50 protein-coding genes and 1 other RNA gene are annotated in these 56,854 nt (G+C 69.8%); 36 read left to right on the forward strand and 15 right to left on the reverse strand.

All coding sequences use genetic code 11. The features are described 5' to 3' along the window. Positions 1–44: 44 nt before the first annotated feature. Positions 45–1,817 carry a hybrid sensor histidine kinase/response regulator gene (locus C471_RS06485; RefSeq protein ID WP_004047251.1) on the reverse strand — a complete coding sequence of 591 codons (1,773 nt, stop codon included), beginning with the start codon at positions 1,815–1,817 and terminating at the stop codon, positions 45–47. 149 nt (positions 1,818–1,966) lie between these two features. Between C471_RS06485 and C471_RS06490 the strand changes: the two genes are divergently transcribed. From C471_RS06490 to C471_RS06505, 4 genes are all read left to right on the forward strand, one after another. Next, a complete protein-coding gene (locus tag C471_RS06490) occupies positions 1,967–3,394 on the forward strand; it encodes a Y-family DNA polymerase (protein WP_004047253.1) in 1,428 nt (475 codons plus the stop codon). A 49-nt stretch (positions 3,395–3,443) separates the two neighbouring features. Beyond that, positions 3,444–3,899 (forward strand): hypothetical protein, encoded by a 456-nt coding sequence (locus C471_RS06495; protein WP_004047255.1) that lies wholly within the window; start codon positions 3,444–3,446, stop codon positions 3,897–3,899. 82 nt (positions 3,900–3,981) lie between these two features. Continuing rightward, complete coding sequence (locus C471_RS06500) at positions 3,982–4,539, forward strand: NUDIX hydrolase (RefSeq protein WP_004047257.1); 558 nt, start codon at positions 3,982–3,984, stop codon at positions 4,537–4,539. A 91-nt stretch (positions 4,540–4,630) separates the two neighbouring features. Then, entirely contained in the window at positions 4,631–5,572 is a 942-nt protein-coding gene (locus C471_RS06505; protein WP_004047259.1) for a CPBP family intramembrane glutamic endopeptidase, read from the forward strand. A gap of 51 nt (positions 5,573–5,623) precedes the next feature. Here the strand turns inward: C471_RS06505 and rnpB are convergent. After that, positions 5,624–5,983: RNase P RNA component (rnpB, locus tag C471_RS06730), an RNA gene on the reverse strand. Between the two features lie 218 nt (positions 5,984–6,201). Between rnpB and C471_RS06510 the strand changes: the two genes are divergently transcribed. Further along, complete coding sequence (locus C471_RS06510; RefSeq protein ID WP_004047262.1) at positions 6,202–6,804, forward strand: TIGR00296 family protein; 603 nt, start codon at positions 6,202–6,204, stop codon at positions 6,802–6,804. A gap of 210 nt (positions 6,805–7,014) precedes the next feature. Here the strand turns inward: C471_RS06510 and C471_RS06515 are convergent, their stop codons facing one another. Both C471_RS06515 and C471_RS06520 read right to left on the reverse strand, forming a co-directional pair. Then, positions 7,015–8,172: a nicotinate phosphoribosyltransferase gene (locus C471_RS06515; protein ID WP_004047264.1), complete on the reverse strand. Its 1,158-nt coding sequence runs from the start codon at positions 8,170–8,172 to the stop codon at positions 7,015–7,017. 72 nt (positions 8,173–8,244) lie between these two features. Continuing rightward, positions 8,245–10,029: an Hvo_1808 family surface protein gene (locus tag C471_RS06520; protein WP_004047266.1), complete on the reverse strand. Its 1,785-nt coding sequence runs from the start codon at positions 10,027–10,029 to the stop codon at positions 8,245–8,247. Between the two features lie 137 nt (positions 10,030–10,166). Between C471_RS06520 and C471_RS06525 the strand changes: the two genes are divergently transcribed. Further along, positions 10,167–10,745: a cysteine hydrolase family protein gene (locus C471_RS06525; RefSeq protein WP_004047268.1), complete on the forward strand. Its 579-nt coding sequence runs from the start codon at positions 10,167–10,169 to the stop codon at positions 10,743–10,745. A gap of 113 nt (positions 10,746–10,858) precedes the next feature. Here the strand turns inward: C471_RS06525 and C471_RS06530 are convergent, their stop codons facing one another. After that, the gene (locus C471_RS06530) at positions 10,859–13,744 is read right to left on the reverse strand and encodes a M14 family metallopeptidase (protein WP_049909053.1); all 2,886 of its coding nucleotides are present in this window, start codon (positions 13,742–13,744) and stop codon (positions 10,859–10,861) included. A gap of 272 nt (positions 13,745–14,016) precedes the next feature. Between C471_RS06530 and C471_RS06535 the strand changes: the two genes are divergently transcribed. From C471_RS06535 to C471_RS06560, 6 genes are all read left to right on the forward strand, one after another. Next, the gene (locus C471_RS06535; RefSeq protein ID WP_004047275.1) at positions 14,017–14,592 is read left to right on the forward strand and encodes a hypothetical protein; all 576 of its coding nucleotides are present in this window, start codon (positions 14,017–14,019) and stop codon (positions 14,590–14,592) included. Between the two features lie 265 nt (positions 14,593–14,857). Further along, a complete protein-coding gene (locus tag C471_RS18275) occupies positions 14,858–14,947 on the forward strand; it encodes an HVO_2523 family zinc finger protein (protein ID WP_303645069.1) in 90 nt (29 codons plus the stop codon). A gap of 161 nt (positions 14,948–15,108) precedes the next feature. Next, a complete protein-coding gene (locus C471_RS06545) occupies positions 15,109–16,074 on the forward strand; it encodes a phytoene/squalene synthase family protein (protein ID WP_004047277.1) in 966 nt (321 codons plus the stop codon). Positions 16,075–16,091: 17 nt separating this feature from the next. Further along, positions 16,092–16,301 carry a hypothetical protein gene (locus C471_RS06550; RefSeq protein ID WP_004047278.1) on the forward strand — a complete coding sequence of 70 codons (210 nt, stop codon included), beginning with the start codon at positions 16,092–16,094 and terminating at the stop codon, positions 16,299–16,301. 64 nt (positions 16,302–16,365) lie between these two features. After that, positions 16,366–17,643 (forward strand): histidinol dehydrogenase, encoded by a 1,278-nt coding sequence (gene hisD, locus C471_RS06555; RefSeq protein WP_004047279.1) that lies wholly within the window; start codon positions 16,366–16,368, stop codon positions 17,641–17,643. A gap of 85 nt (positions 17,644–17,728) precedes the next feature. Continuing rightward, positions 17,729–18,883, forward strand: a complete 1,155-nt coding sequence (locus C471_RS06560) for a mechanosensitive ion channel family protein (protein ID WP_004047280.1) — start codon at positions 17,729–17,731, stop codon at positions 18,881–18,883. A 52-nt stretch (positions 18,884–18,935) separates the two neighbouring features. On the opposite strand, the gene C471_RS06565 is transcribed toward C471_RS06560, so the two are convergent. Both C471_RS06565 and C471_RS06570 read right to left on the reverse strand, forming a co-directional pair. Next, on the reverse strand, positions 18,936–19,991 hold the full coding sequence (locus C471_RS06565) for a hypothetical protein (protein WP_004047281.1): 1,056 nt from the start codon (positions 19,989–19,991) through the stop codon (positions 18,936–18,938). Then, positions 19,988–20,449, reverse strand: a complete 462-nt coding sequence (locus C471_RS06570) for a hypothetical protein (protein WP_004047282.1) — start codon at positions 20,447–20,449, stop codon at positions 19,988–19,990. The genes C471_RS06565 and C471_RS06570 overlap by 4 nt, the downstream gene beginning before the upstream one ends. Positions 20,450–20,625: 176 nt before the next feature. Between C471_RS06570 and C471_RS06575 the strand changes: the two genes are divergently transcribed. The 4 genes from C471_RS06575 to C471_RS06590 are packed head-to-tail and all read left to right on the forward strand — an operon-like array spanning position 20,626 to position 25,243. Beyond that, positions 20,626–22,098, forward strand: coding sequence for an extracellular solute-binding protein (locus C471_RS06575; RefSeq protein ID WP_004047284.1), 1,473 nt, complete (start codon positions 20,626–20,628; stop codon positions 22,096–22,098). Between the two features lie 12 nt (positions 22,099–22,110). Continuing rightward, the gene (locus C471_RS06580) at positions 22,111–23,118 is read left to right on the forward strand and encodes a carbohydrate ABC transporter permease (protein WP_004047286.1); all 1,008 of its coding nucleotides are present in this window, start codon (positions 22,111–22,113) and stop codon (positions 23,116–23,118) included. Between the two features lie 53 nt (positions 23,119–23,171). Then, entirely contained in the window at positions 23,172–24,113 is a 942-nt protein-coding gene (locus tag C471_RS06585) for a carbohydrate ABC transporter permease (RefSeq protein ID WP_049909063.1), read from the forward strand. A 2-nt stretch (positions 24,114–24,115) separates the two neighbouring features. Continuing rightward, positions 24,116–25,243 (forward strand): ABC transporter ATP-binding protein, encoded by a 1,128-nt coding sequence (locus C471_RS06590; RefSeq protein ID WP_049909056.1) that lies wholly within the window; start codon positions 24,116–24,118, stop codon positions 25,241–25,243. A gap of 57 nt (positions 25,244–25,300) precedes the next feature. Here C471_RS06590 and C471_RS06595 read toward each other — a convergent pair whose 3' ends face one another. Further along, positions 25,301–26,377, reverse strand: coding sequence for a TrmB family transcriptional regulator (locus C471_RS06595; protein WP_004047290.1), 1,077 nt, complete (start codon positions 26,375–26,377; stop codon positions 25,301–25,303). A 249-nt stretch (positions 26,378–26,626) separates the two neighbouring features. Between C471_RS06595 and C471_RS06600 the strand changes: the two genes are divergently transcribed. Then, positions 26,627–28,087, forward strand: a complete 1,461-nt coding sequence (locus C471_RS06600; RefSeq protein ID WP_004047292.1) for a glycoside hydrolase family 68 protein — start codon at positions 26,627–26,629, stop codon at positions 28,085–28,087. A gap of 96 nt (positions 28,088–28,183) precedes the next feature. Next, positions 28,184–28,681, forward strand: coding sequence for a zinc ribbon domain-containing protein (locus tag C471_RS06605; protein WP_004047294.1), 498 nt, complete (start codon positions 28,184–28,186; stop codon positions 28,679–28,681). On the opposite strand, the gene C471_RS06610 is transcribed toward C471_RS06605, so the two are convergent. Further along, positions 28,678–29,280 carry a TetR/AcrR family transcriptional regulator gene (locus C471_RS06610; RefSeq protein ID WP_004047295.1) on the reverse strand — a complete coding sequence of 201 codons (603 nt, stop codon included), beginning with the start codon at positions 29,278–29,280 and terminating at the stop codon, positions 28,678–28,680. The two genes, C471_RS06605 and C471_RS06610, sit on opposite strands and share 4 nt — an antisense overlap. A gap of 301 nt (positions 29,281–29,581) precedes the next feature. Between C471_RS06610 and C471_RS06615 the strand changes: the two genes are divergently transcribed. Further along, a complete protein-coding gene (locus C471_RS06615) occupies positions 29,582–31,039 on the forward strand; it encodes an MATE family efflux transporter (RefSeq protein ID WP_004047296.1) in 1,458 nt (485 codons plus the stop codon). 39 nt (positions 31,040–31,078) lie between these two features. Here C471_RS06615 and C471_RS06620 read toward each other — a convergent pair whose 3' ends face one another. Next, positions 31,079–33,400, reverse strand: coding sequence for a GH32 C-terminal domain-containing protein (locus C471_RS06620; RefSeq protein WP_004047299.1), 2,322 nt, complete (start codon positions 33,398–33,400; stop codon positions 31,079–31,081). 90 nt (positions 33,401–33,490) lie between these two features. Here C471_RS06620 and C471_RS06625 point away from each other — a divergent pair, with 90 nt between their 5' ends. The 8 genes from C471_RS06625 (at position 33,491) to C471_RS06660 (ending at position 39,568) form a co-directional block, all read left to right on the forward strand. Further along, complete coding sequence (locus C471_RS06625) at positions 33,491–33,856, forward strand: HesB/IscA family protein (RefSeq protein ID WP_004047301.1); 366 nt, start codon at positions 33,491–33,493, stop codon at positions 33,854–33,856. Positions 33,857–33,942: 86 nt separating this feature from the next. After that, entirely contained in the window at positions 33,943–34,188 is a 246-nt protein-coding gene (locus tag C471_RS06630) for a DUF5816 domain-containing protein (RefSeq protein ID WP_004047303.1), read from the forward strand. 157 nt (positions 34,189–34,345) lie between these two features. Further along, entirely contained in the window at positions 34,346–34,684 is a 339-nt protein-coding gene (locus C471_RS06635) for a DUF7116 family protein (protein WP_004047306.1), read from the forward strand. 81 nt (positions 34,685–34,765) lie between these two features. Next, the gene (locus tag C471_RS06640) at positions 34,766–34,966 is read left to right on the forward strand and encodes a dodecin (protein WP_004047307.1); all 201 of its coding nucleotides are present in this window, start codon (positions 34,766–34,768) and stop codon (positions 34,964–34,966) included. A 214-nt stretch (positions 34,967–35,180) separates the two neighbouring features. Further along, on the forward strand, positions 35,181–36,533 hold the full coding sequence (locus tag C471_RS06645; RefSeq protein ID WP_004047310.1) for an alanyl-tRNA editing protein: 1,353 nt from the start codon (positions 35,181–35,183) through the stop codon (positions 36,531–36,533). Beyond that, the gene (locus tag C471_RS06650; protein WP_004047312.1) at positions 36,530–37,558 is read left to right on the forward strand and encodes an AIR synthase family protein; all 1,029 of its coding nucleotides are present in this window, start codon (positions 36,530–36,532) and stop codon (positions 37,556–37,558) included. The genes C471_RS06645 and C471_RS06650 overlap by 4 nt, the downstream gene beginning before the upstream one ends. Before the next feature lie 97 nt (positions 37,559–37,655). Further along, positions 37,656–38,855: an acyl-CoA dehydrogenase family protein gene (locus C471_RS06655; RefSeq protein ID WP_004047314.1), complete on the forward strand. Its 1,200-nt coding sequence runs from the start codon at positions 37,656–37,658 to the stop codon at positions 38,853–38,855. After that, positions 38,852–39,568: an HAD family hydrolase gene (locus C471_RS06660; RefSeq protein ID WP_004047316.1), complete on the forward strand. Its 717-nt coding sequence runs from the start codon at positions 38,852–38,854 to the stop codon at positions 39,566–39,568. Before C471_RS06655 ends, C471_RS06660 begins: the two co-directional genes overlap by 4 nt. Before the next feature lie 18 nt (positions 39,569–39,586). Here C471_RS06660 and C471_RS06665 read toward each other — a convergent pair whose 3' ends face one another. Then, complete coding sequence (locus C471_RS06665; RefSeq protein WP_049909058.1) at positions 39,587–39,868, reverse strand: DUF5822 domain-containing protein; 282 nt, start codon at positions 39,866–39,868, stop codon at positions 39,587–39,589. 142 nt (positions 39,869–40,010) lie between these two features. On the opposite strand from C471_RS06665, the gene panB reads away from it, so the two are divergent. From panB to C471_RS06680, 3 genes are all read left to right on the forward strand, one after another. Further along, positions 40,011–40,817 (forward strand): 3-methyl-2-oxobutanoate hydroxymethyltransferase, encoded by an 807-nt coding sequence (panB, locus tag C471_RS06670; protein WP_004047320.1) that lies wholly within the window; start codon positions 40,011–40,013, stop codon positions 40,815–40,817. A 98-nt stretch (positions 40,818–40,915) separates the two neighbouring features. Then, positions 40,916–42,970 (forward strand): DUF460 domain-containing protein, encoded by a 2,055-nt coding sequence (locus C471_RS06675; protein WP_049909059.1) that lies wholly within the window; start codon positions 40,916–40,918, stop codon positions 42,968–42,970. 110 nt (positions 42,971–43,080) lie between these two features. Continuing rightward, on the forward strand, positions 43,081–44,067 hold the full coding sequence (locus C471_RS06680; protein ID WP_004047322.1) for a tyrosine--tRNA ligase: 987 nt from the start codon (positions 43,081–43,083) through the stop codon (positions 44,065–44,067). Between the two features lie 10 nt (positions 44,068–44,077). Here the strand turns inward: C471_RS06680 and C471_RS06685 are convergent, their stop codons facing one another. Both C471_RS06685 and C471_RS06690 read right to left on the reverse strand, forming a co-directional pair. Beyond that, on the reverse strand, positions 44,078–44,848 hold the full coding sequence (locus C471_RS06685; protein WP_004047323.1) for an endonuclease NucS domain-containing protein: 771 nt from the start codon (positions 44,846–44,848) through the stop codon (positions 44,078–44,080). 81 nt (positions 44,849–44,929) lie between these two features. Continuing rightward, on the reverse strand, positions 44,930–47,272 hold the full coding sequence (locus C471_RS06690) for a DEAD/DEAH box helicase (protein WP_004047324.1): 2,343 nt from the start codon (positions 47,270–47,272) through the stop codon (positions 44,930–44,932). 165 nt (positions 47,273–47,437) lie between these two features. Between C471_RS06690 and C471_RS06695 the strand changes: the two genes are divergently transcribed. The 5 genes from C471_RS06695 (at position 47,438) to C471_RS06715 (ending at position 55,019) form a co-directional block, all read left to right on the forward strand. Further along, on the forward strand, positions 47,438–47,800 hold the full coding sequence (locus C471_RS06695) for a TRAM domain-containing protein (protein WP_004047325.1): 363 nt from the start codon (positions 47,438–47,440) through the stop codon (positions 47,798–47,800). A gap of 101 nt (positions 47,801–47,901) precedes the next feature. After that, complete coding sequence (locus C471_RS06700; protein ID WP_004047326.1) at positions 47,902–53,511, forward strand: LAGLIDADG family homing endonuclease; 5,610 nt, start codon at positions 47,902–47,904, stop codon at positions 53,509–53,511. After that, a complete protein-coding gene (locus C471_RS06705; protein WP_004047327.1) occupies positions 53,512–53,820 on the forward strand; it encodes a DUF7854 family protein in 309 nt (102 codons plus the stop codon). A gap of 51 nt (positions 53,821–53,871) precedes the next feature. Further along, positions 53,872–54,210 (forward strand): DUF7855 family protein, encoded by a 339-nt coding sequence (locus C471_RS06710; RefSeq protein ID WP_004047328.1) that lies wholly within the window; start codon positions 53,872–53,874, stop codon positions 54,208–54,210. Further along, positions 54,207–55,019, forward strand: a complete 813-nt coding sequence (locus C471_RS06715; RefSeq protein ID WP_004047329.1) for a DUF7856 family protein — start codon at positions 54,207–54,209, stop codon at positions 55,017–55,019. The genes C471_RS06710 and C471_RS06715 overlap by 4 nt, the downstream gene beginning before the upstream one ends. A gap of 1 nt (position 55,020) precedes the next feature. On the opposite strand, the gene C471_RS06720 is transcribed toward C471_RS06715, so the two are convergent. Then, complete coding sequence (locus C471_RS06720; protein ID WP_004047331.1) at positions 55,021–55,440, reverse strand: Rieske (2Fe-2S) protein; 420 nt, start codon at positions 55,438–55,440, stop codon at positions 55,021–55,023. A 120-nt stretch (positions 55,441–55,560) separates the two neighbouring features. On the opposite strand from C471_RS06720, the gene C471_RS06725 reads away from it, so the two are divergent. After that, positions 55,561–56,559, forward strand: coding sequence for an ArsR/SmtB family transcription factor (locus tag C471_RS06725; RefSeq protein WP_004047333.1), 999 nt, complete (start codon positions 55,561–55,563; stop codon positions 56,557–56,559). 141 nt (positions 56,560–56,700) lie between these two features. Here the strand turns inward: C471_RS06725 and C471_RS18185 are convergent. Beyond that, positions 56,701–56,854, reverse strand: a 154-nt coding sequence (locus C471_RS18185; RefSeq protein ID WP_004047336.1) for a Fe-Mn family superoxide dismutase, incomplete at its 5' end; no start/stop codon positions are given.

The raw sequence follows: 56,854 nt of genomic DNA on the forward strand, positions 1-56,854 counted from the left end.
CGATCCGGTTCCGGTGCGGGATCGCCTCGACTGCGGGGAGGATGTCAAGAGGGTCGTTCGATCCCGCGGATCTCGAACCGCGCGCCGCCGTCGGCCGCGTCGACCGCCTCGACGGTCCACCCGTGAGCGGTGGCGATCTCCTGGACGATCGCCAGCCCGAAGCCGGTGTTCCCGGCGGTCCCGCTCTGCCCGGGCTCGAAGAGGCCGTCGCGGACCGACTCGGGGATGCCGGGGCCGTCGTCCGCGACGTAGAACCCGTCCGGGAGGTCGCCGACGCGGATCCGCACGCCGTCGCCGGCGTGTTCGACCGAATTGCGGACGAGGTTCTCGAACAGGTTGCGGAGCCGGTCCGGGTCGGCCAGCACCTCGCCGTCGGCCTCGTTCGACAGCGACACCGACCCGGTGTCGACCGTCTCCCAGCTGTCGGCGGTGACCTCGGCGAGCGCGACCGGCTCCGGGTCGCCGACGGTCTCCCCCTCGCGGGCGAGGGTGAGCGTGTGCTCGACGATCGACTCGATCCGGTCGAGCGCGTCGGCCGCGGCGTCGAGCTGGGCCGAGCCGTCCGTCGCCTCTCGCGCCAGATCCACCCGCCCCTGCGCGACGTTGAGCGGGTTCCGGAGGTCGTGCGAGACGATGGCCGCGAAGGCGTCGAGCCGCTCGTTCTGGCGTTCCAGCGCCGCCTCGCGCTCCTTGAACGCCGTGATGTCCTCTTGGAAGCCGACCCACTCCGAGACCGACCCGTCGCCGTCGAGGATCGGCGCGACGCTGACGCGGTTCCAGAACGGCGTGCCGTCCTTCCGGTAGTTCAACAGCTCGACGCTCTCCGGCTCCTCGGCGTCGATCGCCTCACGGAGCCGGGAGACCGGCTCCTCGTCGGTGTCCTTCCCCTGCAGGAACCGGCAGTTGACGCCGACCGCGTCGTCGCGGTCGTAGCCGGTCACCTCGACGAACCGGTCGTTGACGTACACCATCGGGTTGTCCGGGAGGTCCGGGTCGGTGATCGTGATGCCGACCGGGGCCTCGTCGAGCGCCCGGTTCTTCGTCTCCAGCTCCTCGCGGCGCGCGCGCTCGTCGGACACGTCTCGGAGGATGCCGACGCTCCCCTCGAAGCAGTCGCCCTCGTACGGGAGCGCGGCCATGTGGTCCCGACAGGGGATCGGCTCGCCCTCCTTCGGGACGATGTCGACCGAGAAGCGGTTCACGTCGGGGCCGGAGCTCGAGAGGACCCGTCCGAGTCGGTCCTCGGCCTCGTCGACCGCCGTCTCGTCCTTTATCAGCGCCGGAGTGCTGCCGACGAGCTCCTCGCGGTCGTAGCCGGTCAGCTCCGCGAACGGCTCGTTGACGAACCGGAAGACGCCCGTCTCGTCGACGACGTAGACGGGGTACCCGAGCGCGTCGATGACCGTCGAGTAGCGGTCGGCGATCTCGCGGGTCCGGTGCTCGTCGACCGCCTGCTCGACCCGGTTCGCGAGCCGGCGGAGCTGCTCGGGACCGCCCTTCTGGAAGTACCCGGTGACGCCCGCGTTGAGCGCCTGACTGGCGATCTCCTCGGACCCCTTCCCGGTGTAGAGGACGAACGGGAGCCGGCGGTGCTCCGCGTGGATCGCCTCGAAGAGCTCCAGCCCGTCCGTGCCGGGCATGTCGTAGTCGCTGACGACGCAGTCGAACTCGCCGTCGTCGAGCCGGTCGAGCGCGGCCGACGGCTCCGCGACGGTCGTCACCGCGACGGACCCCAGCTCGCGTTCGAGGAACGCCTCCGTGAGGTCCAGCACGGACGGGTCGTCGTCGACGTGTAACACGTCGATCCGTTCGGACATGGCGCGGTCTTCGCGGTCGGCGGGTAAACGAATATCGGCTCGGGTATCAGTTCTGAGGCCGTCGGCGGCTCCGCCGCCGCTGCGGCGTCGGTTCCACTACCGCCGCGCGTGGCGGATTCTTAAGGCCTCGCGGCGCGGAGCCTCGGGCGATGGCGGGCGGAACGCTCCCCGGGACCGACGCGGACGACGACGCTGGGAGCGACCGCGTCGTGTTCCACGTCGACATGGACTGCTTTTACGCCTCCTGCGAGCGCCTGCGACGCCCCGAGATGGCGGGCGAGCCCCTCGTCGTCGGCATGGGCTACGAGGCGGGGGAGACGATCGGCGCGGTGGCGACCGCGAGTTACGAGGCCCGCGCGTTCGGCGTCGAGAGCGCGATGCCGATCTCGGAGGCGCTGGAGCTGCTCCCCCGACGGGCGAACGCCGACCCCGACGATCCGGACGCGCCCGACCCCGACGAGGCGGGCCGGTACCTCCCCGTCGACCTCGACTACTACAAGGAGGTCGCGGGCGACGTGAAGGCCGTCCTCCGCGACTGCGCCGACGTGCTCCGCGAGGTGAGCGTCGACGAGGCGTACCTCGACGTCACCGACCGGACGGCGTGGGACGCCGCCGGCGACTCAGCGGATCTCCCGCCGAGCGCCGCGGCCGGTCCCGCCGAGACCCGGACGCTGGCGGAGGGGTACGCCCGGCACGTCAAACAGCGCATCGAGCGCGAGGCCGGCGTGCCCGCGAGCGTCGGCGTCGCGCCGAACATGTCGACCGCGAAGGTCGCCAGCGACGCCGACAAGCCGGACGGGCTCGTCGTCGTGCCGCCGGGCGAGGTCGAGCCCTTCCTCGCGTCGCTGCCGACGGCGGAGATCCACGGGGTCGGGCCGGTGACGGAGCGGACGCTGGCGGAGATGGGGATCGAGACCGCGGGGGACCTCGCCGCCGCCGACCCGGACCGGCTCGGCGAGGAGCTGGGCGACCGCGGCCGGGAGCTGTACCGGCGGGCGCGGGGCGAGGACGACCGGGAGGTGACGCCCACGGGGCTCCCCAAGAGCCTCTCGCGAGAGTCGTCGCTGTCGGCGACGGCCGACGAGGACCGGAAGCGCGAGACGGTGCGCGCGCTGGCCGCCGACGTGGCCCGTCGCGCCCGCGAGCGGGGGTGTCTGTACCGCACCATCGGGATCAAGGCGGTCGAGCCCCCCTACGAGGTGAACACCCGCGCCCGGAGCCTCCCCGGCCCCGTCGACGACCCCGACCTCGTGGAGTCGGTGGCGCTCGATCTCCTCGACGAATTCGCCGGCGACCGGGTCCGGAAGCTCGGGGTGCGCGTCTCGAAGCTCGACTTCGCCGAGAGCGACCAGGCGACACTCGGCGGGTTCGACGCAGGCGACGGGCCGGGGGACGGGAGCGACGGCGCGGCCGACCGCCCCCGCAGGTCGGATGGCCGGACGACCGCCACCGACGGCAACGGCGGAAAGCTCACCGACTGGGTCGACGGGGAGCCGACCGCGGAGGGCGACGCTCCGGGGGCCGACGCCGAGCGCCGGACCGGCGACGGGCAGGCGTCGCTGGGCGACTGGGAGTGAGTCCCGCCTGACGCGTGGATTTATGAGGCGGCTGAAACGATCCGCGAGCATGTCCCTCGCTCGCCGCGTCCTCCTCGGCTCGAATCCGAACGGCTCGCCGCGTCGGCATCGACTGCTCGTGCCGCCGCTGCTCTTTCTCGCCTCGTTCGCCGCCTACGGGCTGGGCGTCTTCGCTCACGCCGGCGGGGTGGTGTTCCTCGCGTTCGACGCCGCGGCCCTCGGGGTCCTCGTGACCGCGGGCCTCGCCTACCGAGGGGCCGGGGTCGCGCTCGCGTGGCTCTCCGTCTACGGGGCGCTGCTCGGGAGCAACGCCGACCACTACCTGCTCGGGCTCTCGGGACGGCCCCTCGGAGAACGGGTCGCCGCGCTGCTGGAAGTCGACGGGCTCGTCTTCGTCGGCGTCGAGGCCCTCGCGCTGGGGACGCTCGCGTGGGTCGCCGGCGCGCTCGCGGGCCGGGCGGTCGACGAGGTCCGCGACCGCCGGCGGGACGCCCCCGCGGAGTAGCGTCTCCGCCGGTGGCCCACCGGGTAAGTGACGCCCCCCGCCGAGTGAGGGGATTTAGGTGCCCGAGCGCCGACCCCGACGCATGGACGACTCCGCCGACGAGCTCGCGTGGGAGACGCTCGACACCGAGATCGACTACCGCTGTCCCGGCTTCGACGTGCGCCGCGACGAGGTGCGCTTCCCGAACGGCGAGACCGACGGGTACCACTACGTCGACGAGGCGCCGGCGGTCGTGGTGCTCCCCCTCACGCCCGACGGCGACGCCGTCGTCATCGACGAGTGGCGGCAGGCCGTCGGGCGGGTCAACCGCGGGCTCCCCGCGGGGTCGGTGGAGCCGGAGGACGCCGACGACCTCGAACGCGCCGCCGCCCGCGAGCTGGCCGAGGAGACGGGGTACGAGGCCGACTCCTTCGAGCGCCTGACGACGGTCGAGCCGACGAACGGGATCGCGAACTCGGTCCACCACCACTTCCTCGCGACCGGCTGCGAGCCGACCGCCGAGCGGGACCTCGACCACAACGAGTCGATCGCGGTCGAGACGGTGCCGTACGACGACCTGCTCGCGGACGTCGTCGACGAGGGGCTCCGCGACGGCCGGACCGTGACCGCCGTGCTGTGGTACGAGCTCCTGCATCGGTGAACCGGAACCGGAGCGGGCGACGGCCACCCGGAGTCCGGCGAGTGAGGGAACGACGGACAGGCCTTTGGGCGATCGGTCCGTACGGGTGGCAATGAGCGATCCCTCCGAGTTCGGTACCGAGTCCGGCGGCGGACGAGAGCGCGACGGCGCGGCGGACCCGACAGAGCCGGCGGCCAGCGACGGCGGCGAGCCCACCGACGCCGGCGCGGTGGTCGACGCCGCCGACCCGCCCGACGAGGGGGGCCGGGGGTCCCCGCTTCGGGCGGTCGGCGTCGCCTTCGGGCTGGGCATCGCGGGCATTCTCGGCCTCCTCGCGGTCACCACGATCGTCGGTGGCGCCGTCTTCGCCGTCGCGACGCTCACCGGGCGGCAACCGTCGCTCCTCGGCTCGTTCGTCGCGCCGTTCGTCGTCGGGCAGGTCGGCGCGTTCGTCGGCGTCAGCCTCGGCTATCTCCGGTGGCGAGGACTGAACCGCGAAGACATCGCGGCGTACCTCGGTATCCGGCGGCCGACCGTGGTCGAGTCCGTGATCGCCGTTATCGGTCCGGTGCTCGTGCTCGTCACCGCGCTGACCGTCAGCTCGATCGTGTTGCTGGTCGGGACGGAGCCGGCACAGAACCAGGGCGCCCAGATGACCCTGGAGAACCCCTCGATCATTCCGGTCATGATCGTCGCCATGCTGCTCGTCGTGGGGCCGTGCGAGGAGCTCCTGTTCCGCGGCGTCATCCAGAGCCGCGCGAGAGAGACCTTCTCCGCGGTCCCCGCCATCCTCCTCGCGGCCGCCGTGTTCGCGCCCGCCCACGTGGTCTCGCTGAGCGGCGGCGTGGGCGCGATGCTGACGACGATCAGCATCCTCTTCGTCCCGAGCCTGATCTTCGGCGCGGTGTACGAGTACACGGAGAACCTCGTCGTCGTCGCCGTGATGCACGGGCTGTACAACAGTTTCCTCCTGACGATCGGCTACATCGTCATCACCTACGGGCCCGAGATGGAGAACGCGGGGCAGGCGGGTGCGGCGCTTCTGGGAGTGTAGGCGGACCGCGTCGGCGGCGACGGCGAGAGCCGTAACTACGGAGTACAGGCGGACTGAGGGGAGTAAGCCCCCTTCGGTTCGTCCCGACATTCGGCTGAGCGTCCGCGCCGTGGCCGGACTACCTTGTGGCGCGGACTTGCACCGGCGAGGATTCGCCGTTCCATCCGTTCCCACCCGTCGATCCTCATCGGGTTAGCTCCCTTCCCTTGCGGGTCGGTTCGCGCGGTCGCGGGTGACCCCGCGGCCGCCGCGGTCGCCGAATCGACCGCGCGAATCACGGGTCGGGGTGGGGGGTGTCGTTGCTGTTCCAGAGCCAGCCGTCTCCGACTCCGGGCGTGTGCCCGGTCGCCCGTCCGGCCGGTGGGGGGACTTTCCTCATGCCAGAGGCACGGGAGTCGGGCTCCCTCTGTCCGATCGCGTGTAGCCGACGCCCGCGAATAAGGGGTTCGGTCGCCGAGCGGGGACAGAGACGGCCGAGGCGGTCGGCGACGTCGAGAGCGGTCGGCGACATCGAAGTGGTCGGCGACGTCGAGAGCGGTCGCTCCCCGCCACGCTCCCCCGGGGAGCGGGGACGAGCCGCCGAGTTCGCAAGGGAAGCGTTCAAGTCGTCAGCAACGTAAGGGACTATCATGTCCGAGGCTCAGACCGTTCAGCTGTCGTACGACGACGGTGCACGAGCGGTCGAACTCGCGCGGGAGGCGGTCGAGTCGTTCGTCCGACACGGGCAGCGCGAACAACCAGGGAGTATGCGCGAGGCGTTCTACGCCCGAACGGGGGCGTTCGTCCGGTTGGAATCCACGAGGGGACGCGGGCGGCTCCGCGGCTGCGCCGGCGCGTGGGAGACCTCCGATCAGCTTGGTCACGCCATCGTCGAGGCCGCCATCAAGGCCGCCTCCGACGACTCCTGCGGCTCCGAGGTCGAACCAAAGGAGCTCGACAACATCACCGTCTCCGTGTTCGTCGTCTCGAACACGGTCCTCACCAACGACCCGCTCGCCGACCTGAAGGTCGGCACTCACGGCGTCGCCGTCGACGGCGGCAACTCGCACGGCTGGCTCTATCCGACGGTCCCCGTCGAAAACGGTTGGTCCGGCGCCGAGTTCCTCTCGCGCGCCTGCCGGAAGGCAAAGCTCGCGCCGAACGCGTGGGAGGACGAGGAGACGATGGTGACGCTCATCGAAGGGCAGGTGTTCCGAGAGCGCGCCGACGGCGGCGCGGTCGAAGAGCTGTAGCGGCCGCAGACACCCGTTTTCTCCCGATCCGTTACTCTACCTCGTCTCTGTCACTCCGCCTCGTCTCTGTCACTCCGCCTCGTCTCTGTCACTCCGCCTCGTCTCTGTCACTCCGCCTCGTCTCTGTCNCTCTGTCACTCCGCCTCGTCTCTGTCACTCCGCCTCGTCTCTGTCACTCCGCCTCGTCTCTGTCACTCCGCCTCGTCTCTGTCACTCCGTTCCGTACCCCACCGCCTCCGCGTCCGCGAGCGCGCGCTCCGCCGCTGCGTCGAGGTCGAACGCGTCGTCGGCGACCACGTCGCCGTCGCGGATCACCGGCTCCATGAGCGACTCGGCGCCCTCGGGGCCCGAGCGGTCCGCCAACCCGACCGCGTGGGCGCCGTCGGCGGTGCGGTACACGTCCTTCGCGTCGGAGAGCTTGCCGCGCTTGGCGGCCGGCTCTCCATCGACTTCCACCACGTCGAGCGCGAAGTCGACCGGGTCGGCGTTCGAGACGTACCCGCCCACGCCGAACCCGTCGACGACGTCGCGAAGCCCGCGGAGGTCGTCGGGACCGAGCCCGCCGGAGACGTACACGTCGATATCCGCGTGACCGCGGACGTCCAGCTCCCACTGCACCTCCCGAACGATGTGCCGGAAGTCGCCGCGGCGCGAGCCGGTGGTGTCGAGCCGGACGCCGTCGAGGCGATCGCCAAGCGTCTCGACCGCGCGCAACACCTCGTCGACCTCGTCGGAGTAGGTGTCACACAGCGCGATCCGCGGGACCGACTCGTCGACGGCCTCGTCGAAGGCGCGCCACGCGGCCTCCTGTTCGCCCCGACCGAAGCAGATGGCGAGGGCGTGGGGCATCGTCCCCGACGCCTCTCGGCCGATCAGGTCGCCGGCGGCGACGTGCGAGAACCCGTCGAACCCGGCCAGGAGCGCCGAGCGCTCGACCGCCGCGGTCATCGAGGGATGGACGTGGCGCGCGCCGAACGAGAGGACCTGCGACTCCGGCGCCGCGACCCGACAGTCGAGGGCCGCGGTGGCGATCCCGGAGGCGTGCGAGAGGAAGCCGAGGAGCGAGGTCTCCAGCCGCGCGAACGCGAGGTACGGCCCCTCGATCCGCATCACCGGGCCGCCGTCGAACAGCCGCCCCTCCGGGATCGCGTCGACGTCGACGGTTCGGCCTTCCAAGAGCGCGACCGCGTCTTTCAACCCGGCGAACAGCTCGAAGTCGCCGTCGGGGAACTGGTCCGCGGTGACCTCGACGACGACGCGAGGATTTCTCCCCGCGTGTTCCAAGGCGGCCTCGGTCCGTTCGAAGTACGCGTCGGTCGCCCGCCCCTCGCGGACCGCGGCCGCGTCGACGATGTCGAAGTCGGTCATAGCCGACGGTTCGGCCGCGAGGGAGGAAAAGCCCCCTGAGTCGGGCGGGCGACCTCGGCCGAGCCCGACCGCTCAGGGACGCACGCGACGCGCGAAGAGGGCCACCGCCGCGAGCAGGCCGACGAGCGCGGCCGAGACGCCGAATCCGGGCACGCCGTCGTCGGTGGCGGCGTCGGGACCGGAGCCGCCGTCGTCCGCGTCGCCCCCGTCGGGGCCGGCGTCGTCGCCGTCGGAGTGGTTCCCGTCGTCTGACCCGACCTCGCCGCCGACGCCGTCGTCCCCGTCAGCCCCGTCACCGTCGTCGTCTCCGTCGTCGGTCGAGGGGAGTTCGAGGTCGGCGTCCGGTCGGAGTTCGAGCACGTCGGCGGGCTCGGGACCGTGCGCGATCGTCACGGTGGTCCCGTTGCGTTCGACGCCGTAAGCCCCGCGGAAGTCCCCGTCCGCGACCTCGTACACCTCGCCCGCGGTGTAGTCGTCGCCGCCGTGGGCGGTCAGCATGCGCAGGTACGTCTCCCGGAACTCGGTCGCGTCCGCGGTCGTCTGCCACTCGGTCACCCAGACGTACCCGTCCTCTCCGTCGACCGCGGTCGTGTCGTCGCCGCTCCCGTCCGCAGTGGCGTTCCCGTCGTTCCGGTAGGGATACAGCTCGTCGCCCGCCCAGCCGGCGGTCGACTCGTGTGCGTAGTTGTAGTTCGCGCGGGTCCGGAGCTGCTCGTCCGGCTGCGTGTGAATCCGGATGTTCTCCCGAACCGTCGCGTCCGGGTCCAACACCGCGTGGCGGTACTCGTAGCTCTGGTACCAGAACATCACGAACATCGACGCCTCGCCGGCGGTGTCCGATCCGTTGACGCCCTGGTCCGGATACGTCTCCCAGCCGTCGGTCGCGGTGTCCTCGAAGGCGACCTCGCTGGTCTCGTAGTCGGGGTCGCGGTGTATCACCTCCGAGGTCGCGTTCGGCGGCCGGTTCATCGTCTCGTTGACGGCGCTCCACCCTCTCTCGTCGACGAGCGATTCGACGTAGAGCGCACCGTCAGAGTACGGCTGAAGGACGGTCTGGAGGATGCCGAAGTTGTAGTTGGGGACCGCCCCTCCGCCCCCACCGCCGGAGTCTGGCGGGGCGAGACAGCTCCAGTTGGCGGCACAGCGCGCGTCGTAGCGCTCCTCGATATGGACCGCCTCGCCCTCGACGATCCCGTCGACCGCGAGGTCGGCGTCCTGCGTGGCCCCGACGTAACGGGGCCGCGTGAGGTCGTGGTACTGGTCCTGCATCGCGTGGACCAACTCGTGTGCCAGCGTCGACGGGTCGATCTGCGGGTCCTCGCCCTCCGGGACGACGAGGACGATCCGGTCTTGGCCCGGCGAGTAGAACCCGGAGACCGCGCCGCCGTAGACGCTGTCGATCGCGTCGGACGCGTTCTCGTCCTCGCCGACGACGAACAGCGCCTTCCACACCTGGTCGTTCCAGCGCCGGAACTCGGCGTCGGAGCCGCCCGTACCCCCGCTCGCGGAGCCGTTCGTGAACTCGGAGCGCGTGACGGTCTCGACCGGCACGTCCTCGCGGAAGGGGCGCTCTCGGACGTGCTCGACGCGGGCCATCGTCAGGTGCGTCAGCTCTTCCAACTCGGGCTCGGTCAGCCCGTCCGTCTGGTTGAACGCGAGCTCGTCCTCGTAGTGGGTCCCGTTCCAGCAGCCGACGAGGTCGGTCCCGTCACCGACGCCGCACTCGGCGGCGGTCGCGCTGGCCGGGGCGTCTCCCGCGATCGCGGCCCCGGGAGAGACGGCGGCGGCCCCGCCGGCGCCGAGCGAGAGGAGGGCGATCGCGGCCGCGACGAACGAGAGGGTGAGAACCCGTCGCATAGGTGCGATTACGGCCGACCCGATAAGTAGTTTGTCGGTGTGATCGCGGCAGCGGCGCGACCGCGAGCGACACCGGGGTGACATCGGACTGCGAGCGGCGCCGGTGGTTTTTGAGCCCGGACGCCCAACCTCCGCGCATGCCGTACGACCCGACCGAGACCGCGGTGATCGTCGTCGACATGCAGAACGGGTTCTGTCACCCCGACGGGAGCCTCTACGCCGAGCCGAGCGAGGCGGCCGTCGAGCCGGTGACCGCCCTCGTCGACCGCGCCCGCGACGCCGGCGCGAGCGTCGTGTACACCCGGGACGTGCACCCCCCTGACCAGTTCGAGGACACCCACTACTACGACGAGTTCGACCGGTGGGGCGAGCACGTCGTCGAGGGGTCGTGGGACGCCGAGCTCGTCGGCGACCTCGACGTACGCGAGGAGGACCACGTCGTCGAGAAGCACACGTACGACGCGTTCTACCAGACGGATCTGGAGGGGTACCTCGACGCGCACGGCATCGACGACCTGCTGATCTGCGGGACGCTCGCGAACGTCTGCGTGCTCCACACCGCGGGCAGCGCCGGGCTCCGCGACTACCGGCCCGTCGTCGTCGAGGACGCGCTCGGCTACATCACCGAGGAGCACCGCGAGTACGCGGTCGACCACGCCGACTGGCTGTTCGGCGAGACGGAGGGGCGCGAGTCGATCGCGTTCGAAGAAGCGTGAGGCTGAGAAGCGTGACGACGGGAGAGTCGAGGATCTGCTGAGAGATTCGGCGAGTGCGATACCACGGACCGGATGTCGAGCGCCAAAATGTCGCCGTCCCTCGTGGTGCGGAGCTACCGTACCTCACCCCACGTGCCGACGAGTTCGCCCTCGTAGAACCGACGCTGCTGGAACCCGAGCGCGTTGCAGATCATCGTATGGCCCATGAACGAGACGGCGTAGTCGGCCATCCCGAACGGGTGGAGCTCACGCTGGTTGGCCGGTGGAAGGATAGAGCCGAGGAGACTGATCTCGGCGTCGCCAGCCCCGAGTGACCCGGCGGCCACGCCGTCACCGACGACCTCCTCGCCCTCCGATGACTCCTCGACACCCTGCATCCGTCCGGCGATGTCGCCGCCAGCAGCCGTGAAGGCGTCGTCGTCGATGACTGTCGCCGGTTGGTCGTTTTCATTGGGAACGTACCCGATCTGCGGACTCTTCCACATCTCGCGCTGGAGCGGCCTGATGTCGTCGAGCAGGTAGTGGTCGAAGTCCCGATCCGCCAAGTTCGCGATCCCGACCTCGATCGTCTGGATGTCCTCGGCAGACAGCGCTCCGGCGTCCCCCACGTCGAGTCGGTCGAGGAGGTACAGGCCCGTGTCCGTCAACACGAGATCGCCGCCCGCCTCGACAAACTCCTCGATCGCCGCGACGTACTCGTCGCTGTCACGACCGACATCGTGAGAGACGACGAGTTTGTCGTACCGACGCTTGCCGGAGTTGCCACGCATCAGGCGGCCGATCTGCACGTCGTGGACTCGCACACCCTCCATGCTCCCAGACTCCAGGTTCGGTTCGAGGTCGGCGAAGAACTGCATCGGATTGACGACGTACTCCTCCTGGGAGTACCCGAAGGCCTCCTCCGGGTCGGGGTGTTCCTCCTCGCTCTCGACGGTGACGAAGTCGGCCTCGACCGCTCCGTCACCGTCGAACTCGATCGACCAGTCGCCTTCCGCCGGTCTCGGGACGTAGAAGCTCCGGTCGTCCGTCTCGCCGAGATCGATGGTCCGAACGGCTTGCCCTCCCGGATTGATCAGCTTCACGACGCCCTCGTCGGTCCCGCTGTCTGAGAGTCGCACTGCGAGGGAGTGCGTCCGACTCCGAGCGGGGGCGTCTGCCCGTCCGGACGGGCCCGGCTGCACCGTCCCGTGTCGGGTTTGGACCTCGGTCGCCCGTTCTCGGCCGGGGGCACCGCCATTTCCGGGACCACCGCCATTTCCGGGGCTCTCGTCGGTGTGCGACAGATCGGCCGACTTACGGGTGAGTTCCGAGGTCGTTACGTAGGCGGTGTCCTGACCGCCCGTCGCGACCGTCGCGTCGGTGTCCGCTGCGCACATCTCGGCGAACTCGCGCATCGAGATCCGATAGGTGGTCGCCAAGTGGCGCTCGATGTACGGGCGCCAGTTCACCCAGGCCCGCATCGCGAGTTCGGGGGCGACCGTGACGGCACCGAGACCGCCGAACTCCTCGGGCTGACCCGCCCATCCGAGCAGTCCGCCGGTGATGTTGTAGCCCAGCGAGTCGTAGATCGAGCCGTAGTCGAGCAGCTCGTCCGGAACGTAGTCGTCGGGGTCGCCGAATATGGTGTCCTTCCCCGCACGGGTAGTGTCGGCGGCGATCGCCTCCGGACTCTCCCACCGGTCGGTCATCGCCGCGTCGATGCGCTTGTTCACCTCGTCGAGGTTGTGGGTGCCGTCGTGTTCGTAGGCAGCGTTGGACTCGAGGTTCAACACCATCGTGTCCGCGAACCCCATCATGTGGTAGTCACAGAGGTACTCGACGTTGTCGTACCCGCGGAGGTGGCCGACGGTCGACAGTGCGTCCGGGACGACATCGTCGTACCCCACGTCGTAGCCGGGTCGTACGTCGGGGGCGTCCCCGTGGTCGGCCGGCCAGAACGCGGGATTCGCCCATCCGATCGTCGGGTACTGTCGGTTGGTGTCGACTTCCGACGCGTTCCCTCGGTAGTGGCCGTAATGGGGTGAGCCGAAGAAGGATTCGTACGGGTTCGGTCCGAACTGCGGCTTGCGGACCGTCCAGCCGTCCGGGTTGACGTAGACCCAGACGATGACGATGTCGTCGAGGAGGTCGGTGAATTCGTCGGCGTCGCCGCTGACGGCGTCCTCGATGATCCGGCTCCCGGCCTCGACGCCGGCGCGCTCGTTACCGTGGATGCCGACGATGAAGACCGCCTTGTCCTTCTCCTGGAACGACGCCTCGTCTTGAATGTCGTTGGTGAGTTCCGCGACGTAGATGTCCTGCGGGTCGGAGTCGTCGCCGGTGAAGAAGTTCTCCCAGCCGGGCCCCTGCCCGATCCGGTGGACGCGGACCATGTCCGGATACTCCGCCGCGAGGTGGTCGAGCCCCTGACCCACCTCCGGATGCGAGAGGAAGTCGCGCGCGTTCTCGACGTCGGGGAAGACGCTGTCCGCGTAGGGCTCGTCCAGCCGCCAGAACGGGTTGGCACCCGGCGAGAAATCGACGTGGTCGATGCCGCCGATCTCGTCGAAGGCGAACGCGAGTTCCTGTGCCGTGACGTTGGCGTGTGCAGACGGACTGGGACTGTCACGCGTCACCGCCTTCGGCGCTCGGTCGTCCTCGTCGATGTCCCAGTCGGGGTCACCGAACTCGTCGTAGAACGCGTCCAGCGACCCGCCGTCCGCGAACTCGATCGCGAGAGCGGCCTCGTACTCCGCGGGCGTCGAGTTGACGACGAACTCCGCGAGGTCCGTCATCGAGTCGTCCGTGACAGCCATTTGGGCCTCGCTCTGCCCGGCTGCCGCGCCCGGAAGCGAGAGCGCCGCTCCGGTCACGGCCGCAACCCGGAGGAACGTCCGTCGATCGACCGCCTCACCGTCGAACCTGTCTTCGTCCAGCGCCACCGCCTCTCGATAGGTGTACCGGGACGAGGTACCCGCTCGTTCTCCTGAAGCGTCTTCGCCTGTCTCTGGTTGTGTCATTGTGTAACGTGGGTGTCGCCACCGATTAGCAGAGTGACACCTACAGGCTAATAAGTTTAATCACCGCCGTTCACATAGGATTTTTTTAGTTTATTGTCGAGCTCGCTGACGGGATCAACACGCTCCGGCCGGATCCGCGCCGAGAGGATAGGCGGGAAGCTCGGTGAGCAGTAGGACCGGATCCGACGCGGTCTCGACGGACTCCCCGACCCCGTTATCAGCCGCGTGAATCGGCGTGTAACCCTTTTTACCGGCGACGGGGACCGTCGCGTATGGAACTCTCTCGACGCGGTATGCTCGGCGGGGTCGGGGCGGCGCTGGCGGTCGGCGCCGTCGGGTTCGCCGGCGCTACCTCGGTGGCGGACGGCGTGGCGATCGGCGGCGGGACCGCTTCCGGCTGGGACACGGTCGTCGGCGGTGCGATCGACGGCGACGCGGCCGGCGACGACGAGAGCGACGAGTCCGGGTCGGTCCCGGTCGATCCCGACGCCCCGTTCGAGGCGCGACTGCTCCGCGACGGCGACGACGACCGACGGCTCTTCGGCGCCGGCGACTTGGACCGCGTTCAGGGCGTGATCGCCGAGGGCGACGAACACCTCGTGTACGTCTCGCTCGGCGACGCGGGAATCGACGCGTTACAGGCGGGGCTGGCGGACGCCGGCGCGACGGACGATCCGGAGGGGTTCGTCGTGTCGATGACGCTCGACGGGACCGAGGTCAGGCGGGTCGAACTGGACGGGGCGACGGTGTCGGCGCTGACCGACGAGGAATGGGGCGGCGTGTTGACGCTCCCGTTCGGCGAGGAGTCAGTCGCGAAGTCGGTGTACGACTCCTTGGCCGACGCCTGACTCCGCGCGACCCACCGGTACGGCGCAACTCCAGATCGGTGCCCCTCCCAGATCGGCGCCCCTCCCGGATCGGCGCCTCTCCCGGATCGGGTCCCTCCCGGATCGGCGCCCCTCCCGGATCGGCGCCCCCGCCGAGGACAGCGGTTATGCCGGACGGGTCCGTTTGACCGGTATGAGCGACGCCGAGGAGAGGGCGAACGGCGCCGGGGGCGCGGAGAGTGCCGGATCGGGGGCGACAGCCGACGCCGGCGGCCGGCCCTGTCCCCTGTGTGAGACCCCGATGTACCACCGCCACTGCAAGTACGTCTGCCCGGAGCACGGGGTCGTGTACGACTGCTCCGACACCTTCTACTGACGCCGGCGATCGCGGCGGGAGAACCCGACCGCCGGCGGCCGGTGAGGCATCCACCGGATATCGAACTGTGCTGTGCGAACTGTTATGTTCTTGCAGTCCGACCCGTATGTTATGATTGGCGACCCGCTATCGACCTTCCCTGCCGGCTGTCAGAGGTCAGCATGGTAGAGAAAACGCAGGTTGCCCGGGGGAAGCGGATCCAGCGTCGGACCGGGAAGACGTTTCACGTCGCGACTCGGCTGCTTCCGGAGCGGATCCGTCACCCGACGTACGTGCTGTACGGCTTCTTCCGGATCGCCGACGAGGTCGTCGACGCCGCGGACACCGCGCCGCCGGACGAGCAGCGGGCGGAGCTCGACCGGCTCCGCAGGGCCGCGCTGGGCGAGGAAGCGACCGACGATCCGGTGTTGGAAGCGTTCGCCGCGGTCTGCGACGAGCACGGCATTCCCGATGCGGACGTGAACGCGTTCGTCGACGCGATGGCGAGCGACATCGACACGGACCGGTACGAGACCTACGAGCAGCTGGAGTCGTACATGGACGGCTCCGCGGCTGCCGTCGGCCGGATGATGACGGCGATCATGGAGCTCGACGGGGAGGCCGAGTCGAAGGCGCTCCCCCACGCGACGAAGCTCGGCGAGGCGTTCCAGATGACGAACTTCATCCGGGACGTGCGCGAGGACGTGGTCGAGCGCGACCGGGTGTACCTCCCGCTGGAGACGCTCCGTCGACACGGCGTGAGCGAGGATCAGCTCCTGAACCTGGAGTTCGACGCCGACGTGGCGGCCGCGATCCGCGAGGAGCTCGCCCGGACCGAACGGCTCTACGAGGAGGGGGTCGCCGGGATCAAGTACCTCCCCGAGGACTGCCAGCTCGCGGTGTTGCTCGCGGCGGTGCTGTACGCGGACCACCACCGGCTGATCCGGAACCTGGGGTACGACACGGTGTCGACGACGCCGGAGCTGTCGTTCACTCGCAAGATCTCGCTGCTCGTCCGGACCCGCTGGAAGTGGCAGTGGAACAAGGATCCCGAGGCGGTGTTCTACGAGATGTGCGGCGGCTTCGACGCCGGCCGCGACCACCGCGAGCACGGGCCGCACGGGCCGGGGATCGCCCAGTCCGACTGAATGGGAGGCGGGGAGACGTGAACAGGTCCCGGTTCGTCGGTCTCGCTCTCGCCGCGTTCGGAATCGTCTTCCTGTCGTTCGTCGTCCGCGGGACGACTCGGCTCGTCGCGCCCTACGAGGTCGCCGTGGCGCTGTCGGCGCCGATCCTCTTCGCCGCCGCCGCGTTGTTGGTCGGGCTGGTCGCGCTCGCGACGCTGGACGCGACCGGGATCCGGCCGCTGGAGTGAGCGGGGGGTTCGGCGCCGGGGCGAGAGTCGGAACGCCCTTTTGACCGCGGCACCGAGTCCGGGTATGGATGTACGAACCGTCGCCGACCTCTCGCCGGCCGAGCGCCGCGCCTTCTTCGAGCGCGACGCGGGCGTCGACGCGGTCCGCGACGACGTGAGCGAGATCGTCGGTCGGGTTCGCGAGGAGGGGGACGTGGCACTGCGGGAGTTCTCCGAGGAGTTCGACGGCGTGACCGTCGGCAACATCGACGTGACGGACGACGCGGAGCGCGCGCACGCCGAGCTCGACGACGCGGGCGACCCGGTGCTCGACGCGGTCCGCGAGGCGGCCGCGAACATCCGCGCGTTCCACGAGCGACAGCGCCCCGAGGACTGGCGCGAGGCGTTCGGCGACCGCGAGCTCGGCCGCCGGTTCCGCCCGCTCGATCGGGCCGGGGTGTACGTGCCCGGCGGCGCGGCGGCGTACCCCTCCAGCGCGCTGATGGGCGTGATCCCGGCGACCGTGGCGGGCGTCGACCACGTCTCGGTCGCGACCCCGCCCGCCGAGGAGCTGAACCCGGTGACGCTCGCGGCGATCCACGAGGCCGGCGCCGACGCGGTGTACCAGGTCGGCGGCGCGCAGGCGATCGGCGCGCTCGCGTACGGCACGGAGACCGTGACGAACGCGCAGAAGGTCGTGGGCCCCGGCAACAAGTGGGTCACCGCCGCGAAGGCGGTCGTGCAGGGCGACGTGGAGATCGACTTCCTCGCGGGGCCGAGCGAGGTGCTCGTGCTCGCCGACGGGGGGGCGGACCCCGACCTCGTCGCGGCCGACCTCGTGGCGCAGGCGGAGCACGACCCGAACGCCTCCGTGGTCGCGGTCACCGACGACGCGGACCTCGCTTCGGCGGTCGCCGAGGCGGTCGACGAGCAGGTCGCGGGCCGCGAGCGCGAGGAGACGATCCGGGCCGCCCTCGACAACGAGGCCTCCGGCGTGCTCCACGCGCGTTCGATGCCCGAGGCGGTGCTGTTCGCCGAGGAGTACGCGGCCGAGCACCTCTCGATCGTCGCCGACGACGACGAGGCGCTCCTCGATCGGATCTCGAACGCGGGCTCGGTGTTCCTCGGCCCGTACTCGCCCGTGGCCGCGGGCGACTACGCGACCGGGACGAACCACGTGCTTCCGACGAACGGCGGCGCGAAGCGCTACGGCGGGCTCTCGGTCGATACCTTCCTCCGGTCGTCGACGGTCCAGCGGCTCGACCGCGACGCGCTCGACGGGCTCTCCGACACGATCACGACGCTCGCGGAGGCCGAGGGGCTGGAGGCGCACGCGGAGAGCGTCCGGAAGCGGTTCGAGTAGCCGCGGTTCGGAAGATCCAGTCGTCGGCCGTCGGCAGGCACTCGCCGCAGAAACGGTTATCTCTCGCTGTCGCGTCTCAGGCGACATGATTCCCTCCCTGCCCGCGTTGTTCGAAGGGCTCACCGCGGTCGAGGCGACGGTCGCGGTCCTCGCGGTCTCCGTCGTCGCCGCCCTCGGGATGGAGTTCGTCGTCCTGCGTGTCGCCCGCCGGTACGTCTCGGCCACCGACTCCGGGTACGACGACATCGTCATCTCCTCGCTTCGCGCGCCGCTCGTCGTCACCGCCGCGCTCGCCGGGGTGTTCGTCCTCACCCAGGTCCCCGCGATCCGATCGTCCGTCCTCGTCGACCCGCAGCTGCTCGACGACATCTTCGGTCGGCCGTCGCTGTCGGTCATCGTGCTGGTGTGGGCACACGCCGCGAACGGCGTCGTGAACCGGGTCGTCGCCGCCGTCAACGAGGAGGGCAGCCGGTTCGACTTCGCGCCCGTCTTCTCGAACGTCTGGACGCTCGCGGTCCTCGTCGGCAGCGCCGGGACGCTGCTGTGGCTGTGGGGCATCGAGATCACGCCGCTCCTTGGCGCCGCGGGGGTCGCCGGCATCGCGGTCGGCTTCGCCGCGAAGGACACGGTCGCGAACTTCTTCGGCGGCATCGCGCTGTACTTCGACGACACCTACAAGATCGGTGACTACATCGTCCTCGACGACGGCACCGCGGGGACCGTGATCAAGGTCGGCGTGCGCTCGACGACGCTTCTCACCCGCGACGAGGTGCTGGTGACGGTTCCGAACGCCGCGCTCAACGCCGCGAAGGTGACCAACGAGTCCGCGCCGCAGAGCCGGCGTCGCGTCCGCGTCCCGATCGGCGTCGCCTACGGGACCGACATCGACGCGTTCGAGGCGCTCGCGGTCGAGGTCGTGGGGGCGGAGCCGCTGGTCCTCGACTCCCCGAAGCCGCGGGCGCGGCTCCGCTCGTTCGGGGACTCTGCGCTGCAGTACGAGCTGCTCTGTTGGGTCAGGGGACCGACGCGACGGCGGCGCGCCCAACACGAGCTCAACCGCGCGCTGTACAAGGCGCTGGCCGCGGCCGACATCGAGATCCCCTACCCCAAGCGCGACGTGACGGTCACCGCCGCGGCCGACGGCCCCGATCCCGGCGTCGCCGACAGGCAAGCGGGCGCTCCGTCGCCCGCCGCCGACGAGCCGGCCGCGGCGGCGCGCGACGGCGACCGGGCGGGGTGAGCGGGGCAACTCGATCGTCGCCTCGGCGCCGCCGAGCGCCTCGGCGCCGCCCTCAGGACCGGTCGGCGAAGACGACCGCGTCGCAGTCGGCGCAGGCGCGGACGGCGCGCTCGGGGTCGCCGCTGACGCCACCGGGGCCGCCACAGCAGTTCCGGAGGGTCGTCTCGCGGACCGGCCCGTCGCAGACGGGACACGTGTCGAGGAACGCGCGGAGCGGCCGCGCCGCCCGCCGGGCGACCGCGTCGTCGACGCCCCGCTCGCGGAGCGTCTCCGCGGCCGCCGTCTCCGCCAGCGCGACCGGGCGGCTCAGCCAGGCGTCGCGCCCGCCGGCGAGCAGGATCCGGCCGTCGTGGACCCGGCCGTCGATGCCGGGGCCGGCGAGCGCCGCCGCGCGCTCGGCGAGCGCCTCGTCGGGGCCGCGACGGAGCGCGTCGATCCGGTCGGCGAGCGCGGCGCGGAACGAGTCGTCGAGGAGGAGCGTCTCGCCGTCGTCGACGAGCACGCCGGCGTCGACGAGCGTCGCCACGAGAGCCTCCGGGTCGACCGGACCGCCGTCTCCGCGGCTCTCATTGCCCTCGTCGTCCGCACTCCCGGCACTCGGGGCGATGCCGGCGTCGTGTCCGGGACCGAGGGCCGGCTCGCCGACCTCCGCGTCGCCTTCCGCCGGTTCGCCGTTTGCCGGGTCGCCCTCAACCGGGGCGCTCTCCGCCGGATCGCCCTCAACCGGGTCGCCCTCCGCCGGATCGCCATCGGCCGGGCCGTCCCCCGCCGCTTCGACCGTAACCTTCCCGTCGGCGAGCGAGTCGGAGTCGATCCCCGCGCGGTGGTCGGGCCCGACGTCGATCGGGAGCGGGGCGACGAGCCGCGGGGCGAACCGCGGCGTTCCGGGGACGACGTAGCCGCGGAGCCAGATCGCCGCGCCGCCGAGGGCGGCGGCGAGGAGGCCGAGCGACCGGCGGCGCCGCGAGAGCAGGCCGGCGACGACCGCGACGCCGAGCGCGTTGACGAGGGTGCAGGGGAGACAGCGGTTCTCGCCGGTGTGCTCGGGATCGGCGAGGGCCTCGACCGCGTCGCGCAGGGCGCCGGGGCCCGACCGGTCGTCGCTCATAGGTCCACCCCGGGAGTGTGCTGGAGCGGCTCGCCGTGGACGGCGCGGTAGGCGCGGGGGAACGCCGCGAGCCCGAGCGGCTGCACGATCCCGCCGAGCAGGGCGAGCCACAGCGAGCCGGCCGCCGTCGCCGCCGCCGCGACCCCGACCGTCGAGAGGAGGAAGAGGGCGCTGAAGTAGCCGACCCGAAGGGGGAGCGTCGCCAGCTCGCCGCGGCGCGGCCACGCGCCGACGTCGAGCGTCTTCGCCCGGAACAGCGCGAGCGCGACGCTCCCGAACCCGATCGCGAGGAGCCCGGCGATCGGGACCGCGTCGGGGGAGCGCGTCTGGAGGACGAGCACCGCGACGAACGCGGGCGACGACAGCAGCGATATCTCCGCGCCTCCGAAGAACACGCGTTCGAGCCACTGAACCGCCCCGTCTCGTAGCCGTCCCACGGTCGCGCCGGTTGAACCCATGACTGACAGCCACTCGGCGCTCGGGATCCATAGCCGTTCCGACGGAACCGAGAGGAGACGCGCGGGAGTCGAGAAGCGCGGTCAGTCGGCGGTCCGTCGCGAACGCGCGCGCTCGATCAACAGTGAGTGTTGGCAACAATAATTATATATAGGCGGATTTAGTAACAACAGCTGTAATGGTCGACAGTGAATCCGATCACGAGACCGGACGTGTGGGGGTATCGCGGCGACAGTTCCTGGAGGCGACAGGCGCCGCTGGGGCGGCCGTCGGGCTCGCCGGCTGTTCCGGCGGCGGGGGCGGCGACGGGCCGATCCAGATTACGATGGACAGCGAGTGGGCGGGGATCTCCGACTCGGTCAGCCAGAGCCTCCACGACGCGGGGCTCGACGAGGAGATCGAGATCGAGATCCTGCCGGGCGACTTCGAGTCGGGCGCGCGCCGGTCCGAGTTCACCTCGGCGCTGGACGCCGGGCGGGCCAGCCCGGACATCTTCATGATGGACTCCGGGTGGACGATCCCGTTCATCGCGCGCGGCCAGCTCGTGAACCTGAGCGAGGAGCTCTCCTCCGAGACGCTCGATTACGTCCAGAGCGACTACCTCGACAGCGCGGTGAGCACCGCGAGCGACCCGGGGAGCGGCGACCTGTTCGGGCTCCCGCTGTTCCCGGACTACCCGGTGATGCACTACCGGAAGGACGTCGTCGAGGACGCCGGCTACGACCCCGAGGGCGAGAACTGGGCGACCGAGCCGATGAGCTGGCAGGAGTTCGCCGAGATGGCCGCCGACGTGTGGGAGCAGAACGGCGGTCCCGACGGCGACGGCTTCGACTACGGGTTCACCACCCAGGCCGACAACTACGTCGGGCTCGCCTGCTGTACGTTCAACGAGACGATGACCGCCTTCGGCGGCGCGTACTTCGGCGACCACGAGAACCTCTTCGGCCCGATCGGCGACCGGCCGATCACGGTCAACGAGGAGCCCGTCCACGACACGATCCGCATGATGCGGTCGTTCATGGAGGGGCCCGACGCGGAGTACGCCCACCCCGACTTCCCGCAGATCTCGACGACCGACCTGCTGTCGTTCACCGAAGAGCCGGCTCGCGAGCCGTTCACGTCCGGGAACGCGATCTTCATGCGCAACTGGCCGTACGCGATCCCGATCAACCTCGACTCCGACAGCTTCGACCCGGCGGACTACGACGTGATGCCGCTCCCGTACGGCGTCGAGGCGGGCGAGGGCGCCTACGAGGGAACCGGCGGCCCCGCCGGGGCGCTCGGCGGCTGGCACCTCACGATCAACCCGAACACCCAGCGGCTCGACGAGTGCGTTCAGGTGCTGGAGGCGTTCGCCAACGAGGAGGTCATGACGAGCAACTTCGCCGAGGGCGGGTACCTTCCGCCGGACCCGTCGGTGACCGAGTCGGTCGACCCCGACGACGTGGGGGCGCTCGGCGACTTCCTGGACACGCTCGCGGTCGCGGGCCAGAACACGGTCCCGCGCCCCGTCACCGTGGCGTGGCCCGACCAGAGCCCGCAGGTCGCCTCCGAGGTCTCGGCCGCCTACCAGGCCGATAAGTCGCCGGAGCAGGCCATGTCCGACCTGCAGAGCTCGCTCGAATCGATCGAGTCAGACCTGGCCGAGTAACGAGGGCCGAGCATGTCAACCGACACGCGAGCGGACGAGGGGGGATCGCTGCTCGCCCGGCCGCTCAACTGGCTGGAGACGCAGAGCGAAGAGGTGTACGCCTACGTCCTGTTAGCTCCCGCGTTCCTGCTGCTCGCGGTCGTCGCCTTCTACCCGCTGATCGAGACGTTCCGGTTCTCGCTGCTCGCGGACGCGGTGGCGTCGGCGGATCCGTTCGGCGAGTTCATCGGCCTCGACAACTACGTCGACCTGCTGACCGGCGACACGAACTTCACGCAGCAGTTCATCTCGGTATCGACTACGGACTCGTTCCCGTTCGTCGAGTTCGGGGCGCCGTTCCTCCAGCAGGCGCTGTTCGTCACGCTGGCGTTCGCGATACTGAGCGTCCTCTTCGAGACGCTGATCGGGTTCGGGCAGGCGCTCGTGCTCGATCAGGACTTCTACGGCCGCCGGTGGGTCCGGGTGTCGATCATCATCCCGTGGGCCATCCCCATCGTCATCCAGGGGATGATCTTCTTCCTCCTGTTCAACCCGACCATCGGCTTCGGGACCGAGTTCATGCAGTGGCTCGGCGTGTTCGGCGACAACCCGCTGTCGAGCAGTTCGGACTCGTTCATGATCGTGTTGGTCGCCGACATCTGGAAGACGACCGCGTTCATGGCGCTGCTCATCCTGGCGGGGCTCCAGAGCATCGACCGCGGGCTCTACGACGTGGCGAAGGTGTCGGGCGCCTCGCCGTGGCAGCGGTTCCGGTACATCACCCTGCCGCTCGTGGCGCCGGCGCTGCTCGTCGCGATGCTGTTCCGGACGATGGACGCGATGCGCATCTACGGGCTGATCGACGCCACGGCGGGCTGTGAGACCGTGCCGTCGCTGACCTGCCTCGTGATCATCGCGCTGCAGAACAGTCGGCGCTGGGCGACGGCCTCCGCGGTGGCGTTCCTGACTGCGGTCGTCATCAGCGCGTTCGTCGTGTTGTACCTGCTCGCGCTGCGCAACAGCGAGGGAGGTGTCGCATGAGCGCCGACCCCACCGCCGACGAGTCGGCCGACGGGGACGACCCGACCGTCGAGATGGCGGAACAGGCGAAGGCGGACGAGCCCGAACTCGACCGCGGCCTCGTCGAGGCGTGGGCCGCGAAGATGATCTCCAACCCGGACCGCGCGTACCGGGCGACGTTCTACGTCGCGACGATATTCTTCCTCGTCACGACGCTGTTCCCGTTCTACTGGCTGCTCGTGGTCGCGCTGACACCGCGGAACAACCTCTCCGAGGTCGGCGTGTTCCTCCCGGCGGGGTTCAACCCGGCGGCGTTCATCGAGGTCTTCCAGACGCTGCCGTTCCACCGGTACGTGTTCAACAGCTTCCTGATCGCGACGATCGCGACCGTCGCGGTGCTGCTCGTCGGGAGCCTCGCCGGCTACGTGTTCGGTCGGCTCCGGTTCCGGGGACGCAACGCGATGCTGCTGTTGGTGCTCGTCACGTCCTTCTTCCCGCCGGCGGCGTTCTTCATCCCGCTGAACCGGCTGTTCAACACCAACGTCGACGTGTTGCGGCCGCTGATCTCGGCGGGGTCGCTGTACAACACCCCGTACGCGATCTTCATCCCGCTGTCGGCGATCTTCCTGCCGCTGTCGATCTTCATCCTGATGACGTTCTACTCGCAGATCCCCGACGGGCTGGAGGACGCGGCCCGCGTGGAGGGGACGACCCGACTCGGCGCGCTGTTCCGGGTCATCGTCCCGCTGTCGGCGCCGGGCGTCGCGACCGCCGGCGTGTTGACGTTCATCTCGGTGTACAACGAGTACTTCTTCAGCTCGCTGATGACCGACGGACGGCCCGGGAGCTGGGCCCCGATGCTCGAAGGGATACTGCGGTTCCAGGGCGAGTTCGAGGTGCTGTACAACCTCATGGCGGCGGCCAGCATCGTCGCGGTGCTGCCGGTCGCCATCCTCGTCGTCGTCGCGCAGGAGAAGATCGTGAGCGGACTCACCACGGGGGCGGTCAAGGAGTAACCATGGCATCAGTCACACTAGAGGGAATCACGAAACGGTACGAGGACGTAACGGCAGTCGACGACATGAACCTAGAGATCGAGGACGGCGAGTTCGTCACCTTCGTCGGCCCCTCCGGGTGCGGGAAGTCGACCACGATGGAGACGATCGCCGGCCTCACGCTGCCCACCGAGGGCACTATCGAGATCGGCGGGCGCGACGTGACGAACCTCCCGCCGAAAGACCGGGGGATCTCCATGGTGTTCCAGAACATCGCGCTGTTCCCCCACATGGACGTGTACGACAACATCTCCTTCGGGCTCCGGCTCCGGAAGTACGAGCAGGAGGAGGTGGACCGGCGCGTCGAGGAGGCGGCCGACATCGTCCAGCTGGAGGGGATGATGGACCGGATGCCGAGCGAGATGTCCGGCGGGCAGCGCCAGCGGGTCGCGATCGCCCGCGCCATCGTCCGGAATCCGGACGCGTTCCTGATGGACGAGCCGCTGGCGAACCTCGACGCGGAGCTGCGGGTCCACATGCGCACCCAGCTCCAGCGGCTCCACCGCGAACTCGACACGACGATCATCTACGTCACCCACGACCAGGCGCAGGCGATGACGATGTCCGACCGGATCGCGGTGATAAACAGCGGCGTCCTCCAGCAGGTGGCGCCGCCGCTGGAGTGTTACAACGAGCCCGCGAACCTGTTCGTCGCCGGCTTCATCGGGTCGCCCGCGATGAACTTCATCGAAGGGGAAGTCGTGGACGACGGCTTCGAGTCCGTCTACACGCAGATCGACTTCGACCCGGAGACCCACGGCGTCTCGCCGGGCCAGGAGATCACGGTCGGGATCCGCCCCGAGGACGTGTTCTTGGAGGCTGACTCCCGGAAGGCGGCCTCGCCGACGAAGGCGTTCGACGCCGTCGTCGACGTCATCGAGCCGATGGGGAAGGAGGTGAACGCCTACCTGCTGTTCGACCGCGACGTGGAGGCGAGCGCCGAGGGGCGCGGCGAGGGGCAGCTCCTCATCAACCTCGCGCCCGACACGGAGATCGCTGAGGGCGACGACATCCGGATCGTGATGGACCGCGAGAACGTCCACCTGTTCGACCGGGCGAGCGGCGACGCGATCACGCACTCACTGGAGTGACGGGGTCGCCGGGGGAGCGCTCCCGGCGCGGACCGAGTTTCCGAACGAGAGACGCCCTTATTCGACGCTCACGACCGTGATCCGGTGGGCCTCGACGGCCTCGACCATCGCGCCCCAGCCGCCGACCTCGACGGGGCCGTCGTCGGTCTCGACCACGAGGGCGACCCGACCGCCGTAGCTCGCGACGGTCTCGGCGGCCACGTCGTCGTCGCCGGTGACGATGACCTCGGAGAGGGGGCCTTCCACGACGCGGTCGGCACCGGTATCGGTGTCGGTCCCCTCGATCCGGACACGGACCGTGTCGCCGTCCCGGAGGAGCGGGGCCACGTCGCGGACGCAGTACCGGATGTCGATGTAGTCGATCGGCGGATCGTCGTCGAGAGCGGTGTAGATCGGCTCCCAGGTGTCCCACTGGGTCGTGAGGAAGTACCAGTGGAACACGTAGGTGTGGGTGCGGTCGTCGACGAGTACGCCGTACTCGTTGGTCGACCCGGCGTGGGGCGCGAAGCAGGTCCGCGTCCGGTCGACGATCACCACGAACGGGGAGGGGAGCCGGCGGTGGCGCGCCTCCGAGCAGACCTCGGCGAGGTCCTCCGCGTCGGGCAGCGACTCGGCGTCGCCGTTCGGCGTGTGGACGGAGAGGTTGACCCGGACGCCGTTCTCGGTTGCGGCCCGCAGCGCGGGGCGGAGCCGCTCGAAGTGCTCGACGCCGAGCGAGACGTTCACTTGCGTGTCGGCGTCGCGGATGAACTCGTCGGCGTTCTTGATCACCGTCTCAAAGCGGGTGACGATGCTGACGGTGGACTGCTCGACGGAGGGCTCGTTCCAGCGCCGCTCGATCTCCTCGGTCGCCTCGGTGAACCGGTTCGCTCGCGTCCGGAGGTCCTCGGTGATCTCGTCGAGGCTGTTGGCGCGGGCGTACAGCGACTCCTGCTCGTAGGTCTCGATGTAGCCGGCGCTCTCCAGGTCGCGCAACACGTCGTAGATCCGGGGGTCAGGGACCCCGCTGGCGTCGGCGATCCGGGTGACCGGCGCGGAGCCGAGTTCGAGGACGGTCACGTAGGCGTCCGCCTGATACGGCGAGAGCCCCGCGTCCTCCAGGGTCTCGGTGAGTTCTTCGCGGTCCACCTTCATCCTCCGCGTGCGGTTCCACGGCGGCTCGCGCGGTCGCGGCGACCCGCTCCGTCCGCGCGATCGCAGCCACCCGCCGCGCCCCGGGCGACGGCGACGCCTTTCGGTCGATATCGGTCGGTACGTGGTCCTGCCATGTCCTCAACTACCACGGCCGTGATAAAACGTTTTATTTCCGTGACGAGGGATCGCCGCCGACCGACCGCCGGTCCGACTGAAAAGGCTTTATTCGGTCGCTGACGGAGGACGCGTATGCACGAGACGCCGGAGAGCGACGGCGGTCGCTCGCGGTCGCGGTGGACCAGAGCGCAGGCCGCGTCGATCGAGCGCCGCCACGGGAACGTCGCGCCGCCGGCGGGCGCTCCCGCGGCCGACCCGTTCCCGGAACTCCACGTCTGGGACACGTGGCTGCTCCGCGACCGACACGGCGATATCGCCGACGTGGGCGGGTACCGACTGGCGTTCTCGCTGACGGCACCGGCCGACTTACTCCCCGGGAAACGCCACGACGTGGCCGAGATACGGTGTTTCTACTCGCCGGACGGGAGGGAGTGGCGCGACGCGGGTCCCGTGTTCGACGGCGGCGCGCTCGGCCAGCGCCAGTGGGCCGGCTCCGCGCTGTACGACGACGGGGAGGTCTACCTCTACTACACCGCCGCCGGCGACGAGACCGCCGACGAGATGACGTACACCCAGCGGATCGCGGTCGCGCACGGCGGAACGGTGCGCGCCGACGAAGGCGGGATCGAACTCTCCGGCCCGTGGACCCACGAGACGCTGCTGACGCCGGACGGCGAGTGGTACGAGACCGAGGCGCAGTCGCGCGGGATGACCTACACCTTCCGGGACCCGTGGTTCTTCGAGGACCCGGCGACCGGCGAGACGCACCTCCTGTTCGAGGCGAACGCGCCCGCGCCGGAGCGGGAGGGCGACGACCCGGCGACGGCGCACCGACGGGAGTTCAACGGCTGCGTCGGCGTCGCGGTCTCCGAGTCCGGCGACCCGCTCTCGTGGGAGCTCCGACCGCTTCTGCTGGACGCGGTCGAGGTCAATCAGGAACTGGAGCGCCCGCACGTCGTCGTCGCCGACGGCCGCTACTACCTGTTCGTCTGCAGCCACGTCCACACGTTCGCGCCGGGCGTGACCGGTCCCGACGGGCTCTACGGGTTCGTCGCCGACGCGCTCGACGGCGAGTACCGCCCCCTGAACGGGTCGGGACTGGTCGCCACGAACCCGCCCGAGGCGCCGTTTCAGGCGTACTCGTGGATGGCGTTCGCCCACGACGAGGAGGTGCTCGTCCAGAGCTTCCTCAACTACCACGACTTCGCGGGCGATTCGCTCGACGCGATCGCCGACCTCCCCGAGGCCGAGCAGCGCGAGCGGTTCGGCGGGACGCTCGCGCCGACGCTCCGGCTCGCGGTCGACGGCGACCGCACTCGGCTGCGCGGGACCCTCGACGCGTGGCGGATCCCCACCCCGGACGAGCCGCTGCCGCCGGCCGACGACTCGGAGCTTCCCGACGGCGACGCACTCGGGGGGCGAATCCGGGAAGGCGGGAGCGCCGGGGGGTACGTCGCGGGACCGAGCGGGGCTGTCGACGACGGGGCGGTCGACGACGGGATGATCGACGACGAGTCAGCCGACGGCGGAGGGGGCGAGTCGCTCCGCAACGCTGGATCCGGAGAGAGCGACGGTTCCCACGGCGCGATCTGACGGTCAGAGTTCCTCCGAGCGGTCATGGGCGGGAGAGCCGGCCGACCCCCGGACCTCGGTAGAAGGCTTATGACTAACCGTCCGATAAGTTCGGGCATGGAGCGAAGGACCTCGCAGAAGCGGCCCTGGCTCGCCGCCCTGCTCGGCGCGCTCGCGACCGGATTCGGCCACCTCTATCTCCGGCGGTGGCGTCGCGCGATCGGGTGGTTCGCGGCGCTGTTCGCGGTGAGCTACGCCTTCGTCGACCCGGCGGCGATCGAGGCGCTCGCGGCCGGCGATCCCGTCGACCCGCTGAGCGTCGCCCCGACCCTGATCGTGGGCGGCGCCAGCGCCGTCGACGCGTACGTTCTCGCCCGGGCGCAGAACGCGATCGCCAGAGCGAGAGACGCCGCCGACGGGTCGGTCGCCGCGGACGCGAGGGCGAGCGACGAGACCGGAGAGAAGGCGGAGAACTGTCCGAACTGCGGCAGGGAGGTAGACCCCGAGCTCGACTTCTGCCACTGGTGTACGGCGGACCTGTCGGGGAGCGCGGAGAGCGATGGCGTGGACGGGGGCGATAGCGGGGGCGCCGAAAGCGAGCGGTCGGGGCGCTAAGCGTCGACCCGCCGGAGCGTCGCGTCGACGTACTCCTCGGCGGTTGCTCGGGCACGCTCGTACTCGCTCACGTCGTCGAACACCACCGACCGGGTACGGGCGCCCTCGACGATCGTCAGCAGCGACCGCGTGACGCGGTCGGCGTCGACGTCCGCGAAGGCGTTCTCGTCGATCCCGTGATTGATGACGGCCTTGACCAGGTAACGGACGTACTCGTCGTTCTGCCGGAATCGCTCGGCGAACGCCTCGTTGTAGGGCGCCTGACTCCGCATCTCCAGCAGCGCGACGGACAGGTCGGGGTTCTCCTGCGGCGCGACGAGCAGCTTGTCGAGCAGAACCGTCAGGCGCTGTTCGGGGTCGGTGGTCTCGATCTCGCGGATGGAGGCGACGAACCGGTTCAGGATGTAGTCGAGAAACGCCGCCAACAGCTCCTCTTTCGTGTCGTAGTGGTAGTGTATCGCGGCGGTCGATTTGCCGTACTCCGCCGCGATCCGCTTTATCGTGAGATCGGCGTACCCGTACTCGCGGAGCGCGCGGTAGGTCGCTTTCATGATCTCCTCGTCCGTCTCCGAGAAGGTCCGCCCCGATGGTTCGGCCATGTCACGACGCTTCCGGCCACGGGCGAATAACGATTGCGGCCGAACGCGCGAAACACCTGTAAGAACTTACCGTGCCGTCATCCGTCAGAGACGGCTGAAAAGCATAGAAGCCAGGTTTTCGTAGTATTCCTCGGCCCAGAACATTTTTGACTGACTAGTTAGTAAGTTCGGTATCGACCACGATGGATGATAGAGCGACGGTGAACCCGACGACTGCGTTCCGTACCGGCCCCGAACGGACAGACACGGGGGGTCGCCCCTCGGTCGACGAACTCCGAAAGCGCGCGAGGGCGTCCCGCTGATGGGGCTCATCGAGCGCATCGACGCCCTGTTCAAGGGCCCCGAGGAGTTCGATCTCACGTCGGGCGGGATCGCGAAGCCGCTCTTCTTCCTCTCGATGCCGATCGTCGTCACCAACCTCTTCCAGACGGCGTACAACCTCGCGGACACGTTCTGGCTGGGGCAGTACAGCACGGACGCGCTCGCGGCGATCAGCTTCGCGTTCCCGATGGTGTTCCTGCTCATCTCGCTCGGGATGGGGATCTCCGTCGCCGGCAGCGTGCTCGTCGCCCAGTACACCGGGGCGGACGAGGCGCGCGAGGCCGAGTACGCCGCCTCGCAGACGGTGACGTTCGCGGTGATCGCCTCGGTGCTCCTCGGCGGCATCGGCTACTTCTTCGTCGGGGAGTTCCTGGATCTGATGGGCGCCTCGGCGGACGTGTTACCCCTCGCGTCGAGCTACATGGAGGTCATCTCGCTGGGGCTCGTCGCCATGTTCGGCTTCGCGGTGTTCATCGCGCTCATGCGCGGGTACGGCGACACGATCACCCCCATGCTCGTGATGTTCGGCTCCGTCGTGCTCAACATCGCGCTCGACCCGTTCCTCATCTTCGGGTGGGGGCCGTTCCCCGCGCTCGGGATCGAGGGCGCAGCGATCGCGACCGTGTTCTCCCGGGCGCTGGCGCTGATCGTCGGGCTGGCGATCATGTTCCGCGGAGTGCGCGGAGTCCGGATCAACCTCCGCGATATGGTTCCCGACGCGAGCTACCTGCGCCGGCTCCTCCGCATCGGCCTGCCGGCCTCGATCGAGGGGACCGGACGGGCGGTGTCGATGAACCTCCTGCTGTTCATCGTCGCACTGTTCCCCGACCCGGTCGTCGCCGCCTACGGGATCGGCACGCGGGTGTTCTCCGTGGTCTTCCTGCCGGCGATCGCGGTCGCCCGCGGCGTGGAGACGATGACCGGCCAGAACATCGGGTCGGGCAAACCCGACCGGGCCGAACGGGCCGCGAACCTGGCGGCCAAGACGCTGTTCGCGGTCCTCTCGGTCGCCGGCGTCGTCGTCTTCCTCGTCCCCGAGCCGATCGTCTCCGTGTTCGTCGGCGCCGAGCAGGCCGACGCCGGCCGCGTGGTCGCAGTCGGCTCGCAGTTCCTCCGCGTCGTCGCGCTGACGTTCGGCTTCATCGGGATCATGCGCGCGTACACCGGGAGCTTCCGCGGCGCCGGGAAGACGCTCACCGCCGCGGCCATCTCGGTGTTGATGCTCGGGATCGTCCGGTTCCCGATCGCGTGGGTCGCCGCCGGGCGGATCGGCGAGACCGGCATCTGGCTGTCGTTCGCGGTGTCGAACGTCGTCGGCGCGGCCGTCGCGTACGCGTGGTACCGGCGGGGGGCGTGGCGCCGCGGCGACCTCACCGACCGTGGCGTCGCCGGCGACATCGACGAGCCGGTGGCGGCCGCGGAGTCGACGGACGACTGAGCGACGAGGCGTCCGTTCGCCGATCGACGTTTCGGCCGCTCACTCCCCGCCGGTCGGCATCGCCTCGCCGAGCGCCCACGCCGACAGCGACGCGATCTCCGCGCGACCGCCCTCGGCGCGCATGGAGACGCCGACCGCGTCGTCGCGGGTGGGGTACACCCGGCTCGTGAGACAGCGCCGCCCGTTCGCGTAGATCTCGATCACGGAGCGGTCGAGGAAGACGCGCACGGAGAGCGGCTCGTCGTAGGGGGGGACCGCCATCGACTGTTCGTCGGCGAACGCGCGGGGGTCCAGACTCGACGGGGCGCGGTCGACCGACAGCGTCCCGTCGCGCGCGTAGCGGATCGGAGTGCATTCGGCGCGATCCGGCGTCTCGAACACCGAGAGCTCGACCAGCTCGGCGTCGTCGAGCGCGATCTCTGCCCGGATCTCGATCGCCGCGCCCGAAAGGTCGAGCCGGCGGCGGTCGTCGGGCGCGAGAGATATCGCCTCGTCGGCGGCGATCCGCTCCGTCCGGAGGTCGGTCACCTCGTCGGCGGGGCGCTGGCGGAGGTCGCCGTCGGGGCCGGACTCGATCACGCGGGGCAGCGAGAGCGCGCCCGACCAGCCGGCGTCCCACTGCGCGTCCACGTCGCGAGCCTCGGGGAGCCACCCCCACGTGAGCGAGCGGCCGGCGCCGTCGTCCGCGTCGCCGTCGTCTCCGTCGTCGCCGTCGTCGCCGTCGACACCACCGCCGTCGGCGTCGCTCCCGCCCGCGTCCGTCAGCGACTGCGGCGCGTAGAAGTCGCCGTGGTCGAGCAGCCCCTCTGACTCGACCGCGAACTCCCCGTCCTCGACGCTCCCGAGGAAGTAGACGACGTTCTCGTAGTCGGAGACGTGGAGGAGCCGGCGGTCGCCTAAATCGAGCAGTTCGGGGCACTCCCACACCGCGGCGGCGTCGGGTCCCCCGGCGAGCAGGGGACCCTCGTAGGTCCACTCGGTGAGCGTCTCGGAGGTGTACAGCAGGGCCGCACCGCCGCCGTCGGCGAGACCCGTTCCGATGAGATGGTACCAGCGGCCGCCCTCGCGCCAGACGTTGTGGTCGCGGAACTCGGCGCGCCAGTGCTCGGTTTCGAGCACGTCGAGGTCGGCCGGCGGCGACTCGATGACGGGATTACCCCCGTGCTTCTCCCACGACCGAAGGTCGGGGTCGTCAGTCGTCGCGAGGCAGGGAAGCTGATCGCGGCCGTTGCCGCCGGTGTACAGCAGGGTCGGGGTGCCGTCGTCGTCGACCGCACAGCCCGACCAGCAGCCGTCGCGATCGGGGCCGTCCGGGGAGGGCGAGAGCGCGACCGGCTCGTCGCGCCACGTCACGAGGTCGTCGCTGACGGCGTGGCCCCAGTGGATCGTGTTGTGGAAGGGGCCGGCGGGGTTGTACTGGTAGAAGACGTGATACCGCCCGTCCCACCGGATCAAGCCGTTCGGGTCGTTCAGCCAGTTCGCGGGCGGCGTGAGGTGGTACTTGGGGCGGCCGCCGGGACCGTCCTCGCCGGCGGCGTCGACCCGGTCGCGGAGCCGGCGCATGTCGCCCGCGTCGGTCGGGCGCGCCGGCGTCCCGTGGTCGACCGCGACGCTCCGGAGGCAGCCCGCGACGAGGCGGTCGCGCGTCTCGGCGAGTCCCGTGGCGTCCGGGTCGCGGGGCTCGCCGTGGCCCCCGTGACCGTCGCCGCCCGGCGGGTCGGCGAACAGGACGGGCGCACCGAGCCCGACGATCGCACCTCCGCCCTCACCGCGCTCGTCGAGTTCGGCGGGCTCGGCGCGACCTCCGACCCGCCACGAAACGGCCGTCACCTCGTCCGGGACCGCGGTGTCGCCGCGGACCGTCGAGGCGAGCGCCTCGCCGCGCCGGGGGAGCACGCGCTCGTACCCGACCGCCGGGACCGTGCCGCGGTCCCGGACGTGGTGCCGGAGCCCCTCCAGCGACGCCGTCGCCGGGTGGTCGGCGTACAGCGAGCGCCACAACACGCCGGTCGGTTCCGCGAGCGAGTCCTCGCCGACTCGGTCGGGCGGGACCGACTCCACAGAGAGGCGGTCGACCGACGCCATCGCGCGGAGCGTTAAGAGGAGGCCGCCGCCGTCGACGAGGTACGACTCGATCGTCTCGGCCGCGTCGCCGAGGGGGTCGCTCCCGGCAAGTGGCGCCGCGCGATGCCACCAGAGCGCGTCGAAGTCGGTGGAGACGTCGCGGTCGCTGAGCCCGTCGAACGCGACCGTCTCGACCGCGATCCCGTCGCGCGCGGCCAGCCAATCGGCCGCGGCGCGCTGCTCCTCGGAGAAGTCCCCGTCGGTGAGCATCCCGACGCGGGACGGCGACGCCGTCATACGCCTGTTCACTCGCCACCGAGTCAAAACCGTGTCGCCCGCCCCGCCGGCGCCGGCAGGGGTTTTATCGTGCGGACGGAACGTGTTCGCATGAGCACCGAAACGGTCGACACGGGAAGCGACCCGGCGATCGAGGTGACCCCAGACGCCGCGGAGGAGGCGCTCTCGCTCTTAGAGGGCGAGGGCCTCGACACGGAGGAGGCCGGACTCCGGCTGTTCGTCCAGCAGGGCGGCTGCGCGGGTCTCTCGTACGGGATGCGGTTCGACACGGAACCGGAAGACGACGACCTCGTCGTCGAACACCACGGGCTGCGCGTGTTCGTCGATCCGGCGAGCCGGAACTACATCGGCGGGAGCAAACTCGACTACGAGCACGGCCTGCAGGCCGCCGGCTTCGAGGTCGAGAACCCGAACGTCGTCTCCGAGTGCGGCTGCGGCGAGTCGTTCCGGACGTAGTCGGGTCGGTTGCGGTCCGCGGCGGACCGTCGGCGGTCTCACGGTCGAGTCACGCTTTTAAACGGTTCCAGCCGATACGGACGGGTATGAGTCTCGACGCGTCGACGACGGCCGACGGCGAGCGGGTGTACACGGACCGGACGCAGGTCGAGCGGGGCGCAGAGGGTCCCTTCTACGTCGTGTTCGCCGACGCCGACGGGTCCTCGCGGTGGGGGTTCCAATGCGGCAACTGCGAGTCGTTCGACACCGCGATGGACACGATGGGGCGGATCCAGTGTACGGAGTGCGGCAACCTCCGGAAGCCGGACGAATGGGACGCCGCCCACGAGTGAGCGGCGACTGTGTCAGAGGGCGGTACAGAGCAGTACGGGGACAGAGCGGTACGGGGACAGAGCGGTACGGGTGAAATCGCGAGCGATCGCGCCCGCGATCGCGAACGGCCGAAATCGTGAGAAAGTTTATCACGAAAGCCGGCCAACGTCGGAGTAGATGGCCACTGCGAGCATCCCACCGACGACGGAGGCCAGAGACGTCTTTCGCGAACTCGGGTACACCGTCTCCGAGGGCGGACAGGAGTTCGTCGCGGAGCGAAAATGGCGGCGCGTGCTCGTGACCGTGTTGTGCATGGAGGACGACGATCTCGAGCCGTATCTGGCCGACGGCGGCGACACACCGCGGCTCCGCTGTTTCGTCACGTGGCGCAACCGGGCGGGCGACCTGCGAGACCGGCTCGTCTCCACGAAACCCCCGTACGACTGGGCGGTGATCGGCATCGACGCCGACGGAGAGGACTTCGCGGTGATGGAAGGTGCGCCCGGCAGCCCCTGACGCCGGCACCCCGTCCCCGACAGCGTGCCCCCGTCCCCATCGCCTCCTTTTATATTACCGTGTGTCCAACTAGCGCGTGACATGGTGTTCAAGAAGATCACGCTGATCGGGACGAGCGAGGAGAGCTTCGACGACGCCGCCGACGACGCGATCGATCGCGCCGAGGACACGCTGGAGAACGTCTACTGGGCGGAGGTAGAGGAGTTCGGCGTCGAGTTGGAGAGCGCGGCCGACCGGCAGTATCAGGCGGAGGTCGAGGTCGCGTTCGAGCTGGAAGGCTGAGATCGGGCCGCGCCTCGTCGAGCGCCGGTTCGATCTTTCGGCGATCGGTAGGAGTTGGGCGGTTCTCGGGAACTTGCTTATAAGCCGTTGAGACGGGACCGGCAGCGAATATCGCAACTCCCGGCCGCGACGGCTCGCGCGCCGACCGCACGTCTGTTTATAAGCGATCGCCGAGGCGCCCACCTATTTATCCGACCGCCACCACGGACCGCCAATGACTGCGTCACGCGCGCCGGCGGAACCCGACGTTCGGGAGTTCGAGGCGACGGTCGAATCGGTCGACGGCCGAGAGGTCGTCCTCGACGAGACGTACTTCTACGCCGAGTCGGGCGGCCAGCCGGCGGACCGGGGAACGATCGACGGGGTCCTCGTCGCGGACGTGACCGAGCGCGACGGCGAAGTGGCCCACGTTCTCGACGAGGGCGCCGAGACGCTTCCGGAGGCCGGCGAGACGGTCTCGGCGGTCGTCGACGACGCGTTCCGGACCTACTGCACCCGTGCGCACACCGCCTCGCACGTGCTCTACGGCGCGGCGCGCCGGACCTGCGAGGACCTCGGCTACGCCGGCTTCGACATCTCGGAGACGAAGGTACGCGTCGACCTGACGACCGCCGAGCCGCTCGACGACGCCGACCTCGTCGAGTTGGAGCGGCTCGCAAATCGGGCCGTCTGGGACTCGCTGCCGGTGTCGTGGGAGACGCTCCCCGAGGACGAGGCCCGCTCGCTCGACGGGATCGCGTTCAACACGAAGACGGAGGAGGGCGCGATGAGCGGGACCGAGGCGGTCCGGGTCGTGACGGTCGGCGAGCGCGGCGGGGAGCGCGACGAGGAGGACGGGGAACGCGACGAGGCGGGCGACGAGAGACGTGACGGAGCGCAGGAGAGCGGGAACGCGCCGACCTGGGACGTGGCCGCCTGCGGCGGGACCCACGTCCGGAACACGAGCGAGATCGGCCCGGTCTCCGTGCTGGACCGGTCGAACCCCGGCGAGGGCGTGACCCGCGTGGAGTTCGCGGTCGGGCCGACCGCGATCGACCACGAGGCCGCGGTCCACGCGGCGGCGCTCGACGCCGCGACCGCCCTCGACGCGCGGATCGGCGACCTCCCGGACGCGGTCGGCCGACTCCGCGATCGGGCCGACCGGCTCGAGGCCGACCTGCAGGCCGCCACGACCGACCTGCTCGCCGCGCGCCTGCGCGAGTTCCCGGCCGTCGAAGCCGACGCCGACGGCGCGACGTGGGCGGTCGGGACGGTCGACGACGCGGACCCGAACGACCTGCGCGAGCCGGCTCAGCGCGTCCTCGGGGAGGCGGGCGCGCCCGACGCGATCGCGGCGGTCGGAACGGGCGACGCGCCGTTCGTGGTCGCCGCGGTCGCGGAGGAGGCGGCCGGCGGGGGCGGCGACGGCACGTCCAGCGACGACGGGGACGCCCCCGACGCGGGCGCGGTCGTGGCCGCCGTCACCGACGAGTTCGGCGGCGGGGGCGGCGGCGGCCCGACGTTCGCGCAGGGCGGCGGGCTCGACGGCGACCCGGACGCCATCGTCGCGCGGCTCCGGGAGCGATGACCGGGAAACTCGGCCCCGAGGCGCTCGCGGAGGTGCTCGCGGCGACCGGCGCCGACGACGCCGCGGTCGACGTGGGCCCCGCCTACGGCGAGGACGCGGCCGCGATCGATCTCGACGGCGCGGAGTCGACTCTCGTCGTCGCCGCCGACCCGCTGTCGCTGGCGGCGGACGCGGTCGGCGAGCTGGCGGTCCACGTCGCCTGTAACGACGTGGCCGCGAGCGGCGCGGACCCGCGGTGGCTCACGCACACGCTCTTCCTCCCCGACGGCGACCCCGACCGCCGGCGGACCGTCACGGACCAGGTCGACGCGACCGCCCGCGACCTGGGCGTCGCGATCGTCGGCGGCCACACCGAGGTGTTACCGTCGCTGGAGCGCCCGCTCTGCTCGATGACCGCGCTCGGCACCACGGACCGGTTCGTGTCGAGCGCCGGGGCCGATCCGGGCGATCGCCTCCTGCTCACGAAGGGCGCCGGCATCGAGGCGACCGCGATCCTCGCGACGGACTTCCGCGAGGCGTGCGCCGAGGCGGGGGTTCCGGCGGAGACCCTCGACGCCGCCGCCGGCTTCCTCGACGAGGTGAGCGTCGTCCCCGACGCGGCCGCCGTCCGCGACGCCGCGACCGCCATGCACGACCCCACCGAGGGCGGCCTGCTGACCGCGCTGGTCGAGACCGCGAGCGCGAGCGGGACCGTCCTGTCCGTGGAGCGCGACCGAGTGCCGGTTCGACCCGAAACGGAGGCCTGCTGTGAGGCGCTCGGCGTCGACCCGCTGGCGACGTTCGGCTCCGGCGCGCTGCTGGCGGCTGTCCCCCCAGAGCGCGTCGACGAGGCGACCGAGGCGCTCGCGGGCGCGGGGATCGCGGTCGGCGAGATCGGCGAGGTGCGGGCGGCGGACGGCGGGCGAGGCGGATCCGAGGGGGCCACCGCCGACGACGGCGACGGAGCCGCCGCCGGAACGGTCCTCCTCGACGGCGACCGGATCGACGAGGCGCCGCGCGACGAGCTGTACCCGCTGTGGGAATAGCGCGCGGGTCCTGGACCCTGGGCGCGGCGCGTGGCGGGGTCGCCCCTCCCCACCCCCGATCGCTCACCTTTTTCAGTATGAGATCGAATCGGACGGTATGACTGGCGCACGCGTCGGCTCGTCGCTCACCGACGAACAGGAGGCGATCCGCGACCTCGTCCGCGAGTTCGCGGCCGAGGAAGTCCGACCCGAGGCCGGCGAGGCCGACGAGGCCGAGTCGTTCCCGGAAAACGTCTGGGACGGGCTCGCCGAGCTCGGCCTGACGGGCCTGACGGTGCCCGAGGAGTACGGCGGCTTCGAGGCCGACGAGACGACCTACGCGGTCGTCAACGAGGAGCTGGCGTACGGCCATCTCGCGGTCGCGACCGCCCTCTCCGTCCACTGCCTCGCGACTTCCTGTATCGCCGAGTTTGGGAGCGAGGCCCAACGGGAGCGCTGGCTGCCGGAGATGGCGGCAGAGGGACGCCCCGTCGGGATGTTCTGTCTCTCCGAGCCGCACGCGGGGTCGAACCCGGCCGAGATGTCGACGACCGCCGAGTACGACGCGGAGACCGACGAGTACGTCCTCGACGGAGAGAAGCAGTGGATCACGAACGGGGAGCGCGGCGGGGTCGCGATCGTCTTCGCGAAGGCCGTCGACCCCGACGCCGAGAAGGCGACGGGCGAGGGCGACACCGGCGACGCCCGCGGCTCGATCACCCAGTTCCTCGTCCCGGCCGACGCCGAGGGGTTCGAGGTCGGGAAGAAGGAGGAAAAGCTCGGGCTCCGGGCCTCGGACACGACCGGCATCTCCTTCGACGGCTGTCGGGTCCCGGCCGAGAACCGTCTCACCGAGGAGGGGAAGGGGCTCTCGGCCGCCTTCCGGACGCTCACCGGCGGCCGGATCGGGATCGCGTCGCAGGCGGTCGGGCTCGCGCAGGCCGCCTTCGACGAGGCGACGGCGTACGCCGCGGAGCGCGAGCAGTTCGGCGGCCCGATCGACGACATCCAAGCGATCCGCCACAAGTTCGCGGAGATGGCGACCGACATCTCCGCGGCCCGGCTCCTGGTTCGCGAGGCGTGCCGGCAGGCCGAGGCCGGCGAGGACAACCGCGTCGCGGCCTCGCAGGCGAAGTACCGCGCCAGCGAGACCGCGATGTCGGTGACCAACGAGGCCGTGCAGATCCACGGCGGCTACGGCTACACGACCGAGTTCGACGTGGAGCGGTTCTACCGCGACGCGAAGATCACGCAGATCTACGAGGGGACGACGGAGATCCAGAAGACGATCATCGCGCGGGGGGTGGTGGGCGAATGACGGCCGACGACGCGCGGGCGATCGAGACGGCCGACGACGCGCGGGCGATCGAGACGGCCGACGGCGAGCGAGCGGTCGAGACGGACGGAGACGCGCCCAAGAGCGCCGCCGGCGTCGTCCCGAGCGTCGACCGGCCGATCGATCTCGCCGCGTACGACGCCGTCGTCTACGACCTGGACGGCACCCTCGTCGAGCTCGCGGTCGACTGGGGCGCGGTCGCGGAGTCGGTGCTCGACGTGTACGCCGAGCACGCGATGATCCCCCCGACCGAGGAGCTGTGGGGTCTGCTCGAAGCCGCCGGGGAGTTCGGGATCCGCGACCCGGTCGAGGACGCCATCGCGGTCCACGAGCGGGCCGGCGCGCGCGACTCGGTCCTGCTCCCGCTCGGCGGGCGGCTGATCGAGGCCGTCGAGGAGATCGACGGTGCCCGGAACGCCCCTCCAGCGGGCGTCTGCTCGCTCAACTGCGAGGAGGCCTGCCGGGTCGCCGTGGAGACCCACGGGCTCGGGGGCGCGCTCGACCCGGACGCGATCGTCGGGCGCGACACGGTCGACACGCACAAGCCGGACCCGGAGTCGCTGCTCGCGGCGGTCGAGCGGCTCGGCGCCGAGCCGGCGCACGCGTTGTTCGTCGGCGACTCGCGGCGCGACGCCGTGGCGGCGGAGCGCGCGGGCGTCCCGTTCGCATGGGCGGCGGACCTGATCGACCGGTGATAGCGGTCGGGTAGGGGTTCAGTCGCCTGCGTCGTCGGGATCATCGTCCGCCTCCGCCACCCCGCCGTCGCCGGCGTCGGTGCGCCGCGCGTAGACGGCGACGGCGACGGCGGTGACGAACCAGATCGGGGCACCGACTCGGACGGCGAAGGCCGCGCGGGCCGGCCACGAGTCGAGGGTGACGAACGCGGAGAGGGCGGCGACGACCGGCGCGCCCACGAGGATGGTGACGACGAACGTCGTCTGCATCACCCAGCCGTAGTCGATCCCCTCGTACTCGGCCCGCTCGACAGGTTGCACGACGAGTCGTCCGTGGCGGACGTGCAAATCGGTGACGGTCCGCAGACGAGGGGAGAGGCGATCGGTCGCCTCCGAGGTTCCGGGGGCGACCGGACTTCCGGATTCCGGCGACTTTAACGGGTTGCCCGGCAGTGTACGAGCCATGACCACGACTCGGGGACTCCGGGAGGGCGACGATCCGATCACGATGCTGACCGCCTACGACGCCCCGACGGCGGCGGTCGTCGACGAGGCGGGGATCGACGTCATCCTCGTCGGCGACAGTATGGGCAACGCCGCCCTGGGCTACGACTCCACGCTCCCCGTGACGATGGCGGATGTCGAGAGCCGGACCGCGGCGGTCGCCCGCGCGGCCGAGGACGCGCTGGTGGTCGCCGACATGCCCTTCCTCTCCTTCGGCGTCGACGAGGCGGAGTCGGTGCGCAACGCCGGACTGCTCCTGAAGGAGGCGAGCGCCGACGCGGTGAAGATCGAGAGCGGCCCCCACACCGTCGAGATGACCCGGCGGATGACCGAGGTCGGGATCCCGGTGATGGCGCACCTCGGCTTGACGCCCCAGCACGTCAACCGTCTCGGCGGGTACACCCGACAGGGGACCGATCAGGACGCCGCCGAGGAGATAATTGACCTCGCGGGCGCGCACGCCGAGGCCGGCGCGTTCGCGCTCGTGTTGGAGCACGTCCCGGCGAACCTCGCGGGGGCGGTGACGGAGGCGCTGGAAATCCCGACGATCGGTATCGGCGCCGGTCCGAACTGCGACGGGCAGGTGCTCGTGATCAACGACGCGGTCGGGTTCGGCGAGTGGTCGCCCCCCTTCTCGGAGCAGTTCGGCGACGTGCGCGGCGAGATGCTCGACGCGGTCGCGGCGTATCGCGACGCGGTGGAATCCGGGGCGTTCCCGACCGAGGAGCACTCGCACGTCCAGTCGGATCTCGACGACCTGTACTGAGGAGCGCGGCGATCCGCGTCGAGTCCCGCCTCCGAGCGCCGCGCCGAAACCGCCGCACCCGGCGTGGAGTATATACGCGACAACTACCTACACCACGTGTGACTACCCGGACGATCCGCGCCCGCGACCGGCCGGTGTTCGGCGTCGACGTGCACAGCGGCGACGTTCGCGGCGACGACCCCTCCTACGCCCTCGTCATCCTGGACCCCGTCGACGAGGACGACCCGGACGCGCCCGACGCGGACGGGCCGATGGCGCGGGTCACCCGCGACGTGGTGTCGTTCCGGAAGCTCTGCCGGCTGATCGACGACCGCGAGCCCCTGTACGTCGCTACCGACAACGCCTACGAGCTGGCGGCGGACAAAAGCGAGCTCGTGGGGTTCCTCCGATCGCTGCCGGACGGCACGCGGCTGGTGCAGGTGACCGGCGCGGAGCGCCCGGAGCCGCTCTCGCGGGTGGCCTCCAGACACGGGATCCCGTACGGGAAAGAGCCGATGAAGGAGGCGGAGGCGTCGGCCCGGCTGGCAGCGGCCAACGTCGGCCACGAGGTGACCGCCTTCACCGACGAGACGCGGGTGAAGGTGTCTCGCGGGCGCTCGACCGGGAAGGGCGGGTGGAGCCAGGACCGCTACACCCGGCGGATCCACGGCAACGTCCGGAAGCGGACCCGACAGGTCCAGTCGAAGCTCAAGGAGGCGAACCTCGACTTCGAGCGCGACGTGACCGAGAAGTACGGCGGCTACGCGAACGCGACGTTCGCGGTCGAGGCGCGCCCCGAGGACATTCCGGTGTCGAACTCGCGCGCCGGCGACGTGCGCGTCGAGGTCGAGCGCGAGCGCCGCGACGGGATCGAGTACGAGCCGCTCGTGCAGCGGCGCGACCGGGTGATCGTCGGTATCGACCCGGGGACGACGACCGCGGCCGCCGTGGTCGGGCTCGACGGCACCGTCCACGCGCTCTACTCCTCGCGGACCGCCGACACCGCCGACGTGACCGAGTGGATCATCGAGCAGGGCCGCCCGATCATCGTCGCCGCCGACGTGGAACCGATGCCGGAAACCGTCGAGAAGTTCCGGCGGTCGTTCGACGCCGCCGGGTGGCGGCCGACCACCGACCTCCCGGTCGACGAGAAGCTCCACCGGACCCGCGAGACCAACCACGCGAACGACCACGAGCGCGACGCGCTGGCGGCGGCGCTGTACGCCTACGACGACCACGAGGACCAGTTCGAGCGCATCGCGGCGAAGACCCCGCCCCGGCTCGACCGCGGCGCGGTGATCGCCGGCGTCGTCGCGGGCGGGTCCTCGGTCGAGGCCGTCATCGAGGATCTGAGAGACGACGAGAGCGGCGGGAGTGACGGGAGCGGCGACGCGGACGCCGACGAGACCGATCCCACCGAGTCCGAGCGCACCGAGGAGGAGGAGACGATCCGGCGACTCCGCGATCGCGTCGACCGGCTGGAGTCGCACGCGGAGTCGCTGGAGGAGGACCTCGACGAGCGCGACGAGCGGATTTCGGAGCTGGAGGGCGAACTGGAGGAGGCGAAACGCGAGGAGCGCATCGAGGCGCGGAGCCGGCGCGCCGTCTCGCGGCTCGAACGCGAGACCGACCGGCTGGAGCGCGAGCGTGACGAGGCCCGAGAGCGGGTCGCGGAGCTCGAAGGGAAAGTGGAGACGCTGAAGGAACTGTGGCGGCTCGACCACTCGAACTTCCACGACGTGGCCGACGACCGGGGGCTCGTCAGCGTGAAGGTCGTGGAGCAGTTCACGCTCGACGCCATCGAGGCCGCGGACGAGGCGTACGGGCTCGTCGCCGGCGACGTGGTCTACCTCCGTGACGCCTCGGGCGCGGGGCGCCGGACCGCCGAACGGCTGGCGGAGACGGAGCCGCGCGCCGTGATCCGCGACGGGAACCTCTCCGACGTGGCCGATCAGGTGCTCTTCGATCACGACGTGCCGGTCCTCCCGGCCGACGCGGTCCCGGTCCGCGAGGTGGACGAGCTGGCGGTCGCGAGCGAGGAGGCCGTGGCGGCCGCCGTCGACGACTGGGAGCGACGGGCCGAGCGGCGGCGGAAGGCCGAGAAGCAGGAGCACCTCGACCGGATCATCTCGGAGCACCGGGCGGGGCGGACGCTGCCGGAGACCGAGGAGTAGGGGAGAAGGCGGACGGGAGGTCTGCCGGACCGTCCGCCGGCCACCTCCTACTCGCCATCCGTCCGCACGCATCCAGAAGTCATATGACCGACAACCGCGCAGTCGGGAGTATGGACGCTTACGAGCGGATCACCCGGAACGCGGCCGAGGTGGTCACCGAGGAGGAGATCGAGGCGCTGGCCGACGACCCCGACGGGAAGCGGGCGTACGTCGGCTACGAGCCCTCGGGGGTCCTCCACATCGGGCACATGCTCACCGCGAACAAGCTCATCGACCTCCAGGAGGCCGGGTTCGAGGTGACGGTCCTGTTGGCCGACGTGCACGCCTACCTCAACGACAAGGGGTCGTTCGAGGACATTCGACACACCGCCGAGCGCATGCGCGACCAGTTCATCGCGTACGGGCTCGACGAGTCGAACACGCAGTTCGTGCTCGGCTCCGACTTCCAGCTCGACGACGATTACACGCTGGACCTCCACTCGTTGGAGCTGGAGACGACGCTCGCGCGGGCCGAGCGCGCGATGGCCGAGATCACCTCCGGCGACTCGGTGAAGGTGTCGCAGGCGGTGTACCCCCTGATGCAGGCGCTCGACATCCCGTACCTCGGCGTCGACATCGCGGTCGGAGGGATGGAACAGCGCAAGGTCCACATGCTCGCGCGCGACGTGCTCCCGAGTATCGACCGGGAACCGCCGACGAGCCTCCACACCCCGCTGATCGCGGATCTGGGAACCGGCCGCGGGAAGATGTCCTCCAGCGAGGGCGTCACCATCTCGATGGAGGACTCCCGCGAGGACATCGAGTCGAAGGTGAACGACGCGTACTGCCCGCCGACGGCCGACCCCGAGCCGACCGACGACGGCGAGGCGCGGGAGAACCCCGTCTTGCAGGTGTTCGAGTACCACGTGTTCCCGCGGTTCGACGCCGTCGTGGTCGAGCGCCCCGAGGAGTACGGCGGCGACCTGAAGTACGAGACGTACGACGCGCTGGAATCCGATCTGGAGTCCGGCGAGCTCCACCCCGCCGACGCGAAGGGCGCGCTCGCGGAGTACCTCGACCGGCTGATCGCGCCGGGGCGCGAACAGCTCGCGGAGTAGGCGGCTTCAGTCAGTTTCCGCGCTGTTTCTTCCCTCCCGCCGCGTGTCCCTCGTGCTCGCAGCTCCCGTCCAGGCAGCCGCGACCGGCGGCCGTCTCGAAGATCGGGAGTCCGCAGTCGCACTCGTCGACGACGACGCCGGAGGGGATCGAGAATGAGGTCTCGCACTCCGGACGGTTTTCACACGCGAGATAGACGCGGCCGGGCGCGGATTGGACGGCGAGGTCGCCCTCGCAGTCCGGGCAGTCCCAGACCCGGTCGAACCGATCGCTGACGGCGGCCTCCATGGGATCGCACGCGGGGTCGAGACAGAGGTGGAACGGCTCGCCGCGCTCGATCCGGATCTTCGGGAGCCCGCAGTCGTCGCAGACCCCGTCGGTGACGCTCGCGCCCGCCGGGAGCCCCCACCGCTCCTCGCAGTCGAGACAGACCACGTCGCCGCGCGAGCGCACGAGCACCCCGCCGTCCGCCGGGCAGGTGCCGACCGGGAGCCCGGCTTCGGTGATCGGCAGAGCGCGACTCGCGGTCGCCTCCTCGGCGACGACCCGGAGCCGGCGGGCGCCGTCGCGGGCGGTGACCGAGAAGCCGTCGCCGTCGCCCTCGACGACGACGGAGTCCGGACGGGTGAGCCACGCGACCGGCTGGTAGCCGTCGGCGTCGTGGACGAGCGTGGTGTCGTCGGGCTTGATCAGGACGACGACGCGCCCGCGGTGGGTGCGGGAGCGGTCGCCGCGCTCGGTCACTCGGCAGTCGCCTGCGAACACGCGGAGTCGTTCGGGCATACGTCGGGTGGCGCGGGATGGGTGAAAAGCGGTCGGAGCGTGGGTTTATGCGGGATGTAGAGCGGTCCGCCGACCGAGCACCTACGCCACTCGAACCGTCCGCGTCGCTCTGACGGGCATCAGCGGCAGGTCGGGGAAGACGACCTCGACGACGAACTCCAGCTCGTCGGCGTCCGGCGGGCCGAACACGCCGACCGGGACCGTCGTCTCGCCGTCGAGGTACGTCGTCGTCGCGGTCATCTCCACGTCGTTGACGGTCACCCGGATCCCCGCGCGGGCGCTTCCGGAGACGGCCGCCACGGTGACCTCGCACATTTCGTTTTCGCCGACGGCAACGGTGTCGGGGAAGTCGCCCCAGTCGACGTCGACCCGGGGGCAGTCGCGGGCGGCGTCGACGATGCGCTCGGCGACGGAGCCGCTCAGGCCGGCGTTTTCGAGTTCGTTCGCCCCGGCGTCGACGGCGGCGGCGGGGGAGGTGAGCCCGGCGTCCGCGAGTCGCTCGGCGCGGCCGGAGCCGACCCCGTCGATCGCGGTGAGCGCGACCGCCTCGCGGGAGACGCCGTGCTCGACGCGCGCCTCGACGCGACACGCGAGGTTGGCGGCGCGGGGGCCGGCGAAGCGGTCGAGGAACTCCGAGAGCGCGGCGAGCAGGCGGAGCGCGTTCTGCCGGATCACCCACGCGTCCGAGCGCAGGTCCGAGGGGATCGAATCGGCCATCCCGGCGAGCAGGATCGCGAACACCTTGCGGTGGCCGTCCTCCAACTCCGTGTCGCGGCCGTCGAGGATCCGGTCGATCGCGTCCGACTCGGCCGAGCGCGCCGAGACCGAATCGAACTCGCCGGCCGACGCCACGGTCTCCAACACCGAATCGACCGTCAGCGTCTCGCGGTCGGCGAGCCGACGGAAGCGGCGGGCCGTGTCGAGCCGGAGGTAGTACTTCGAGGCGAGGCGTCCGAGCGCCGTCGGCTCGATCGCGAGGTCGTCGTCGGCCGCGACGAACCCGTCGTCGACGAGCGATTCGAGGGTGTCGCGGACGCGGTCGCGGAGGGTGCCGAACCCGTACTCGTCGGGCTTCGACTCGGCGCGGACGTAGTAGAAGGTCGTCTCCAACCACTCCATCACGTCCTCCAGCCCGCGGATCGTCCCCATCGAGATCTCGGCGTTGAGGTGCGACTCCAGTTCGGCGGCGAGCCGCGACTCGATCTCTTTCCCCTCCTTCAGCAGTTCGCGGTACTTGTCGGCGTCCGCGCGGTCGCAGACCACCCACCCGTACCCCACGTCGTCGTAGCCGGGACGACCCGCGCGCCCGAGCATCTGGAGCACGTCGAGCGGCGAGATGTCGGTCTCGCCCTCCAACGGATCGTGGTACTTCGTGTCGCGGATGACGACGCACCGCGCCGGGAGGTTCACCCCCCACGCGAGCGTCGACGTCGAGAAGAGGAACTTGATCTTCCCCTGCTTGAACCACTCCTCAACGCGGTCGCGGTCCTCCTTCCCGAGCCCGGCGTGGTGGAAGCCGACGCCGTCGGTGACCGACTGCCGGAGGGTGTCGTTGGTGAGCTCTTTCGCCTCGTTGTGGAAGTCGTAGTCGCCCCGCGAGTCGATCGGGATGTCGCGGTCGGTGATCTCGTCGCGCGCCTTCTTGGCCGCCTGCACCGTGTCCTGCCGCGAGGAGACGAAGACGAGCGCCTGCCCGTCCTCGCGCACGTGCGGCTCGGCCAGGTCGAGCGCGCGGTAGAGCCGTCGGTACTTGTCGGCGAAGGCGTTCGAACCGTGCGAGTACGTCTTCACGCCGGTCTCCAGATCGACCGGGCGGTACTCCTCGCCGAACTCGTAGGTCGTCTCCGCGGGCGCGTCGAGCCACTCGGCCACGTCCGCGACGTTCGGCATCGTCGCCGAGATCGCGACGACCCGGGGGTCCTGCAGGCGGCGGAGCCGCGAGACGGTGACTTCGAGCACCGCGCCCCGCTTCTCGCTGTCGAGCAGGTGGACCTCGTCGATGACGACGCAGTCCACGTCGGTGATGAAGGAGTATCGCCCGGAGTCGTGTTTGCGGGTGGCGCTGTCGGCCTTCTCCGGCGTCGTCACGAGCACGTCCGCGCGCTCCGCGCGGCGGGGGTTCAGGTCGCGCTCGCCGGAGACGACGTACACGGAGTAGCCGAGCTCCTCGAACCGCTCCCACTCGCTCTCCTTCTCGTTGGTGAGCGCGCGGAGCGGCGCGACGAAGAGCGCGGTTCCCCCCTCCGAGAGCGTCTTGCAGATCGCGAGCTCGGCGAGCGCGGTCTTCCCGGAGGCCGTCGGCGCTGAGGCGACGACGTTGTGATCGGTCTCTAAGATCCCCGGCAGCGCCTCGCGTTGCATCCGGTTGAACTCCTCGAACCCGAAGGCGTCGGCGAACTCCGGCACCGCGTCCGCGACCTTCACGGCGGACCACGCCCGTGGGCGACTCGACGGCGACCGAGAGTCGTTCGCATCACGTCGAACGGGGGGCTTCGAGAGCAAAGGCGTTTCTCATGCGGTCGGCCCGACGGAGCCGATCGGGAGCCGCCGACCCCGAGCGTTTACGTGACCACGGGTCGACCGCCCGGTATGTTACCGTCGTCGCCGGTCGTCATCGGTGCCGCCGCCGTGATCGCACTGCTCGTTCTGTTAGTCGTCGTCCGTCGCCTACGCGCCCCGTCCTCGGAGGCGCGCGAGTCGAAACGCGCCCACGACGCCGCCCAAGAGCGCGAACCGCCGGTCGAGATCGGCGAGACGTACGAGTTCGGCGTCACAGAACTCACCGACCACCACTCGGGCGAGGAGGTCGCCGTCGGTAAGGTCGAGGGGTTCGTCGTCTTCACCGAGGACATCCCCGGCGACGTGACGAAAGGCGACGTGATCCGCGCGAAGGTGCTCTCGTTCAACGACGGCCGCACCTCCGCGGACGCGACGTTCGTGACGAAGGCCTGACGCGGAACCGCACCGCCCGGCACCGATCGGTTTTCGCCGACACGGATCACCTCCGCTCCGAGCATGAGGTTCATACGTGGTGGCGCCGAAGTGGTTTCGTAATGGCTCAGGCCGGGAATCAGGACCTCACGGAGCGGTTCATTCAGTTCTACCGTAACTACTACCGTGAGGAGATCGGACAGCTTGCGCAGCGATACCCCAACGAACAGCGCTCGCTGTACGTCGAGTACGACGACCTCTACCAGTTCGACCGCGACCTCGCCGAGGACTTCCGCACGAAGCCGGAGCAGATGCGCGAGTACGCCGAGGAGGCGCTGCGGCTCTACGACCTCCCCGCAGACGTCAGCCTCGGGCGCGCGCACGTCCGGATCGAGAACCTCCCCGAAGGCATCGATATCCGTGGCATTCGGGTCCACGACGACCACATCGGAAAGCTCGTCTCGATCAAGGGCATCGTCCGCAAAGCGACCGACGTGCGTCCGAAGGTGACCGAGGCCGCCTTCGAGTGCCAGCGCTGCGGCACGATGACGTACATCCCCCAGAGCGACGGCGGCTTCCAGGAGCCCCACGAGTGCCAGGGGTGTGAGCGACAGGGGCCCTTCCGCGTCAACTTCGATCAGTCGGAGTTCATCGACTCTCAGAAGCTCCGCATCCAAGAGTCCCCCGAGGGGCTCCGCGGCGGCGAGACCCCCCAGAGCATCGACGTCGACATCGTCGACGACATCACCGGCGAGGTGAGCCCCGGCGACCACGTCACCTGCGTCGGCGTCCTCCACATCGAGCAGGTCGAGCAGGGCAACGAGAAGTCCGCCATCTTCGACCTGTACATGGACGGCGTCTCCATCGCCATCGAGGACGAGGAGTTCGAAGACATGGACATCACGGAGGCGGACAAACGCGAGATCATCGAGCTCTCCAACCGCGACGACATCTACGACGCGATGGTCGACTCCATCGCGCCCGCCATCTACGGCTACGAGGAGGAGAAGCTCGCGATGATCCTCCAGCTGTTCTCCGGCGTCACCAAACACCTCCCCGACGGCTCGCGGATTCGGGGGGACCTGCATATGCTCCTTATTGGCGACCCTGGTACCGGAAAGTCACAGATGATCAGTTATGTAGAGAATATTGCTCCGAGATCAGTTTATACTTCGGGTAAGGGATCATCCGCTGCAGGGCTGTGTGTCACCGGCGATACGAAAATACACACTTCAGACGGGTTCGTACCGATCCGCGAGATCGCGACAGAGTACCATCCGAAACCGGTCGATGTGGAGACGAGTAGCACCGCAGAGCACGATCTCTACACCTTCGATCGAGCGTCTGGAAGGATCGACCTCGCCGAGAGTTCCCACGTCTGGCGGATGCCGGAGAAGCCGTGTCGGCGAATCGAGACCGCGCACGGAAAGGATCTCGAAGCATCTGTCAACACGCCCGTCCTCGTCTGCGACGAGAACGGGATCGAGTGGAAGTCGATCTCGGACGTCGACGCTGGCGACCACATCGGGGTACCGAAGTACACCGACATCGATCGTTCGTCCCCACCAGTCGGTGAGTACGTCGAATTCACGGAGGAGAAGATCAAGCCGACGGCTGAATCGGTTGAGTTCCTTCGCGGCGAACTCACGGACGAGTTCGGAACGCTCCGCGACGCCGCGGCCGAACTCGGCCTTTCCGAGGACTTCGTGTACGACACGCTCTCAAACCGACACATACCACTCGATAAATTGGACACGGTTCTCGCAGCGATCGGTACCGCTATCGATGATATCGACATCGATCGTGTGATGCTTCGCCACGGCAGCGGTGTTACGATACCCGATGAGTTCGACGCGGATCTAATGTATTTGATCGGACTCGTCTTCGGCGACGGTGACGTGATGGTTTCCCGTCGTGGTGGAAATCGCGGTCACGTCCGTATCTCGAACTCCGACGAGGAGCTGCTGGAACGTGCCGCAGACATCATCGAGACGAAGTTCGGCAAGTCTGTCGATATCGAGTATCAGGAGGATCGTGTCCCCTGTGTTCGCCTTCACAGTGCGACGGTTGCCCGTTTCTTCAGCAACGTCGGCGTCGAGTCGCCAAAAGACGATATCGCCCTCGATCCGAAGCTCACGACCGCCGAACACGCCGACGCCTTCCTACGGGGCCTGTTCGACGCTGACGGATCCGTGTGTGGACGCGATAACGGCGGATCCAGCGTTCAGTTTTCGACCGTCTGTAGCGAACTCGCCGAGCAGGTTCAGCTGATGTTGGAAACGTACGGCGTACGGTCTCGGACACGCGAGCGCGATCGCCGCGGGACCTACGAACGTGCCGACGGCCACGAGATCGAGTCGACATCGGTTCAAACGCATCTAGCGATATATGGGAAAGAGGTCGATCGGTTTGCCGGCCAGATCGGATTCCGGTCGACGAACAAGTCCGGTGCGTTGGACAAAATTGTCAACGACGCACCTCGACGCGGCGAATTTCTGCCTATCGGAAGTACTCTCGCTCGTACCGATGGAGGCGCAGGTAAATACTGGCAGAATCTGAACCGTGGCGAGGACCCGAGTCGCGAGCGGACTCTCTCGATGATCGATGACCTCGATCTCGGCGACGTTGGCCCCGACGTAGAGGAGGTAGCCAACGCGGATCTCGTCTGGGACGAAGTCGTTGACACCGAGGACACCGGCGAGAAAGAGGTGTTCGACCTAACGGTTCCGGACACGCACAACTTCCTCGGGAACGGACTCGTGACACACAACACCGCTGCGGCCGTGAGAGACGACTTCGGCGACGGACAGCAGTGGTCGCTCGAAGCCGGGGCTCTCGTCCTCGCAGACAAGGGGATCGCCGCGGTCGACGAGCTGGACAAGATGGACTGCGTCACGGGCGACACCCTCGTCACGCTCGCCGACGGCCGCGTGGAACGGATCGACGAACTGGCGAGAGAGGCCGCCGAAGACGGCGAGATCGAGGAGCTCTCGAACGGTCGCCGCATCCGCGACGTCGACCTCGACGTCTGGTCGATGGACGAGGAGGGAGAGCTGGTCGAGCGTCCCGTGTTCTCGGTCCACGAGTACGACGCACCCTCGGAGCTGACCCGCGTGACGACGGAGACCGGCGAGTCGCTGACGGCGACGGCCGACCACCCGTTCTTCGTCCTGGACGACGGCGAGCGCGTCGAGCGCGAGGCGGCCGCGCTCGACGCGGGCGACTGGGTGTACGTTCCCCGCGAGATTCCGACGAAGGCGGCCGACGGCGGAACGATGGCCGCGAACGGCGGCGATCGGCCGGCTGCCGAGCCCGTCGACGACGAGGGAGTCGACCCCGCGACCGCGAGCGTCCTCGGGTACCTCTCCGGCGACGGGAACGTCTACTACGACCGCGACGAGGGCGTGTACGGCGTCCGGTTCACCAACGCGGACGACGAACTGCTGGCTGACTTCGAGCGAGCGGCGCGGGCGACGTTCGGCTCGGAACCGAGGCGTCCTCCGAGCGAAAAGCGTGAGACCGGCGTCGAGACGGTCCGCGTCACCGGAAAGGAGCACGCCGACGCCGTCCTCAACGCCGGGATGAGCCTCGGCCGATACGACGAGAAGTGCTTCCCGACCGCCGTGTCGGCCGGAAGCCGCGCGGCGAAATCGGCGTTCGTCCGCGCGCTGGCCGACAGTGAAGGACACGTCGACGAGTCGGCCGGGAACGTTCGGATCGCTTCCGCGAGCCGGGACCTGCTGGAGGGCACGCAAACCCTCCTCTTACAGTTCGGCGTGTCGAGCCAGCTCCAGCATCGCGAGCGAGACGAGAGTCGAGACGTGTACTACCTCACGGTGACCGACGCCGACTCGCTCGCGGCGTTCCGCCGCGCTATCGGGTTCACCGCCTCTCGAAAGGCGGAAGCGATCGACCGCGTCGTCGACGCCGCCGACGGCGACCGCACAATTCTGGACGTGATTCCGGAGATCGACGGCGTGCTGTCGGAGTGTCGCGAGTCGCTCCGGCTTCACCAGAGCGAGTGCGGACTCGACGCGGTCACGTATCACGACTTCGAGAGTGGAACGGCGAACGTGTCGCTCCACCGCGCCCGCCGGGTGCTCGCCGCGTTCGAGGACAGATTGGAGGCGGCGACCGCGGACCGATCGATGCTCGGCGACGATCCGTCGTGGGAGACTCTCTCCGAGATGCGCGGCCGGTACCACGTGTCGCAGTCCGAACTCGCGGAGGGAACGGCGCTGTCACAGCAACAGATCTCCCGCGGGTGGGGCGAGAGCGACGAGGTTCACCAGATAGTGACCGACCGACTCCGAGAGACGCTCGTTGCGGTCGAGGAGACCGATCTCGGTAGCCTACGGGAGTTCGTCCGCGGAGACGTGAAGTGGCGCCGGGTGGAGTCGGTCGAAACTGTTCCCCCGGAATCGGCCGAACACCGCAGCGAGGTGCTCCGGCAGCGGCTCGCTGACGTTCTCGGCGGCCCCGTCGAGAACGTTGAACAGCGCGCACGGAGCCTGATCGAACGCGGTCCGGTCGGAGACAAGAGGGTGGAGTTGGCGTCGGCGCTGGAGGCATACGGCGTCAGTCAAGGGGATGTCGCGTCGTCGCTCAACGTGGATCAGGCGACCATCTCGCGGTGGCTGTCCGGTGCCGTTGAGACGGGCCGACTTGAGGACCTACGAGACGCGATCGCGAGCGAAGTGGACGCCGTCAAGGCGGAGCTCCGGTCGATCTTGGCCAGAATCGAGGACGGACGGACCCCGAAGGTGTACGACCTGACAGTCGAGGAGACGCACAACTTCGTCGCGAACGGCGTGGTCGTTCACAACTCCTCCGACCGCTCCGCGATGCACGAGGGCCTCGAACAGCAGAAGATCTCCGTCTCGAAGGCGGGGATCAACGCGACGCTGAAGGCGCGGTGTTCCCTGCTCGGCGCCGCGAACCCCAAGTACGGCCGGTTCGACCAGTACGAGCCGATCGGCGAGCAGATCGACCTCGAACCCGCGCTCATCTCGCGGTTCGACCTGATCTTCACGGTGACGGACAGTCCGGACCCGGAACACGACTCCCGGCTGGCGAAACACATCATCAAGACGAACTACGCGGGGGAGCTGAACACCCAGCGCGAGGAGCTGGCGAGCTCGGAGTTCACGCCGGAACAGGTCGCGGAGGTGACCCAAGAGGTCGCGCCGGAGATCGACGCGGAACTGCTTCGGAAGTACATCGCCCACGCGAAGCGCTCCTGTTACCCGACGATGACGGAGGAGGCGAAGGACCTCATCGAGGAGTTCTACGTCGATCTGCGTTCGAAGGGCGCCGACGAGGACGCGCCGGTTCCTGTCACCGCCCGGAAACTGGAGGCGATGGTGCGGCTCTCGGAGGCGAGCGCGCGGGTCCGTCTCTCGGACACCGTCGAGCGCGAGGACGCCGATCGGGCGACCGACATCGTCGAGTCGTGTCTCAAGGACATCGGCGTCGATCCGGAGACCGGACAGTTCGACGCCGACGTGGTCGAGACGGGTACCTCGAAGAGCCAGCGCGACCGCATCAAGAACATCAAGGGACTCATCGCGGACATCGAGGAGGAGTACCAGGAGGGCGCGCCCGTCGAGGAGGTGCTCGACCGCGCCGGCGAGATCGGGATGGACCCGGGGAAGGCCGAACAGGAGATCGAGAAGCTCCGGACGAAGGGCGAAGTGTACGAGCCCAAGCAGGGCCACCTCCGAACGACGTAGATGGACCGGATCTCCGCGATACGGAACGTCGAGGACGCGCTCCGCGCGTTCGAGAACGGCGACGCCGACCTCGCCGACACCGAGCGACGCGTGGCTGCGGTCCTCCGGACGTACGCCACCGAGTTCGACGGCGACGGCGACGTGTTCCGTGCGGTCGGCGAAGAGCCGGTCGACGGGACGATCGTGGTCGCGCCCTCGGCGCCCGCGGCGCGGGAGCGAGTGCTCTCGCTTACCGGCTCCGATCGTTTAGAGTATCAGACAGAAGATGAATCCGACTCTGTCCCCGAATTCGACGTGGAACGAGTGTGATCGCCGTACCGGTTCGGAACCGATAAGTTCCGGAGCCGATCAGCCGCGTTCGTGCTGCTGGTCGTGACGTATTCGGCGGCTGCTCGCACCGGCCTCCGGAACCTGTGCCGCCGCCACGAAGAGGCCGTCGCGCGGCGATTCGGACGCGCGGCGCTGCTCGACGGGACGGTGTACGCCGCGTTCCTCGCGCTCCGACTGCGCGAGTCGTACGGCGGAGACGTACAGATCGAGCGGACGGAGCCGTTCAACGAGTTCGTCGCGCTCGACGAACGGGTCCGCGAGGCGGCAAGCGCGTACGCGAACCGCGACGCGAAGTCGACGCCGTACGCCGCGTTCGCCGCCGGGACCGACCATCCGGACCCGGACTCGATGCGAGGCGACGAGCTGTGAGCGGTGCGGACGGACGGTGCGATCGAGAGGGGTCCGGCGAAGCGCCCGAAAGCGACGCGACCGCCGTCGCTCCCGGGCCGGAGCTTCCCGAGCCGGACGCCGTGATCGGTCGCGTTCCGACGGGAGAGAGCCTCTGGCGTGAGCTCGCGGCGGCGGCCCGGACGCGCGGTCTGGCGTCGTCGATCGGAGACGAGCTGATCGAGATCCGCGACGCGCTCGCCGCGATAGAGGTCGAGCCCGTGGATCTCGACGCGGCCCGGCGTCGGGTCGCGGCCGCGAGCGGCGAGGAGGAGCGGCTGAAGGAGCGGGTCGCGGCCCTCCGCGGGGGCGTACAAGCGCGCCGGGAGATCGAGGCGGAGACCGAGGAGGCCCTCGGCGACCTGGAGTCGGCGGCCGCGGAGCTGTCGGCCGCACAGAGCGATCGTATCGCGGCCGAGCAGGCGCTTCACCGCGCCCGCGAGCGAGCCGCCGACGCCCGCGACGCCCGCGAGCGACGCCTCGAGCTCCGGGATCGGCTACGGAACCGGCGCCGAGACGCGCGCCGAGAACTCGCGCGCGAGGTGTACTCGGCGTTCCGCGACGCGCTGTCGGTCGTTCCGGGCGCCGATCCCACCGACGCCGGCGCGGATCCCGGGGCGTACGACGGCCCGCCTCTCGCGGCGTCGCTGGCGGCGGTCCGGATCGCAGAGATCGACGGACCGGTCGTGCTCGGTTCGGGGGCGATCAGGTGGATCGCCACCCGCGGCGGCGCGGTGCCGGAGTCGGTGATCGACGCGTCGGTAGTCCGGCCGTGTCGGCGGTCGCAGTAGGTTAAAACGAGATGTGTGAAGTCGATCCGGGACCGTCGTCGCCGTCGTTCACGCCGCCGTCGTGGAGGTACTCGTAATGCTCGTCGGTGAGCAAGACTGTGTCGTCCTCGACCGCGATATCGACCCCGGGGAGCGCGGTTCCCGACGCCTGGCCGTTGTCGCACTCGCCGGAGCAGGCGTCGAACATCGACCCGTGCCGCGGACAGATGATCTCGCCGTCGCGGATCGCCGCGCCGCGACCCGTGTCGAAGCGCTGGTCCTCGTGCGTGCAGTTGTTGACCCACGCCCTGACGCCGGGGTCCTCCTCGCACGGGACGAGGATGACCTCCGTCTCGTTCCCGAAGGCGTCCGCGGCGGTGAAGCGGTACGAGCCGCTCGCCGGGACCTCGGTGCGGTCGGCGATCGGGGTTGCGTCCGACATGGGAACGGCGTAGGGGCGTCCGGTCGAAAAGCCTGCCGACCGGTTCGGCCTTCGGCCCGCGTCGAGTTCGGGATCGGCCCGTTCGATGGGTTTTATCCGACTGTACCGCGTGGGTCCGGTGTGAGTCAGTTCGATCGGACCGCCGGCGCGGACACGGGAGCGGAGACCGACGCGGCCGTGGAGACTGACGCGGCCGTGGAGACTGACGCGGCCGCGGAGACCGACACCGACACCGACGGCGACCTGACGCCCGCCCTCCGGACGGAGTCCCGAGTGCTCCCCGCAGAGGTGTTCGCCACGCTCGGCAACGACACGCGAGTCGACATCCTGCGCGCCCTCCTCGAACTCGGCGCCGACGAGGAGCCCGTGAGCTTCACCGATCTCTTCGAGCGGGTCGACATCGACGACAGCGCCAACTTCAACTACCACCTCCGCCAGCTCACCGGCCACTTCGTCAAGCGGAGCGACGACGGCTACGAGTTCCGATACCCCGGACGTAAGGTCGTCAGCGCCATCTTCACCGGGACGCTCACCGATCGCGCGCAGGTCGGGTTCTTCCCGGTCGAGGGGTCGTGTTACGACTGCGACGGCGACCTCCACGGCTGGTACGTCGACGACACGCTCACCGTGGGCTGTGCCGACTGCGGCACGATTCAGGTGAGCTACCCGTTCCCCTCCGGCGGGCTCGACGACCGCACGACCGACGAGCTGTTGCAGGCGTTCCACCACTACGTCCGCCATCACTACTGCCTGGCCGCGGACGGGGTCTGTCCCGAGTGCACCGGCGCGGTCGAGACGACGCTCGTCCGCGATCCCGACGACGAGGACCTCGACGTCGCCGTCGAACACGTCTGCGGGCGGTGTAACTACCGGCTGCGGTCGACGGTCGGCGTCACGCTCTTGGACCACGCGGAGACGCTGCTGTTCTTCTCCGAGCGCGGCGTCGACCTGAACACCGAGCCGTTCTGGGGGTTCGACTGGTGCGTGAGCGACGAGCGGACGACGGTCGTCTCCGAGGACCCGCTCCGGGTCCGGCTCTCGCTCCCCTGCGGAGGCGACGAGCTTCAGGTTGTCGTCGATGAGTCGGTGAACGTGGTGGAGACGACGCTGATCGAGTGAGTGGGAGAGAGTAAGCCGGCATACGCGTCGCTCGCGGAACGAAAGCACCCGCCGAGCGGGCCGAACGAGCCGGCGGGTGAAAGGTAGAATACCTCGCTGGATCGGCCGAATCCGGACCGATCGAATGCCCGTCGAGGTTCGTTACTCGAACAGCTCGACGGCCTGCTCGTAGCGGGTCGCGGGCTCGTCCCAGTCGACGACCTCGAAGAAGTTGTCGACGAACTCGCCGCGGGCCGGGCCGTAGTCGTGGTAGTAGGAGTGCTCCCACACGTCCAGCGCTACGATTGGGTGACCG

This window comes from Halorubrum saccharovorum DSM 1137 (genome assembly GCF_000337915.1).
Taxonomy (GTDB): Archaea; Halobacteriota; Halobacteria; order Halobacteriales; family Haloferacaceae; genus Halorubrum; species Halorubrum saccharovorum.

What these genes read in the sequence shown, in the direction of transcription:
- C471_RS06485 (WP_004047251.1), bottom strand. Translation starts at nt 1,817, where the DNA reads ATGTCCGAACGGATCGACGTGTTACACGTCGACGACGACCCGTCCGTG.
- C471_RS06490 (WP_004047253.1), top strand. Translation starts at nt 1,967, where the DNA reads ATGGCGGGCGGAACGCTCCCCGGGACCGACGCGGACGACGACGCTGGG.
- C471_RS06495 (WP_004047255.1), top strand. Translation starts at nt 3,444, where the DNA reads ATGTCCCTCGCTCGCCGCGTCCTCCTCGGCTCGAATCCGAACGGCTCG.
- C471_RS06500 (WP_004047257.1), top strand. Translation starts at nt 3,982, where the DNA reads ATGGACGACTCCGCCGACGAGCTCGCGTGGGAGACGCTCGACACCGAG.
- C471_RS06505 (WP_004047259.1), top strand. Translation starts at nt 4,631, where the DNA reads ATGAGCGATCCCTCCGAGTTCGGTACCGAGTCCGGCGGCGGACGAGAG.
- C471_RS06510 (WP_004047262.1), top strand. Translation starts at nt 6,202, where the DNA reads ATGTCCGAGGCTCAGACCGTTCAGCTGTCGTACGACGACGGTGCACGA.
- C471_RS06515 (WP_004047264.1), bottom strand. Translation starts at nt 8,172, where the DNA reads ATGACCGACTTCGACATCGTCGACGCGGCCGCGGTCCGCGAGGGGCGG.
- C471_RS06520 (WP_004047266.1), bottom strand. Translation starts at nt 10,029, where the DNA reads ATGCGACGGGTTCTCACCCTCTCGTTCGTCGCGGCCGCGATCGCCCTC.
- C471_RS06525 (WP_004047268.1), top strand. Translation starts at nt 10,167, where the DNA reads ATGCCGTACGACCCGACCGAGACCGCGGTGATCGTCGTCGACATGCAG.
- C471_RS06530 (WP_049909053.1), bottom strand. Translation starts at nt 13,744, where the DNA reads ATGACACAACCAGAGACAGGCGAAGACGCTTCAGGAGAACGAGCGGGT.
- C471_RS06535 (WP_004047275.1), top strand. Translation starts at nt 14,017, where the DNA reads ATGGAACTCTCTCGACGCGGTATGCTCGGCGGGGTCGGGGCGGCGCTG.
- C471_RS06545 (WP_004047277.1), top strand. Translation starts at nt 15,109, where the DNA reads ATGGTAGAGAAAACGCAGGTTGCCCGGGGGAAGCGGATCCAGCGTCGG.
- hisD (WP_004047279.1), top strand. Translation starts at nt 16,366, where the DNA reads ATGGATGTACGAACCGTCGCCGACCTCTCGCCGGCCGAGCGCCGCGCC.
- C471_RS06560 (WP_004047280.1), top strand. Translation starts at nt 17,729, where the DNA reads ATGATTCCCTCCCTGCCCGCGTTGTTCGAAGGGCTCACCGCGGTCGAG.
- C471_RS06565 (WP_004047281.1), bottom strand. Translation starts at nt 19,991, where the DNA reads ATGAGCGACGACCGGTCGGGCCCCGGCGCCCTGCGCGACGCGGTCGAG.
- C471_RS06570 (WP_004047282.1), bottom strand. Translation starts at nt 20,449, where the DNA reads ATGGGTTCAACCGGCGCGACCGTGGGACGGCTACGAGACGGGGCGGTT.
- C471_RS06575 (WP_004047284.1), top strand. Translation starts at nt 20,626, where the DNA reads ATGGTCGACAGTGAATCCGATCACGAGACCGGACGTGTGGGGGTATCG.
- C471_RS06580 (WP_004047286.1), top strand. Translation starts at nt 22,111, where the DNA reads ATGTCAACCGACACGCGAGCGGACGAGGGGGGATCGCTGCTCGCCCGG.
- C471_RS06585 (WP_049909063.1), top strand. Translation starts at nt 23,172, where the DNA reads ATGGCGGAACAGGCGAAGGCGGACGAGCCCGAACTCGACCGCGGCCTC.
- C471_RS06590 (WP_049909056.1), top strand. Translation starts at nt 24,116, where the DNA reads ATGGCATCAGTCACACTAGAGGGAATCACGAAACGGTACGAGGACGTA.
- C471_RS06595 (WP_004047290.1), bottom strand. Translation starts at nt 26,377, where the DNA reads ATGAAGGTGGACCGCGAAGAACTCACCGAGACCCTGGAGGACGCGGGG.
- C471_RS06600 (WP_004047292.1), top strand. Translation starts at nt 26,627, where the DNA reads ATGCACGAGACGCCGGAGAGCGACGGCGGTCGCTCGCGGTCGCGGTGG.
- C471_RS06605 (WP_004047294.1), top strand. Translation starts at nt 28,184, where the DNA reads ATGGAGCGAAGGACCTCGCAGAAGCGGCCCTGGCTCGCCGCCCTGCTC.
- C471_RS06610 (WP_004047295.1), bottom strand. Translation starts at nt 29,280, where the DNA reads ATGGCCGAACCATCGGGGCGGACCTTCTCGGAGACGGACGAGGAGATC.
- C471_RS06615 (WP_004047296.1), top strand. Translation starts at nt 29,582, where the DNA reads ATGGGGCTCATCGAGCGCATCGACGCCCTGTTCAAGGGCCCCGAGGAG.
- C471_RS06620 (WP_004047299.1), bottom strand. Translation starts at nt 33,400, where the DNA reads ATGACGGCGTCGCCGTCCCGCGTCGGGATGCTCACCGACGGGGACTTC.
- C471_RS06625 (WP_004047301.1), top strand. Translation starts at nt 33,491, where the DNA reads ATGAGCACCGAAACGGTCGACACGGGAAGCGACCCGGCGATCGAGGTG.
- C471_RS06630 (WP_004047303.1), top strand. Translation starts at nt 33,943, where the DNA reads ATGAGTCTCGACGCGTCGACGACGGCCGACGGCGAGCGGGTGTACACG.
- C471_RS06635 (WP_004047306.1), top strand. Translation starts at nt 34,346, where the DNA reads ATGGCCACTGCGAGCATCCCACCGACGACGGAGGCCAGAGACGTCTTT.
- C471_RS06640 (WP_004047307.1), top strand. Translation starts at nt 34,766, where the DNA reads ATGGTGTTCAAGAAGATCACGCTGATCGGGACGAGCGAGGAGAGCTTC.
- C471_RS06645 (WP_004047310.1), top strand. Translation starts at nt 35,181, where the DNA reads ATGACTGCGTCACGCGCGCCGGCGGAACCCGACGTTCGGGAGTTCGAG.
- C471_RS06650 (WP_004047312.1), top strand. Translation starts at nt 36,530, where the DNA reads ATGACCGGGAAACTCGGCCCCGAGGCGCTCGCGGAGGTGCTCGCGGCG.
- C471_RS06655 (WP_004047314.1), top strand. Translation starts at nt 37,656, where the DNA reads ATGACTGGCGCACGCGTCGGCTCGTCGCTCACCGACGAACAGGAGGCG.
- C471_RS06660 (WP_004047316.1), top strand. Translation starts at nt 38,852, where the DNA reads ATGACGGCCGACGACGCGCGGGCGATCGAGACGGCCGACGACGCGCGG.
- panB (WP_004047320.1), top strand. Translation starts at nt 40,011, where the DNA reads ATGACCACGACTCGGGGACTCCGGGAGGGCGACGATCCGATCACGATG.
- C471_RS06680 (WP_004047322.1), top strand. Translation starts at nt 43,081, where the DNA reads ATGGACGCTTACGAGCGGATCACCCGGAACGCGGCCGAGGTGGTCACC.
- C471_RS06685 (WP_004047323.1), bottom strand. Translation starts at nt 44,848, where the DNA reads ATGCCCGAACGACTCCGCGTGTTCGCAGGCGACTGCCGAGTGACCGAG.
- C471_RS06695 (WP_004047325.1), top strand. Translation starts at nt 47,438, where the DNA reads ATGTTACCGTCGTCGCCGGTCGTCATCGGTGCCGCCGCCGTGATCGCA.
- C471_RS06700 (WP_004047326.1), top strand. Translation starts at nt 47,902, where the DNA reads ATGGCTCAGGCCGGGAATCAGGACCTCACGGAGCGGTTCATTCAGTTC.
- C471_RS06705 (WP_004047327.1), top strand. Translation starts at nt 53,512, where the DNA reads ATGGACCGGATCTCCGCGATACGGAACGTCGAGGACGCGCTCCGCGCG.
- C471_RS06720 (WP_004047331.1), bottom strand. Translation starts at nt 55,440, where the DNA reads ATGTCGGACGCAACCCCGATCGCCGACCGCACCGAGGTCCCGGCGAGC.